Raw genomic sequence first — 57,671 nt, 5'->3', positions numbered from 1 at the left:
TTATTAATCAAGACTTTAACAATCACCAAGCATTTGAGTTAGATAAAGCGGTGCTACTTCAAGTTAAGAAGCTTATTTTAGCTGAGCCCAGCGCACTAACGGTGAGCGTTAATTTGCATATAAGTAATTGGTTTAACGAGCAGTTTTGGAACTGGTTTGTCACCAATATGAAAGATTTTACGACAAAGCGAAAGTTACAGTTTGAAATTAGCGAAGCAGACTTTATTAAGTACCAAGCGCAACTAGCAGGTGCCTTTGAAAAACTGACGGCCCTACAAAGTTTGCTGGTGATTGATAATGTACAGAATGTGGAGCACATTAACCAAATTGCTTCTCAAAAATTAGTTAGCGGTATTAAACTAGGATATCCGCTTGTTCATAATGTGGATGAAAAAACACAACAGCAAAAACAAGTTAAAAACATTGTGGCGCAAAGCAAGTTACTCAATATACCTGTGTACGCGGTGGGTGTAGAAACCCAAAAAGAGCTACTTATGTTGGCTAAACTAGGCGTAGTTGCCGCACAAGGTTTTTACTTTTCTGAGCCCTTGCAAGAATACACACATGCCACGTTTTACTAAGGCCTGTTAATCCTTTTAAGCTAAGTACAGCCAAAAGGGCCACTCTAGCAGCGGTTGTAGAGCTCACTAGGTTACACACTGCATCGTGGTTAAACTGGCCCTAAGTAAGCATGTTTTAATGCCCTGAGGTTAATAGCCTTAAATCAGGCCACGATATTTTAGCCCATTGAGCCCCTGTAAACCGCCTGTATGAATCGCCATTATATGACTACCAGCAGCAAAGTAATCTTGTTCGATAAGTTGCCATAGTGCATACATCATTTTACCGCTGTATATAGGCTCAAGAGGTAAGTTATGTTGCTGCTGCATGCGTTGGCAAAACTGCCATAAGTCATTACTAAATTTGCCATAACCGCCATCATGAAACTCAGTAAGTAGCTGCCAATTGGATTGCTGAGCTGCTTTTTTACTGAGCGCTGTAATTTCATTATTCAAGTACTCGGCTTGTTTTAATACCGCAATTCCTAACAGCTGTGTGGCCTCATGGCTACCTTCAATTAAGCCTGCAAGTGTTCCTCCACTCCCGGTGGGACATACTAAGTAATCATGCTTTGGTAAGCTTTTAGCAAGCTCAGCACACCCAGGCAGGGCGTATGTATTACTTCCACCTTCAGGGATTATATAGGCGTGCATAAAGCGTGCTTGCAACTGGGCTAAATAATCTGGGTCATGGCGCTGCTTATATTCAATACGAGTAACCGCATGTAAATCCATTGCACACTGTTTAGCAAATTGCAGGGTGGGGTTTTGAGAATCTAAGTGTGGCCCTCTAATTATGGCGTGGGTTTTTATATTAAATAGTTTACCCGCACCAGCACAGGCGTGAACATGATTAGAAAAAGCCCCCCCAAAGGTGAGGAGTTGTGTTTTATTAAGGGCTTGCATTTGCTGTAAATTATATTTTAGCTTACGCCATTTGTTACCACTTATTAGTGGGTGAAGTAAGTCATCTCTTTTTATACTTAACCGTATGTTTCTCTTTTTAAGACAGTCGCTATCTATTTGTTGTATTGGACTTTCTTTTTCAATATTGAATAAATTAAGCATTATTTCTCGTGTTTAAACTTGCAAACTAAAAAACTTGTACGACACTTAATTAATCTCTTATTAACAATAGTAGCTATATGAAAAAAAAGCTGTTTTCGTTGTTATCTTGGTTAAATCGCAGTTTAGACTCAAGCACAGCGATTGGTATTGCTACTTATGCAGATACAGTAAACGCGGTGTGTTTAAAAAAAAATCAAGGGCAGTGGTACGTACATAACTCACACAGTGTGAATGTAGAGGACCAAACGGATTATACAGTCGCTATTGCAACTTGCACAAATGAAGTTTGCGCTGAGGTGTGCCCAGTAAATTTAGTGGTTCCTCATTATTTTTATCAAATAGTGCAAATGGATAAACCCATGCTGAGTGACGAAGAGATCATTCAATCCTTACCTTGGACAACAAAAGACTTAGTTGATATTCCACCAGAGAACATTGTTGCCGACTTTATCGATTACCCCATTATTCAGCCTATGCAAAGCAGTAAAATGAATGTGTTTATTACTAATAAACTACAGTTACTGCCTTTTATTGATAGCTTTTCAAAAATAAAGCCTGTGCTCAGAGCAATGACCTCGGAAGAAATGATTTTAGTGACCTTGTTTGGCGAAGATAAAAGCGCGCACATGCTTATAGTGCAACATGCAGGGCATGAGCCGCGTATTTTAATTATTCGTGATGGTCAGCTTTTATTAGCTAGGCGTTTAAACGGGTTTTTAGGCATTTCAGATAAAGAGCGCACACACGGTTTGGTTGAAGCCTTAGGGCTTGAGATCCAACGATCAATGGATTTTTTTGAAAGCCAACTAAAACAGCCTCCTATCAGAAGCATTCAGCTGCATTGCGATGATTTATCGTCTTTGACGTTAAGGGCAGGCCTTGCAGAATTTTTGCAAGTAAAGGTTGTTGATTTTAAACCTAATATAGATTTAGCACAGGATCTCGAACCAAGCTTTTATTACGCATTAGGCGCAGCGTATCAATTAACTGATCCGGATTCAGTGTTATGAAAACACGGATTAATTTTTACCAAAAAGCCATTAGGGTTAGGCGCGACCCCGTGCCCTTTAAGGGAATGCTGTTGCTGTGGCTAGGTACATTGTTAGTGGTTGCATTAACTTGGTTGTTTTATTTATACGAAGAGCACAATAGCCAGCAATTACTTACGCAAAGCCAAGCTTATCTAAAGCAAACGCAGCAGCAATTAAACGTGGTAAAGCAGCGATTAGCTGATAAACAAAATAAATCGCATTTGATAGATGAGCTAAAAGTACTGCAACAAGAAATTTTGCATAAACAGCAGGTGTTTGATTATTTAGAAAACACATCCATGCACACGAAGACGGATTATGCCGATGTAATGCGCGATTTGGCAGCGTACCACGAACCGCAAATTTGGCTTGATCAGATAAAATTTGAAGGCCAAAAAGTAATGCTCAAAGGGCGTACTCAGCAAGCCAAATTTTTACCTATTTGGCTTGCTAATCTCAAGCATTCGAGCTTTTTCAAAGGGAAGGAGTTTTCAGTGCTGGAGCTGTCGAGCAGTGATGGCGTGAGCGAGTTTAATGTGGCTACAGAACTTAGTTCAAGTGAGGTAGCACAATGAATGAGCAAAATGAAAATAAAGGCTGGCCATTATTCGTTAAATACCAAGCACAATTTGCGGCATTACAGCAGCGGGAAAAGTATTCTGTACTGTTTGTTGGCTTGTTTCTTATTGTTTATTTAGGTTTATGGTTTGTGGTGTTTCCACAGCAAGATGCAGTAAATAGTTTACGCGTTGAACAAAATACATTGTGGCAAAAACTCAATCAAAATGAAGCACAGCTCTCTATGCTTACCCAGGCATTAGAGCATGACTACACAAAAGTACTTAGAAATCAGGTAGGGCAAACCCAGCGCGAGCTAGAAGATATAAATAATAAGTTAAGCACGTTTAGCCAAGGCTTTATTTCAGCAAACAAAGTACCTGCTGTATTAAAGGATTTATTAGTAAATACCCCCGATGTGCAAGTGGTTGGCTTTAGAGTAAACCCAGCAAAAGCAATTGATGTAGAAAAACTTGGTGAGCACGATACGCAAACCTTGTTTTTCGAACACCAAATGGTGGTTACTTTGCAGGGGCGTTATTTTAGCTTACAGCAGTATTTAGAAGGCCTTAAAGCTAGCCAGCAAAAGTTGTTAATACAGCAGTTTAACTATCAGGTGCAAACATACCCTAATGCAGAGTTAACATTACAAATCGCAACGGTGAGTGCCAATGAAAAATTTATCGCTTTATAGTTTGAGTGTGTGTTGCGTGTGTTTTTTCTCTGTTAGTTCAGCTGAAATACTGCGCGATCCTACTCAGCCAAGCAATGCACCAATACTAAAAGGTGCTGCACTTAGCAATGCAGCGCTGTCGTTACAGTCAATTATTAAAACCGAAAAGCAATACAAAGCGATTATTTCTAAGCAGGTGTATAAGCCAGGAGATGTAATAGGTGAATTTCGGGTGCTAACAATAAACGCCAATTCAGTGTTGTTAGCAAATGATGATAAGCAAATAAAATTAGAATTATACGACTATGAAATTAAAAAATAATATAACAAAGCCATGGCTTGCGCTTATTTTAATACCGCCTTTTTTAACAGCGTGCCATAGTTTTAAGCCCGGAAAAGAGATTCAGCCACACATAGCGCAAGAGCTTGCTCCTATAAGCAACAATGCTAAAAGTGTTGCCCCGGTAGAGGTGAGTAGCGCACTTACACAAAGCTTACTTTCGTCACTTAATAGCGAGCAAAGTTTAATAAATGAGTTAGCTGTAAAGCGTTTTGATGTAGCCGCAAAAGAGGTAGAAATAAGCTCATTTTTTAATGGATTAACTGCTGATACTCCATACAGCGTGGCAGTACACCCAAAGGTGAGCGGAGTTATTTCTTTAAATTTAAAAAACGTAACGTTTGAGGAAGTTATAGCTGTTATTAAACGCATGTACCCGTTAGATATTGTCCAAGAAGGTCGTATTGTGCAGGTGTTACCAGCGGTCATGCGCACAGAAACTATACCGGTTAATTATTTAATGATGCAGCGCCATGGGCAATCAACGGTAAGTGTTGTTGCTGGTGGAGTGAGCCAGTTTTCACAAAACAACTCAAGTTCAAATTCAAGCTCAAACAGTAGTAATAATTCGAGCCAAAATAATCAGTTTGGCAGCGATAATCAAAATACCGAGCTAAATGGCTCTCGCATCCAAACAATTAACCAAAACGACTTTTGGAAGGAACTTGAGCTTGCTCTTAAATCACTTATTGGTTCAAACGATGGTCGTTATGTGGTTGCCAGCCCACAGGCGAGCTTGGTTACGGTTAATGCATTACCAAGTGAAATAAACCAGTTAAAAGACTTTTTACGTCAAAGCCAAGAAAACCTTCAGCGGCAAGTTATTCTTGAGGCTAAAATTGTCGAAATAACCTTAAAAGATGAATACCAACAAGGGGTTAATTGGGAGCGAATTTCTAGAGGGTTAGAAGGTGGGGTGTCGTTTGCAACTACAGCAGGCAGCATAGGTAATTCTATTTCAGCTACTTTAGGAGGAGTCTCCTCGTTAACGATTGAAAAAGGCGACTTTAGTGGCGTAATTAGTTTGCTTGAAACGCAGGGCGACCTGCAAATGCTTTCTAACCCGCGTGTAACTGCAACAAACAATCAAAAAGCCGTGATTAAAGTGGGGCAAGATGAGTACTTTGTTACTAACGTTTCGAGCACAACAGTAACGGGCACCTCAACGACTACGTCACCAGAAATAGATCTAACTCCGTTTTTTTCGGGAATTGCCTTAGATGTCACACCACAAATCGATAAATATGGCTCAGTTATTTTGCACGTTCACCCATCGGTAACCGAAACAGAAGAGCAGCTCAAGGTGATTACATTAGATGATCAGCGTTTTGAGTTGCCGCTTGCACAAAGTAATATTCGCGAATCTGACACGGTGATCCGCGCTCAAAGTGGTGAAATAGTCGTAATTGGTGGGTTAATGCAAACCACCACAGAAGATGAAGAATCGAAAACACCTATTTTGGGCGATGTGCCAATATTAGGTAATTTGTTTAAAAGTATTAGTAAGCGCCAAGAGAAAAAAGAGCTCGTTATTTTAATCAAGCCAACGGTGGTGATGCCCGACACGTGGAAAAAGCAACAAGCTCACAGCCGCGCGCTGTTAAATACATGGTATGAGAACTAACTATGTATTTGAGCTTTTTTAATTTAAGTGAAATGCCTTTCACCTTAACCCCAAACACCGAGTTTTTTTGTGCACTTGAGCCGCACCACGAAGCGATGCAAGTACTTACCACAGCGCTAGAAATGGGGGAGGGATTTATAAAAGTAACAGGAGAAGTAGGGACAGGCAAAACCTTACTATGCAGAAAACTTTTAAATCAAATTGAAGAAGACTACTTTGTGGCTTATTTACCTAATTCTTATTTAAGCCCTGAAGAATTACGTTGGGCTATTGCTGTAGAACTTGGCATGGTGGTAGATAAAAGCCTAGATCAGCAATCGTTAAGTCAGCAAATAAACCATTACTTACTAGAGCTGCAAGAAGATAACGAACGGGTTGTACTACTAATAGATGAAGCGCAGTGCCTGAGTTGGGATACACTTGAAGCGCTTCGATTATTTACAAACCTAGAAACCGAAACCGATAAGCTTATTCAGGTGGTGCTATTTGGCCAACCTGAATTAGATGAAAAACTTGCCAATAGTAAAGTGAGGCAACTACGCCAGCGGATCAGTTTTTCCTACTCATTGCGTGCAATGACCGCCAGTGAAGTTATTTATTATATTAATCACCGTTTACAGGTGGCAGGCTTTAATCAGCCACCACTATTTACGAATCGTTTAGGATTAAAAATAGCGCGTGCGAGTCGAGGAATTCCCCGTTTGGTCAATATTTTATGCCATAAAGTTTTACTGCAGGCATACGGTGAAGGCCTTAATAAAGTAACACCGCGCCATATACATCTTGCCATTGCAGACACCGAAGATTGCAAAAAGCACCACGCTAACCATTACTGGGCTTACAGCTTATTAGCTATTAGTGTTTTTGTTATTGCAGTTATGTGGGTATGGAGGCAATGGTTATGAGTGTTATTAATAACATGCTAAAAAATATCGACCAGCGCCAAACTGCACAGCGTAATCAGCAAAGTGGCGGGGTCGCTATTCCCCCTGTACGCGACTACCACGATGTATTATTTAAAGTGCTGAGTGTTTTATTAGCGATTGTACTAATTTTTACAGCCTACCTTTATTTACCTTTTGCACAGGCACCACAAGCGAGTAAGGACACGGCTGAAAAAGCATATGCGGTTAATAATAACAGTCAGCCGATTGAAATTGCACAAGCTAAAATTACCCCCGTAATTAAGCCCTTAAAACAATTAAGCGAAGAAAACTCTGGCGCTAAAGCAGCTCATATTAATGCAGATACGCAAAAAGAGCTGGCGCAGGTACAAAGCAATAACGCATTACCTGATCAGCCAAAAGACGAAGTAATACAGCTACACGCTGCAGACAAAGCTGCGCTACTGAGCAAAAAAGCAAGCCCCACAGAAGCAAACGTACAAGTAGCTACTAGACCAGAAATAAATGCCCCAGTTGAAGCAAAAAGCAGTGCACCAGTAAAAAGCATTACACAGGCTGAGCAGCCGCCCGCTGAAAATAAATTAGTAAAAACTGCCAGTGTTAAGCAAAGCAAAGCCCAGCGTATAGCACTGCAATTAAAGCGTGCTAAACAAGCGTTGGAATTTGCTTTATATGATGATGCGATTAACGATTTAACCGCTATTTTACAAACACAACCTGAGCATATAGAAGCGCGTAATTTACTCGCGGCAACGTATTTTCAGCAACAAGATGTACTTATGGCTCAGCAGTTATTAGTTGCTGGCATAAAAATAAACCCTGAGGTTGTGCAGTGGCGCGTAATGCTCAGTAAAATTTTAATTATGCAACAAGAGTACGAAGGCGTACTTAAACTGCTCATAGCCGAACTTGAGCCGCAAGCAAACTTGGAGTTTTGGGTATTAAAAGGCACTGCAGCACAAAATGCGCAGCAACATCAAATAGCGCTTGCGAGTTTTACACAGCTTACACAGCTTCAACCACAGCAGGCTAAATGGTGGCTGGCGTTAGCTACTTCAAAAGATGCATTGGGGGAGTTTGCTGATGCAAAGCACCTTTATAAAGTTGCCCTAGATTTAGGCGGTTTAAATGCCGCAATGACGCAACATGCACTACAGCGCTTAGTCGCATTGAAGGAGGCTGTATGAGACCCAGTTTAAAAATGCGTTTAGGGGACTTACTCGTTCATGAGCAAATGATCACCGAAGCACAGCTAAGTGAAGCACTTAATGTGCAAGCTGCGTCAGGGCGAAAGTTAGGGGCTACATTAATTGCGCTTGAGTTTATAAGTGAGCCGCAATTATTGCGCTTTTTAGCCCAACAATTACAAATACCGTTTTTAGATATTTCGCAGCGCAAAATATCTTCAGATGTATCTAAATTACTTTCAGAAGTTTATGCCAGGCGCTACCGAGCATTAGTAATAGAAGATAACGGTGATTCTGTGTTAGTCGGAATGAGTGACCCCGCTGATTTGAGAGCGTTGGATCAGTTAGCGCCAATGCTAGCCCCTAAGCGAATTGAGCTTGCTGTTGTGCAAGAAAGCCAGCTTATGGCAGCGTTTGATAATGTGTACCGCCGAACAGAAGAGATTACTAACTTTGCTGAAAAGCTACACGAAGAATACGAAGACGTAGAAGAGTTTGACCTTAATTCCTTAGCAGATGAAACCTCTGACGCCACCGTAGTAAAACTACTGCAATCTATATTTGAAGATGCAGTACAAGTACGTGCCTCAGATATCCACATAGAGCCTGATGAAAGGCTATTACGCATTCGCCAACGAGTTGATGGTGTATTGCAAGAGCACACATTAAACCAAGTAAAAATAGCCTCTGCTTTAGTACTTAGGCTAAAACTTATGTCGGGGTTAGATATATCGGAGAAGCGGTTACCGCAAGACGGCCGTTTTAATATAAAAGTGCACGCGCACAGCATTGATGTACGTTTATCGACAATGCCAGTGCAATATGGCGAGTCAGTTGTGATGCGGTTGCTCGACCAATCTGCAGGGCTTTTATTGTTAGATGAAACGGGCATGCCGGTGCATATTTTAAAACGCCTGCGCAGCATTATAAAACGCCCTCATGGCATGGTGTTAGTGACTGGGCCTACCGGTTCAGGAAAAACGACCACCTTGTATGGCGCTTTAAGTGAGCTTAATCAACAAGAAAGTAAAATTATTACCGTAGAAGATCCGGTTGAATACCGCATTGGACGGGTAAACCAGGTGCAAATAAACAACAAAATAGGCTTAAGTTTTGCCAGTGTATTAAGAACCACGTTACGCCAAGACCCCGATATTATTATGGTTGGCGAAATGCGTGACCAAGAAACCGTTGATATAGGGCTAAGGGCTGCATTAACAGGCCATTTAGTGCTTTCTACGTTACATACCAACGATGCCATATCAAGCGCAATGCGCTTAATTGATATGGGAGCACCCGCTTATCTAGTTGCAAGCTCACTACGCGCTATTATTGCTCAGCGCTTAGTTAGGCGTATTTGCAATGAATGTAAAACACCGTATCACCCAGATAAACAAGAACAAAGCTGGCTTACCTATTTAGGAGAAGATGTTAGCAGCACACAGTTTTGGCGAGGCCAAGGCTGCACAGCATGTAGCCATAGCGGCTACAAAGGCAGGGTGGGGATTTTTGAGCTGTTAGAAATGAACGACGCTATGATGGATGCCCTGCGTATTAACGACACGCAGCGCTTTGCCGAAGCGGCTAAAAATAGCGCTAATTTTGCACCGCTTTCTTATATGGCTTTAACGTATGCAAAGCAAGGCATTACCTCGTTAGATGAGGTATTTAAAGTGGCTGAATATGTACCTGAAGTGGTAGGTGATGACGATGCAGCTTTATAGTTACAAAGCCAAAGACGCAAACGGTGCGCTGGTTAAAGGGCGTGTTGAGGCAAATAATGAGGCCGGTGTGGCCGATAGCTTATTAAAGCGCCAGTACATACCTATTTCAATTTCGTTAGTTGAAACAAAAAACAATATAAAGTTATTCGATAACTTATTTAGCGAAAAAATAACCCTTGATGACATGATCATGTTTTCACGGCAAATGTATTCTTTACTTAAAGCCGGTATCCCCATTATTAGGGCAATGATAGGGCTTGCTGATACCACGCAAAATAAAGAGTTTAAAAGTGTATTGCTTGAGGTAACACGCCAGCTCGAACAAGGCCGTGAACTATCTAGTGCGTTAGCTATACACAACAAGGTGTTTAGCCGCTTAACTATCTCTATGGTTAAAGTCGGAGAAGGGTCGGGACGATTAGAAGATGCGTTTTATCAGCTGGCTATTTACTTTGAAAAAGAGCAAGAGACTCGTAAGCGCATAAAAGCCGCTATGCGTTACCCCACTTTTGTTATTTTGGCGCTTTTAGTTGCGATGATCATATTAAATATTTTTGTGATCCCAACCTTTGCCAGCATGTTCGAAAAGTTTGATGCAGAGCTGCCTTTAATGACCCAGATCCTCATTGGCACCAGTAACTTTTTTGTCAATTATTGGTGGCTGCTAGCGCTAATATTAGTGGGTGGAGTCGTTGCATGGCGTCGGTATTTAAATACGTCGGCTGGGCGCTTTAAGTGGGATCACCACAAACTCAAAATTCCATTTGTAGGCGATATTTTAAAACGCACCTTACTTGGCCGTTATAGCCAAAGCTTAGCCATGGTGCTGCGCTCGGGCGTCCCTATGACGACAGGGCTGTCGTTAACGGCCCATGCGGTTGATAACAGCTACATGGAAAAAGCCATTATCACCATGCGTCAAGATATCGAAAAAGGCGACAGTTTGTTGCGGGCTTCGCGAAGTAGCGAGCTATTTTCACAGTTGGTACTGCAAATGGTAGCCGTGGGTGAAGAAACCGGTCGCGTAGATGAGTTATTACAAGAAGCGGCTGATTTTTATGAACGAGAAGTCGATTACGATTTACGCAGTTTAACCGCAAAAATAGAGCCCATTTTGACGGTGTTTGTTGCCATTATGGTGCTTATTTTAGCACTCGGTATTTTTATGCCAATGTGGAACATGATGTCGGCCATTAAAGGGTAGCCATTGTGACTAACGGTCGTGTTCGTGCAACAGGTTTTTCGTTATTTGAGCTCGTTTTAGTAGTTGTTTTACTGGCAGTTATTATGGCTTTTGCTATACCTCAATACATAGGCATTAAAAATAAGGCACACAATGCGAGTGTGGATGTGGTGGCTGGTGGATTTGCCTCTGCGGTGTTGATGGTCAAAGGTCAGTGGGAATTATCGGGGCGTCCAAAGGGCGTTAATAATACAACACATATTAATTACGGAGGTGTCATTGTTGGTGTCGATGGACACAGAGGCACACCAACGGGTGATAAAACGACTAATACTGATACGCGGGCCAGCGCAATGACTGCACTGCAATGCCAAAAAGTATTAAGTGTAATTTTACAAGATGCGCCTACAAGCACATTAAGTACCGAGGTTTCTATAATAACCAAGGTGAGTTATTTAGTGCGTTATAACACTAAAAACAACCAGTGTATTTATTATTTAACTCATAATTTAAACACCAATAACCTACCTACCGATGGCGCCGTTATGGCTAAAAAAGTAGGGTTTTCGTACTTTCCAACAACAGGTAAAGTGCAAATTTTTAAAAACTAAGTAATTATAAAGAGGCTTACTTATGAAAACGCAGTCATTAAAACAACCAATGAATAAGCAAGCAGGTTTTACGCTTGTTGAACTAATAATTGTAATTGTAATTTTAGGTATTTTAGCGGTGACCGCTGCCCCTCGTTTTTTAAACCTGCAGGGTGATGCTAACGCTTCTACACTCGAAGGTTTACAAGGCTCAATTCGCAGTGGTATGAACATCGTTAATGGTAAATCTATTATCGCAAGTACCCATAAAAAAGCTTCAGATTCGGTTTCTGTAGATAGTGGTGCAGACGTATCTATAGTTTATGGCTACCCTGCAGCGACGGAAGCAGCTTTTGAGGCTTTTTTAGATGTTGAATTTGCAGCTGATGACTCTGCTGATTTTAACCTTGTAGAAACGTCTAATGGTACTAATGGTACTACTGATGCTGGTGCCGTACCAAAAGTTACTATTTACCCAAACAGCTATACTGCAACAGGGGATGCGACTACAGATGACGAATGTCGTATTGAGTACACTCAAGCAACGGCGACTACTGGGCCAGTGAACGTGACGCCGCCTAAAGTTGAGCTTTTTATAGAAGGCTGTTAATTGCATAAATGAATAGCAGTAGTAATCAACGATTGCGTGGCTTCACACTGGTTGAATTAATTATTACTTTAGTTATTTTGGGCATACTGTCGGTAACGGCAGTGCCCAAGTTGCTAGGAAGTTCAACAGAGCAAGCATACTCATACAGAGATAGGGTATTAAACGCCCTACGCACAGTACAATTACGCGCGATGCAAAATACTGCAACAAGCAGCTGCCATAAACTGTATATTTCACCTACCTTGGTTGCGGGGCCAGAGCCAGAAACCTGTACTGGCGGCCCAAGTACCAATAATAGCGAGTATTTAGTTGTTGCTATCAATACCGAGCGCAGCGACGTACGATTTAATGCCTTAGATAGCAATGCTAATGTGTTTACGCAAATTAACTTTGACCCACTTGGGCGAGCAGATCAAAATTGCACAATACAATGTAAAATTGACTTGGGTCTAGCCGCGGTGTGCATTAGCGGTGAAGGGCTTATTTATGCCTGCCCCTAAAATACAATCAGGTTTTACCTTGATTGAGCTGATTATTGGCATTGTAATGTTTGCTATTGCGCTAAGTATCATTACAGCGCTTATAGCACCTCAAGCAAAGCAAAGTGCCGAGCCTATTGTCGCACTCAGGGCCTCAGAGCTTGGGCAAGCATTAATGAACGAAATATTAGCTAAATCATTTGATGAACATAGCGAGCGCACGCCACCATTTAGGCGCTGTTCCGAAACAAGCTTAGGGGCCCAGCCTTGTAGTACTCATTCTGAGCTTGGTGCTGATAGCAGTGAAGCACGGGCTGATTTTAACGATGTTGATGATTACATTGCGCTCACAGGGCAGCCTATTAGTGATAGTTTAGGGAATACATTAGCGCAATACAGCGACTTTTCACTGGTTGTGAACGTGCAATACGACAGCGACCTAAACGAGGCAACCAATAACGATGGCGTTGCCTTTAAACGAATTACCATTGAAGTAACCTCACCCTTGGGGCAAGTGTACGGCTTTAGTGCATATAAAGGTAATTACTAATGAATAGAGCAAAGCAAAAGCGTGGCTTTACCTTAGTTGAGCTATTACTTGTTATGGTAATTATTGGCATTTTAGCCGTAGCGTCATTTTCGTTTATTAGCGCTGGATTTAATATTTACAGCCAAGGTGTGAAACGCCAAGAAGCGGTGGCGCAAAGTCGCTTTGTTTTAACCCGATTAAGTAAAGAGCTTCGCCACGCAACCCCTAACTCACTGCGCTTAAATTGTGATAACGCCAGCAATGGAGCGTGTAGCACGCAGCAATGTTTAGAATTTACGCCGTTTTTATCTGCCACTCATTATACCGATTACTTACCCACTAGTGCCCCTTTTGAGATTACCGCCGTGAATTTTGCGCTTAATAATTTAACTGAGCCACAAATAAACGATTGGGCAAGTATTTATCCATTAAATAGCAGCGATATATACGATGAAAGTCAAAACAAGCGTTTACAAGTTAGTAGCTACAGCGCCGTTACAAGTGAGCTAGATACATGGCAATTTAGCAAAGCATTTGCTCAAGAGTCACCGAGTAAGCGCCTTTATTTATTAGATCAGCCCGTTAGCTTTTGTGTAGAAGGTAATTCACTGTATCGCTATAGCAACTACGGCTTTACTACAAACCAATTAAACGCCGCCAGCTTACAGGTTAGCTCGGGCGTTAAACGCGATTTAATGAGTAATTATATTGCCAATAACTTAACGAGCAGAGCCTTTTTTACGTTAAGTGAGATTTCGCTACAGCGCAGCGCGGTTGTTAATGTGTTTGCGCAAATGGGGTTTAACGACACCGAACAAATAAGTATTAGCCATGAGGTGCATGTGCCTAATGTCCCCTAATATAAAAAACATCAGTTTTGCTAAAAAGCAGCAGGGTAATTTGCTCATAATTACGTTGGTGATCATTGTCACTTTGCTGGCACTAGGGCTGGCGCTTTCTAAAGTGTTATCGGGTGCGGCGCAGCAAAATACCATTGAGTATTACGGCGCGCGCGCTTACATGGCAGCCCAAAGCGGATTAGAAACCGGCTTAAGCGAAATTTTTGCACTAAATAGCACTGCGCAAACATGCAGTGCAGTAACCACCAGTAGGAGTTTTAGCACCCTCTATCTAGCCAATTGTGAAGTTGAACTGAGCTGTAGTGAATACATAGCCTTACCCGATAGCAGCACCCGCTCTGGCACCGTTAATATTTACTACTTACAAAGCTCTGCAACGTGCGCCGCCAATGATTGTGCTGCCGGTGCAGCATGTCAAAAGGAATATTGGCAAACCCAACGTACTCTAAGTGTGGAGGCTAAAACATTACCATGAGCAAATATACCCTCTGTATTTTATGTTTAATAAGTTTGCTACTAAGCCGATGCGCTATGGCTGTACCGCCTAAAATTGAAGGGCGATTTATAGAGCTACAAGACACGTACACTTCACCCATATGGACAAAAATAAATTTTCAGCAGCAATACATAACCCCTCCTGCGGTATTTATGTTGTCCACTAATCAAGGCGGTAACCCCGCTATAGTGAGAATACGCAATGTAACAACCACAGGGTTTGAAGCATTGCCACTTGAGCCATCAGGAGAAGATGGTGAGCATATAACCATGGGCGCGCACTATTTAGCGGTAGAATATGGTGTGCATGAATTTCCTGATGGGACCATTATGGAAGTGGGAAACACCGACTTACGCCTTGAACTACAATACGGTGATAAGTCGGGGTATGCCCCCATCACGCCTAAAGGTTACAAATCACTGACTTTTAATAAACCGTTTGCCGTAAGGCCTAACTTTTTTCATTCGTTACAAACACTAAATAGTTTAGATAGTAACCCGCCGTCTCAAGCGCTTGTGCCTTTTTTAACCATTGCAGTGCAAAGTGGTTCCTTATCTACAAGCGGGGTAAATATAGCGTTAGAGGCCTCAGAAACCGCATTAGGTGTTATTCAAACTGAAACGGTGGCCTACATGGCTGTAGAGCCTGGCAGTAATCGCACCTTTACCGATGACAATGGGGTAGAAGTGTCGTGGGAGACCTTTTTTACAGGATTCGAAGTTGATGGTTGGAATGATGGGTGTAACTACTTTAATTTTAACAATAACTTTAGTGAGGCACCGCTGGTGGTGGCAAGTAAAAATTCCCGACTTGAAGAAGACGGTGGGTGGCTGCGCAGCTGTAATTTAAGAGCGGATCGGTTAGGGCTGGTGGTTGATGAAGACCGTGATGGCGACAGAGAGCGTAACCACGTAAAAGAAGAAGCCTCTATATTAGCTATGACCAGTACGTTTGTATTTAATGGCGATATTTTAGATTGCGATACTTTATTTCCTGGCGCTATTTCTACCTACAATGATGGACAAGTGCAGCTTGTTCAAGGTGTGGAAATAACCGATAGCAATGCACAATTTATTACCACCACTAATTTAATATCAACGGCACTCACCAACCCGCCTTTGTGTAATGGCCAAGGCTGTGTGGCCACTGGGTATAACTCCCTTGAGCCAAATCAAGCTGCGCAAGTACCCACGGTCACAAACGATGGAAGCTCTACCGGTGATGTGCCTGTATCGTTAGCGGGCGATTATTTTTATGACGAACTAGCACTTAACTTATTGGAAGATGAGTACAAGGTAACAGCGCCCACCCGTATCTTTTTAAAAGATACATCGTCGCTAATTTCTAGCGCATTTTTGAACATAGGCAAAACGAATATTGCGGTTGAGGAAGGGGCGTATTTAGCTATATATGTCGATGGCGATGTTGCCATTGCGGCCGATGCAAATATTGCTGCATACATTGTCGCAACGGGGGAGGTAAGAATTGCCCAAAATGTCACATACCAGGGCTCTATAACCGCTGCAACACAAGTAATAACCGAGGGCAGCTCTACGTTTGATGCGTTAACAGTGCCAGAGAGTATTCCTGGGTTTTGCGGTATTTTTACGCCGGTTTTGCTTGATCACTACCGCATATCATTAAGTGATAACCAAGGTTTAACCTGTCAAGCAAAAGAAATGACATTATCAGCCTGTGCAAACGATGCATGTGATTTACTGTACGATGAGCCTTCCGCACTTGATCTGTCTCCAGATAACAGTGGCCAGCAAAGCTGGGTAACCGGTGAAAATATTACCTTTACAGGCTCTGCCACAGTAGCGCTTGCAAAGCGTACCACAGGCACCGTTACACTTGGCTATAATACCGCCGACCCATCTGCACCGCTGCGTTGTTATATTAATGGTAATAACGTAGGGCTGGGCGGGTGCAAAGTGGTTTTTTCTGATGCAGGGTTTATTTTTAATAACGACACAGCCAATACAGCGAGTATCCCCACTCAATTATCTGGTAAACCCTCTAACGAGGGTTTTAATGCCGCCGAGCTATCCATTCAAGCGGTTAAAACAAATACCACAACAGGCGTATGCGAAGCCGCATTCCCTGCAGGTGGTCAAGTTGATTTAGATTTAGCTTATACCTGCAGTACCGGCGCTACGTGTTCAGATCCAATACAACTTAGTAATAATGCGAATACGTATAGCGTGCAGCAAGCATATCAAACTTTTTCGCTCACCTTTGATCAAGACTCAAAAGCCCCTATTGCTATTAACTACCCCGATGCGGCTAAATTAAGCTTAAATGCACGGGCAACAATTGTATTAGACCCAGTAACTAATTTATCAGTAAGCTTAACCGGCAGTTCTAACGAATATGTAGTTAAGCCCTTTGGATTAGCGATGCAAGTTGCAAGTGACGGCTATGCCCAAACAGCAAACGATAGTTTATTTAGATTAACGGGTGAGTCATTTGATTTAAAAATGAATGCAGTACAGTGGCGCGCAGGGCAAGACAATAACAACGATGGAATACCTGATAACTATAGCGCTATTCATAGCAATCCCATTGCCAAACACTTCATTAGCGAGTCTCCTTTAGTAACACATAGCTTAGTATTACCCAGCTCTGGTAATGAGGGGCAAATTGAAGCGCTAAGTACCCTTGCCTTTACAGATACGGGAAGCTTGAGTGAATCCATATCGCAGTACGCTTATGATCAAGTGGGTATTATAAACGTGTTTGCGGGTTTACAAGATGGCGATTATTTTGGTGTGGGCGATGTAAAAGGGCAGCTAAACAACGTAGGGCGATTTGCTCCATCGCACTATCAAGTATTAGGTGTTCAAGCTGCTGCGCAATGTACACATTTAGGTAGTAATTTAACCTATTTAGATCAGCCCTTTGAGCTTGGTTTTACGGTGCAAGCGCTTAATCATAACAACCAGCTAATGGCTAATTACAAACAAGGCTTTGAAAAAGCCCAAGTACAAATAAATGCCGAAAACAATCAAGCTGGTAATTATGTACCAGCAACAACGCTAACCAGCAGGTTAGCCAATATAAGCAGCAACAGTTGGAACACCCTAGCTGATGGACAATGGCAAATGAGCGACAGCACTGCCATGTTAACGCGCTTGGCTATAAATAACCCCGACGGCCCATTTACTATGGTTAATCTTATGGCCACCGTCACTAACACAGAAGGCGCTACGTTAATTGATGCTAACGATGAGCCGAGTAAGCAAGCAAGCTGCAGCACTGATTGCAATAGTGTGCGTTTAAACAATGTGCCAATAGACTTTCGCTTTGGACGCTTAGTGCTAGGCAACAATGCCGGCTCAGATTTAGACTCATTACGTGTGCCTATGCAGGCTCAGTACTTTAATGGAACAGGCTTTGTATTAAATACCGAAGATAACTGCAGTGTATTTGAGCATCCGCAGTTATCCCAAATATCGCCTTCAACGCCAATATTAAGCTATGAGTATGGTGCAGGTGCAGCGGGTTCATTAGAAGCAGGCAGCTACCCTACAAACAATGCTATTTATGCAACACCAAATGGCAGTGGTACATTTACATTAGAATACGAAACAGAAAATTGGTTAAGGTGGGATTGGCTTGGTGATAATTCACAGCAAGATCCCCATGCTATTTTGCAATTTGGTCGCTTTCGAGGAAATGATCGGGTTATTTACTGGCGTGAAACAAGAGAATAGTTGTAAACTAAGATAATAATTGAACAAAGCTTGTGTTTTGTGCTTCAAGTACATAGCATAAGGCATTGGGTGTATTGATTTTTGATGGTTGAAAAATGTTCAGCTTTCAAAAGTGAGTACACTCTAATAAACAATAATAACGACCAAATAATTGCCGCTTTTTGGGACTGGAATATATGCGAATTGCTCCTTTATCTCTGTTAATTTCCGCTAGTTTGTTAGCTAGTAGTGCATTTGCACAAGACACAGCAACAGTAACCGGAATTGAATCAGAGATTAGTATTAAACAAACAGAATACGATAACTCGACACAAATACTTGAAAAACACTTAAAAGAAGAAAGTCAGTTACAAAACCAACTTGAACTACTTCGTTCTCGCTCTACAGAGCTTGATAAAGAGAAAAACCAAGCACTTGATGCGATGAACGAAATGTATCGCCGCTTAATTGACGATCCTACGCTTGATATTAGTGCTGCCCAATCGCGCTATCAAAAAGCCGTGGTTGATCATAAGCAAAATAAAGACGACATCTCAATGCAGTTGGCGGCAATTGCATCTCATCGTAAAGATATAGAGCAAATTCGTGTTGCAAAACATACGCTTTTAAACACCTTAGAAAGCTTAAAAGAGCAATTAACTACAGCCCGAGTAGAGCGTTTACGTAATGAGTTTACCCGCGAAGGTACACTTGAAGTAAACCACACAATTAACTGTAAGCGTACCGAAACGCTCGCAGCTTGTGAGCAACGCGGCCAGCAAATGGGTTTACAAAAAGCCACTAAGCGCTTTGTTGATCAAATATTTGCTAATTTAACAGAAGAGCGAATTGTTGAACCAAAACGCAACATGGCAGGCGCACAAGTACAAATTTTAAGTAGCCATGTAGTTAACAGTGCATTTAGTGGACAAGGCAATTACAACGTTAACTTAAGCGTAACCATGCGCGGCGAAGTAAACAGCAGCCGCCTATGTAACTTATTAAACGTAGATAACCGTTATTGTTCTGAATATGGCTCGCCACTCGCGACAGCGTATCAGCCTGGTTACGGTACAACCTACTCTGATAGTCAGTTAACATTCAGCAACGCCGCGGATAATACCGACACTGTGTCTGTATCGCGAATGAACAATCAGCCAGTGCGCGATTATTCAGTGAAAGCTGCACCTACAAAAAAAAACTATCCATCAATTATAAATAAAGAGAAAAATCAGCAAGTTGAGCTGACTTTACGTTCAAATGTTTACGATGATGAAGTGTTTATTGATGGGGTGAGCTTTGGCTCTACGCGTTTAGTTACGCGTTTACCGCGTGGTGTGCATAACGTAGAAATACGTAAATTAGGTTATAAGCCTTACAAAGTAAGAGTTGATTTAACTAAAGCACAGACTATTCATGCTAATTTAGTAAAAAAGTCTGAGTCGATTGCTGCACCGGCTTACACTCGCGAGCAACCAAAACCTGTAAGTCGTACAGCAAGCACTAATCGCTCTGCTGATGTACAAAATAATGTTGTAGTTGTGCCCGCTGGTAAATTTAAGATGGGTGATATTAACGGCAATGGTTTAGCAAATGAACGCCCGGTTATTGAAAAAGTGATAGCCAGCTCATTTGCTATGCAAACCAAAGAGGTTACCGTAGGTGCCTACGAAGCGTTTGTAGCAAGTACTGGGTATAAAACACAAGCAGAGCAAAGCAAAGGGTGTGCTTATTATTTAAATGGCGAACCCGTATGGGAAGCTAATTTAAACTGGCGTAACCCAGGTTTTGAGCAAAACAGCGATTTTCCAGCTGTGTGTTTAACATTTAACGACGCGAAAGCGTACGCCGAATGGCTCTCTGGCGAAACCGGCCAGCAGTACCGTTTACCTAATGAAGTTGAATGGGAATACGCCGCTCGCGCAGGTACAGAAACAGAATACCCTTGGGGTAACGAAATAGGTAAAAATTTAGCTAACTGTGGTTGGTGTGGTAGCGAATGGTCAAACAAACGTGCAGCACCGGTGGGTTCTTTTTCTCCTAACGCATTTGGATTATACGACACCGTAGGCAATGTGTGGGAATGGACAGCTAAAGAGTCAGGCGAATCTGATGTTGCAGTAAGAGGCGGGGCGTGGAACTTTGCACCAAGCCTTGCACGTGCTTCAACACGATTAATTTTAGCGCCAGATTTTAGATCTAACTACATTGGCTTTCGCTTAGTCCGCGAACGATAGCATTTAACCAAGGAAGCCTAGCTTCCTTTTTTCACAAATTAACAAAGGTAGTTGCGCTTTATATTGCTCATCTAATTAGGCATGTTAAAGTGAGTGCAGCTAACATAAGAACGTATTTCAAAGGTCATCCAGCCTCATGTTTAAAAAACTCCGTGGTATTTTTTCAAACGATCTATCGATCGACTTGGGTACAGCCAATACCCTTATCTATGTAAAAGAAGAAGGTATTGTACTTAACGAACCTTCAGTTGTAGCTATTCGTCAAGAACGCGCTGGTGGACCTAAAAGTGTTGCTTCTGTGGGGACAGAAGCAAAGCAAATGCTAGGGCGTACACCGGGTAATATTAAAGCGATTCGCCCAATGAAAGATGGCGTAATAGCCGACTTTTATGTAACCGAAAAAATGTTACAACACTTTATAAAACAAGTGCACAACAATAACTTTATGCGCCCAAGCCCGCGTGTACTTATTTGTGTACCGTGTGGTGCAACCCAAGTAGAAAAGCGTGCAATCCGCGAATCAGCAATGGGTGCCGGCGCGCGCGAAGTGTACCTAATTGAAGAGCCAATGGCCGCAGCAATTGGTGCTGGGCTACCAGTATCAGAAGCAACTGGTTCTATGGTTGTTGATATTGGTGGTGGTACTACCGAAGTTGCTATTATTTCACTAAACGGTGTTGTTTACTCATCGTCTGTGCGTATCGGTGGCGATAAATTTGATGAAGCCATTATTAATTATGTACGCCGTAACTTTGGTAGCCTAATTGGTGAAGCAACGGCTGAAAATATTAAACATCAAATTGGCTCTGCTTTTAAAACTGACGAACCAATTGAAATTGAAGTACGCGGTCGTAACTTAGCCGAAGGTGTTCCTCGCTCATTTACACTTAACTCGCACGAAATTTTAGAAGCACTCCAAGAGCCGCTAATGGGCATTGTAAGTGCGGTAATGGTTGCACTTGAGCAGTCTCCACCTGAGCTTGCATCAGATATTTCAGCTCACGGTATGGTTCTGACTGGCGGTGGTGCACTATTAAAAGATTTAGATCGTTTATTAATGGAAGAAACAGGCATTCCTGTGGTTGTTGCCGATGATCCACTTACGTGTGTAGCACGTGGCGGCGGTAAAGCACTTGAAATGATTGATGTTCATGGTGGTGACGTTTTTAGTTACGATTAATGAAATTACTGTTTGGACAAACCATCTCTTTGCAACTGCGACTTTTTGTCGCAGTGCTTTTGAGCATAGTGCTCATTGCGGGCGATAAGTTTACACAAGGCGGCACGGTTGTACGTACGAGCCTTAATACACTTGTCAGCCCATTAATTTACGTTGCCAACCTACCTTACGAAATATTTAGCTTAAGTGCTAAAAGCCTGCATACCCGCGATCAGTTACTGAGTGAAAACGAAGCGCTGAAAAAAAAGCAAATGCTACAAAGCGAGCAATTGCAGCAATACCAATTTTTAGCCCGCGAAAACCAAAAGCTACGTGCTTTACTTGGCTCATCGGCTAAGCAATCTAATCGTAAAAAAATAGCCCAAGTACTTTCTGTACATTCAAACCCTTATAGTCATCAAGTGGTTATTAACCGCGGTACCACCGACGGCCTAAGCGAAGGCCAAGCGGTAATTGATGAAATGGGGGTTGTTGGCCAATTAACAAAAGTAGGCTCTACCACGTCGCGCGTGCTACTAATGACCGACACAACCCATGCTACGCCGGTACGTATACTACGAAATGACGTACGAACGGTAGTTGAAGGCATAGGTAAAATTAACGTTGTTAAGCTTTCGCATGTACCTCATAGCCTTGATGTGCGCATTGGCGATGTACTCGTGACCTCGGGGCTTGGCGGTACGTTTCCTGAAGGTTATCCGGTCGCCGTTGTCACCGAAATAAACCGCGATGAAGGACGCCCATTTGCTCAAGTATTTGCAGAGCCTATTGCACAGCTAGACCGTATTCGTTTGTTGGTTATTTTATGGCGCAATCAACAGGAGCAAATCAGCGATGATTAATCGTTATTCATTGTTAATTGCCCTAAGCATCTTTTTTGCTTTAATTATGGCATTAATGCCACTGCCTTTTTCGTTTGAACCCTTCAGACCTGATTGGGTGTTACTGGTATTAATGTACTGGTCATTGGCAGTGCCGCATAGATTAAATATTGGTACCGCGTGGGTTGTCGGTCTACTCATGGACTTAGCCTTAGGCTCGCCATTAGGAGTAAACTCACTCACGTATTCTATTTGTATATTTGTGACCGCAAGTAACTTTCAAAAAATACGTAACTTTTCGCTTTGGCAGCAAAGCTTATTAGTGGGCTTATTTTTAACCTTGTATCACCTAATGCAATTTTGGTTAAATCACTTTTTATTAGGTGTTTATTTTAATCCACAATACCTGTGGCCAGTGGCGACCGGTATGGTCAGCTGGTTTTGGGTCTTTTTACTTCTTCGCAAATACCGTAGACATTTTAGGATCAGGTAATGACAACCGCAGTATATTTGGCATCAGCCTCCCCGCGACGTAAAGAGTTGTTGAGTCAGTTAGGCATTGAGTTTGAACAGTTCAGTGTAGATGCAGACGAAACCCCACTTGCAAACGAGCAGCCTCATGCATTGGTTGAGCGCTTAGCCCGCTTAAAAGCGCAAACAGGCGTAGCGCTTGGTTACACAGACCGCCCAGTGCTTGGTAGCGATACAGTGGTTGTTATTGATAACGAATCGTTGGGTAAACCACGCGATAAAAACGATTTCATAACAACACTTAAACGTTTATCTGGTAATACACATCAAGTGCTTACTGCCGTTGCTTTTGCTACACAAACAGATGTACTAAGTTGTGTGGTGAGTACCGATGTGACCTTTAAAACCCTCAGCGATGAAGAAATAAATAGCTATTGGGAGTCAAACGAGCCACAAGATAAAGCCGGTGGTTATGGCATTCAAGGCTTAGGTGGTCGCTTTGTTACACACATTGCGGGTAGCTATTTTGCTGTTGTAGGCTTACCTTTATACGAGACCGAACAATTATTACAAGCATTCTTAAGAAGGTAACATGAGTACAGAATTACTAATAAATGTCACGCCAAGTGAAAGCCGTGTTGCCCTAATCGAAAACGGTGTATTACAAGAAATTCAACTAGAGCGAATAGGCAACCTAGGTATTGTAGGCAATATTTACTTAGGAAAAATAAGCCGCGTACTGCCAGGCATGCAAGCAGCTTTTGTAGATATAGGCCTAGAAAAAGCCGCTTTTTTACATGCATCAGACATAGTTAATAGCGCCTCAATAGTTGAGGGTGTAGACGACGAGCCAATTAAAAAAGTACAAGACATACGTGAGCTAGTACGCCAAGGCCAATACATTATGGTGCAAGTGGTTAAAGACCCACTAGGCACTAAAGGAGCAAGGCTTACTACCGATATCACTATTCCTTCGCGCTATTTAGTGTTTATGCCAGACGCTACGCATGTAGGTGTTAGCCAGCGTATAGAAACCGAAGAAGAGCGTGCGCGACTTAAAAAAATAGTGGCAGAATACGGCGACGATAATGGCAGTTTTATTGTTCGTACAGCGGCAGAGGGCGCCAGTGAAGCGGAGCTTAGGCACGATGCTGAATTTTTACGCAAACTGTGGCAAAAAATTGTATCACGTCGTAAAAAAACCAATAAAGCCAGTATATTACACGAAGACTTAACGCTTGCATTTAGAACCCTGCGCGACTACGTAGGTGAAGATATGGAGCGCATTAGAGTTGACTCTAAGCTAACCTATCAAGAGCTAAAGCTGTTTACTGAAGAGTTTGTGCCTTTGCTTTCGCAAGCACTTGAGTATTACCCAGGTGAGCGCCCAATTTTTGACTTATTTGACGTTGAAACCGAAATTCAAAAAGCACTGCATCGTAAAGTCACGCTTAAGTCGGGCGGCTATTTAATTATTGACCAAACCGAAGCGATGACCACCGTTGATGTGAATACAGGTGCATTTGTAGGGCATCGTAATTTAGAAGAAACCATTTTTAATACCAATGTGGAAGCCACATCAGCCATTGCTAGGCAGCTACGCCTGCGTAACCTAGGCGGTATTATTATTATCGATTTTATCGATATGATCAGCGAAGATCATAAACGCAGAGTATTACATTCTCTAGAGTCAGCACTATCTAAAGACCGTGCAAAAGCCAACATAAACGGCTTAAGCGCATTAGGCTTAGTAGAAATGACCCGTAAGCGCACCCGCGAAAGCCTTGAGCATATTTTGTGTGATGTATGTCCGGCTTGCTCTGGGCGTGGCTCACAAAAAACAGTCGAAACCGTATGCTATGAAATACTGCGCGAAATAGTGCGCGTTAATCGCGCCTACGATGCCGATAAATTCATGGTGTATGCGGCACCTGCAGTAAGTGAAGCCTTACTCAATGATGAGTATCATAACCTTGCCGAACTTGAACTATTTATTGGTAAGCAGGTCAATATTCAAACAGAGAGCCTATACAGCCAAGAGCAGTTTGATGTGGTAATGATGTAATGAAAACGAAAGCGGTCTGTTTTTTTTGTTTTAGAAAGTTATGGCAAACCTGCGCCATAATTTTAGTATTACTGGCCGTGATTGTTTCTATTTTAAAGTACACTCTACCTTATGCAAACGACTACAAAGGCGATATAGAAACCTACCTGCACGATAAATTTGCCATTAGCCTTTCTATAGGCGCAATCTCTGCCAGTTGGCATGGCGCCGGCCCTGCCTTGGTATTAGAAGAGCTCTCCTTTAAAGATAACGAAACGGCGCCTATATCGCTCACTATTGCCAAAACAAGCCTAGAACTTAACCTATGGGAGAGCATTAAAGCCTTTCAGTTAAAGTCTAATTACTTTGTTATTAATGGCTTTCATACCAGTGTAAATATTCAAAATTTATTCAATAATACTAATAACGATGATGTCTCGTTTGAACAAAAAGAGTTAATTGAAGAGCTGTTTTTGGGAGATACAGGGCATTTTGCTATTGAAAATTCGAGTATTAATTTCATTTTAGAAGATGGTAGAGAGCGTAAATTATTACTCGAAAACATAGTATGGCAAAACCAAGAGGAACAGCATTTAGGAAGCGGCAGCCTCGCCTTGCCCGGCATTAGTGTTGGTAGCTTTGATGCACGTATCGCGCTTAGTGGCAAAACTATAGAGCAAATTGCGGGTGATATTTACGTACAAGTAAATAGCGTAGATGTGTCTAATTGGTTGGCGCAATATATTAATACTGAAAAACAACAGCTTTACACAGACATAAACTTAAAGTCTTGGCTTAAGCTCGAAAATGGTTTTATCAGCGATGTAAAAATGCAGTGGTTACCTAGCTTTGTACACTGGCAAAACAACCAACAAGCTAAACAAGTAAGCTTAAGCGAAGGGGGATTTCATTTATTTCCTGAGGCAAACGCTTGGCACTTAAAAAGCACGGGCCTAACATTTAGTAATAACGACACAACCTGGCCAAGTCTAGAATTTGAGGCAAACTTAGGTAAGCAAAATAAAGTGTGGCTGCAGCAGGTTGATCTTTCTTTACTGAGTAACTTGGCGTCGTTAACTAATTTTGAAGCATTACAGCCACTTTTAAACCGCAAACCAAGTGGTTTTATCGATCAAGCCTACCTAGAACTTAATCCAGATGAGCAATGGCAGTTATGGTTTTCAGCTAATAATATTGGCTGGCAAGAAGTGTCTGGTATTCCTGCTGCGCAGGCGCTGAGAGTCTCGGGGCTTATAAATCAGCAGCGCGGGCGAGTGCAGCTATTTGGCGAAAATGGGACTTTAATAACCGGCGACAGCTTCAGTAAAAATATTGATTACAACCAAATTAATATCGATCTGGATTTAGCAAAAACAGATAATTACTGGAATGTAAGCAGTAATAATATTTGGTTTGATAATAACGAAGTTACCTTAGCGGCTGAGCTAAATGTAAGCCTTAGCGACGATCCTCGCTTAGATCTATACGCAGAAGCCTATGCAGAGGATGCCACAGTAGCAGGGCACTACTTTCCGTTAAAGGCAATGAGCCCTCAACTTGTAAGCTACTTAAACGGCGCAATAAAAGGGGGCGAAGTAGCTAAGGCGCAAGTATTATTTGCAGGCCCGCTTTCAGGTTTTCCTTTCACCGATGGCAGCGGCCAATTTGATGTACTCGCGCAAATAGATAATGCAACATACGCGTTTGACCCCAATTGGCCGGCAGTAACTAACGCCAATGTGCAGTTGCACTTTGCCAACGAGCGAATGGATATTTATAGCCAGCAAGGCCAGTTAGTTAATTTAGAAGTAGGCGATAGCGTGCAAGTGAGTATTGCCGATTTAATGCACGCTGATGAACTCATTGTACAAATAGATAAACGCGCGCAAATGGAAAAACTGCATGACTTTTTTGCAGCCACCCCGATTGCAAACCCACTGGCCAATATTTTTGAAGTGGTGCAGGGTAAAGGTCAAGCCGATGCAAGCGTAACTCTTTTAATTGGCTCTAAATTTAAAGGTGGAGCCAGTGTAAGCGGCAAAGTAAAACTAAACGATTTACCTGTTTATATTGCAGCCCCAGGCATTGCGCTTGAAAAACTAAGCGGCGAGCTCAGCTTTGAAAACGATACAATTAGCATGCAAAACGCCAGCGCTACATGGTTGGGTATGCCGCTTAGCATTAACTATAATAGTGCAAGCGAAGCACAGCAGTACACCGCTAATATTGATATAACGGCGTTACTAAATGCAGATACACTAACAACTCAGGCGCAAGGTGTACTGAAAGGGTACCTGAGTGGGCAAAGTGAAGTTGATATAGGCCTTGCACTTAATTTTACCGAGCAAGGCTTTAATTACCGCGCTCAGGTAAGCTCAGAGCTACGAGGGTTAACGAGCACGCTACCAGCGCCCTATGGCAAAACAAGTGAACAGGTTTGGCCGTTAACGGGCATAGTGCAAGGCGATGATATTTCAAATCTTATTACGGCTAATGCTAATCAGCAGCTATATTTTAATGCGATTTTAGAAAACGGTCAGTCGCAATTTAGTAATATGCATATTGTACTTGGTGAGCAAGATTTAGGGCTAAATCAAAAAGATTTAAGCGTTAATATCAACCTTGAACAAACGCAACTAGAAGCATGGTTTGAATTAATAGACCAAATAATTAAAGCCGCTCAAGCTAAGCCAGACCAGCAGGCTGAGGGTATTATGCCGCCATTAAATGAAGTGGTTGCGCATATTGATAAGGTTAATGCTAGCGACATTATTTTTAACGATTTTGAAATGCGCTTAGCGCCCCAGCAAAACGACTTATATTTAAAGCTTAATGCCAAAGAGCTGCGTGCTGACGTGTTTATTCCCAGCTCTCAGCCAAGCCAGCCGATACGTATAAATAGCGATTACTTAAGACTTAACTTTGCACCTAAAGTAGAAGAAGATCTTGAGATCACCGATGTACTGCCAGAGCAAAACCTAGCGTGGCTTAACACAGTACCTGCCATTGAATTTGAATGTGCAGATTGTAAAGTGGCAAGTTATCAGCTTGATAAAGTGAGCGCTTCGCTGGTCGGTGAAGGCGACAAGCTTACTATTTCTGAGCTTGTGGTTGATAAGGGCGACCATATTTTACGTACCAAAGGGCAATGGCAAGGTGGCTTTACGCAATTCAATGGTGAACTTAAAAGTGACGATATAGGCGCGCTATTTGATGAATTTGATATCACCACCGCTATAAAAGACTCAAAAGCCGATATTAACTACAACCTTGCTTGGCAAGGCGCCCCGTATGACTTTGATATACCTAGTTTGGGCGGTGAAGTTAAATGGGATTTAGGCGAAGGCCACATTGCTGAAATAAGTGATGGTGGGGCACGTGTATTTTCGCTACTTAGCCTTGACTCGCTAGTGCGTAAATTAAAACTCGATTTTAGAGATGTATTTTCAAAAGGCTTTTTTTATAACAGCTTAAAAGGCTCTATGCAGCTAGATAAAGGTATAGCCTACACAAAAGATACCAAAATGGATGGCGTACCAGCCGATTTAACGATTAACGGCTATGCTAATTTAAACACCCTTGAAATAGATTACGATTTAGCAGTGGCACCGCAAGTAACATCTAGTATTCCGGTTATTGTGGCTTGGATGGTTAATCCCGTCACAGGGCTTGCCGCTTTAGCGCTTGATAAGGTTATTCACTCAGCAAGGGTGATCTCCGAAATTAACTTTAAAGTAACCGGCAAAATGAATGACCCTGTGGTACAAGAGCTTGAGCGTAAAAGTAAAGAAGTTACCTTACCGCAAGCTGCGCAAAATCAGCCGCAAGCGGCCAGTACACTCACACTTAAAGATGCCGCGGTAACAGCAACACAATGAGTACGCTAAACGCCAATATAATTGCTTTGCAAATGTGCTCAGGCACCAATCCCGACGAAAACATGGCAACCCTTGTCGAGGCGTTAAATAAACTCCCCGCAGCCAGGCCATTGCTTGTATGTTTACCCGAGGCGTTTTTAGTATTTAGTAAAAGTGGCCATGATACGCTAGCGGTTGCTAAACGTATTACTCACTACAAGCTGCAATTAAGTGCATTGTGTAAAAAGCATAATATTTGGTTAAATGCGGGCACCATCCCTGAGCCACACAAAAATAATAAATACTTTGCGGCCTCGCACTTATTTAATAGCCAAGGTGAATGCGTAGCCACGTATAATAAAATGCATTTATTTGATGTTGATGTGGCCGATAAAACCGCCAGCTATCGAGAGTCAGACTTTACTCAGGCAGGCGATGATGTGGTGGTTGTTGCTACACCGTTTGGTAAAATTGGCTTAACAGTATGTTATGATTTGCGCTTTAGCGGATTATTTAGCGCACTTACGCGCCAAGGGGCTGAAATAATTTTAGTGCCCAGTGCTTTTACACTCCCTACTGGGCAAGCACATTGGCAACCCTTATTAAAAGCACGCGCAATAGAAACGCAATGTTACGTTATTGCAGCTGCGCAGTGTGGAGCGCATCAAAATGGCCGCCAAACATACGGCCACAGTATTATTATTTCACCGTGGGGCGAGCAAATAGCAACGCTTGAAAGTGGGGTAGGGTTTATAAGCGGTTACGCCGACCTAAACCAGTTAAATAAAATTAGAAGAGATATGCCCGTGCAATCTCATCAACGATTTAGAGAGCATTTATTATGAATTCGGTTGAACAGCATTTATTACACGACAGCCAGCTAAATCGAGAAGAACTCGAAAAAACGCTTGGGTATATTCATCTGCATAAAGTGGATTACGCCGATTTATACTTTCAATCAAGCCATCATGAGTCATGGGTGCTTGAAGACGGCTTAGTAAAAGAAGGCTCGTACAATGTTGAGCGCGGAGTAGGTGTACGTGCCGTTAGTGGTGAAAAAACAGGGTTTTCTTACTCTGATGCCATTAACCTTGAAGCGTTAAACAAAGCCGCAACGGCGGCTCGTAGCATTGCCGATGCAGGCGAAGATAAAACCATTAAAGTATTTAGCGATGTGAAAGCAAAAGAGCAATTTGCCCCGCATCAGCCAATATCAAGCATGAGTGACAGCGATAAAGTGAATTTATTGCGTGAGCTTGAAAACTACATACGCGAACTCGCCCCTGATGCTGAACAGGTAATTAGTTCAATGTCGGCTGTATACGAAGAAGTATTAATTGCTGCCAGCGATGGCACGTTTGCTACCGATATACGCCCGCTTATTCGTTTAAACTGCTCCGTTTTACTTGAAAAAAATGGCCGCCGTGAACGCGGTGGTGCAGGGGGCGGCGCACGCTTAGATTATGGTTACTTTAAAGAACTAGTTGAAGGCAAGCCACGTTGGATGGGCTTTGCCGAAGAAGCAGTACGCCAAGCTAAAGTAAACTTAGAGGCAATTGATGCACCAGCAGGTACGATGGAAGTTGTACTTGGCAATGGCTGGCCTGGCGTGCTTTTACACGAAGCGGTAGGCCATGGCCTTGAAGGCGACTTTAACCGTAAAGGAGCTTCGGCATTTAGCGGTAAAGTGGGGCAAAAAGTAGCGTCTGAGCTGTGTACAGTAGTTGATGATGGCACCATGGCTGATCGCCGCGGTTCACTTAACGTTGACGATGAAGGCACGCCTGCAGCTTATAACGTACTTATCGAAAACGGTATTTTAAAAGGTTACATGCAAGATAAGCTCAATGCGCGTTTAATGGGTGTAAACCCAACAGGTAATGCACGTCGTGAGTCGTATGCGCATTTACCTATGCCGCGTATGACCAACACCTACATGCTAGGGGGCGAGCATAGCCAAGCCGATATTATAAGCTCAGTTAAAAAAGGGGTATTTGCACCAAACTTTGGTGGCGGCCAAGTAGATATTACTTCAGGTAAGTTTGTATTTAGCGCATCAGAGGCGTATTTAATTGAAAACGGTAAAATTACCCAGCCAATTAAAGGTGCAACACTGATTGGCAATGGCCCAGAGGTGATGCAGCATATTTCTATGGTAGGCAACGATTTAGCCCTTGATAAAGGCGTAGGTGTCTGCGGTAAAGATGGCCAAAGCGTTCCTGTAGGGGTAGGTCAACCAAGCCTTAAAATAGACCAACTTACAGTAGGTGGCACCGCATAAAACAATAAAGCGCGAAGCAATTCGCGCTTTATAGGTTACCAATGCGAGGTTTACGCCTCGCTTTGCTCTTCTTTGTTCTTCTTCGCCTGTTCGTACCACAAAGCCATAAAACACTCAGTTAATTTATGCTCTATTTCAAGCGCTTTGTTGGTTGGGCAAAATAGCGTAAAGCTTGCTTTAAACTCACCAAGCTCTGTAGTGCCAAAATGAATAACCGGTGCCGGACCTGAAATTTTGGCATCGAGTTTACGCTCTATCATCGAATTATAACGTGTTGCTACATCGTGAAACTCTTCGCAGTACAGCTTTGCCTGATTGACTAACTCGTCATGAATAACATAAGGGTTAAAGCTCTCTCTGCGTACAATAGTAAAATGATGAGTAACAAAGCGCTTTACGTAATTAAGGTTTTTAATTGAGCTGGTGATCAGCTTATTATTTGGTATATAAATTGTTTTGCGCGAAAACTGATAAGTGTGCATGTCTATTTCATGCATGGTGGTTTTTACCCAGTCTGTTTCGGCTACTTCGCCAAAATAGTCACCCACTTGTATCCAATCACCTACTCTAAATGGGCGGGTGGTAACTAGGTAAAAAAAGCCAATAACGCATTGTATAAACTCGCGTGTTGCAAGCACTATAGCCACTGCAAACGCAGCAATAGACAGCGCAAAATTTTGTATTTCGGTCGACCATACAAATAGCAGCGACAACACCATAACAAAATTAATAAAGTGCTTAATGTTATGAGTGATGTAACGAATGTCTTTTTCTTTTTTTTCTGCGCGGTTTCTTGCTAGTTTATCAACCAGTACTTTAAGCACAAATGCAATGGCAAGCACGAGCACAGAAACTAAAAAAGGGTGCATGAGTATGTCTTTAATCATAACTTCCAAATACGAGTAGCAATAGGCACGCTAAGTATATTGAGTAATCAAACCAATTAGCAAATTTAAGCTACACAAAATCACTTATACCAATTGTGTTAAGACATGAGCCATTTATAGCAATAGGTGAATAGCGTTATAACCCTATTAGCGCTTTATTTTGCACGCTAGAATGGCTAATACTTAATTAAACCGGTATTACTTAGCAGCTAGGCTGTTTGCTCTGTAATAGAGACCTGCGTGTGTTTAGCGTGTTTTTGGCAAAACAATACAAGCTCAATGGCAGCGATAAAAATAAGCGTGTAACCCAGGGTTTCTATGCCTTCCTCAATAATATTTTTAACGACCCGAACGTATTGTTCTCCCATAACTGAGTGCCAAAACTCGCCCTTGCCCATCATTCTCGAAAAAGCGAGTAAGGTCACTAAGCCAGATAGACAAATACCATAGCTCGGTGTTTGCGCATAGGCTTTTAACGAGCTGTAAATAAAGCCTCGTTGGGCTTTTAAGTAAAGTAGTACGCTCGCTAATAGTGTATATACAATTGCTTGCCATGCGCCATCAAACACATACATATCTAGGTAGGTGTCAAATTCTCTAACAAACATAGCAGCCGTCAAAGCAGCCAGTAACAGCGCGGCTATTTTAAGATCAGAGTGAATACGTGAGGCGTAGAAAAACAGCATACAACTTAAAAACGTTAAAATATCTTGCATGTGTTCGGTTAGTGTTTCTTCACTGTAAAGTGCATTTTGCTGTAAATCAAAACCTTCAAGCTGAATTAAAAAAGCCACACCTGCTAAGCATAATAAGTAAATAAAAGATCGCAGTAAAAACATATAAAAGCTCAAATAGAAAACAATGCGCGGCAGTTTAATTATAAAAATAGCTAAAAGCCAAAACATTATAGAAACTTTTTATAAATTTATCTGTCTAAGTTTTTTGCTGTTAAATTAATGGGTTATGTTTTTATTTTATGTATTTATGATGTGTTTTTTGTAATAAGTTGAGTTAATTAGTTGTGCTGCATAGGGTTAAATGCGTTAAGCATAAAAAAACCCTTACTAAAACATAGTAAGGGCTTTTAACGTTATAAGCAGAATATGCCTAGCGCATCGTCACAAACTCTTCTGAGCCTGTAGGGTGCAGTGCAACAACGGCATCAAAATCAGCTTTAGTTGCGCCCATTTTCATAGCAACCGCAAAGCCTTGAATCATTTCATCAACGGCAAAACCAATACCGTGTAAGCCAACTACTTTTTCTTCAGGGCCTACGCATACAAGCTTCATTGCACACGGTTGGCGGTGTTGTGTAACGGCTGTGTACATAGCGGCAAAGCCAGACTTGTACACTTTTACGTTTTCTTCGCCGTGGCGAGCAATAGCTTCTTGCTCGGTTTCACCAATAGTACCAATAGGTGGGTGGCTAAATACCACGGTAGGTACAAGGCTGTAATCCATTTTTAAATCATCAGGTAGGTCTTTATTAAATAAACGCTCTGATAGGGTACGGCCGGCTTTAACAGCGACAGGCGTAAGTTCTATACCGTGCTCAATAATATCGCCCACAGCATAAATACCAGGTACGTTTGTATTTTGATATTCATCTACTTTTACATAACCAGAGCTATTTAGTTCAACCCCTGCTGCTGCAATGTTAATTACATCGGTGCTTGGCTCGCGGCCAATAGCCCAAATTACTTGGTCAACATTTTGGCTGTAACCATTTTCAAAATGAATGGTTAAGCTACCATCGCTTTCTTTAACAATTTCTTTAGGCGAGCATTCGGTATGCAGTGTTGGGCCTTCTTTTTTCATGATCTCTACCAAGGTTTCAACCAGTAGCGTATCAAAATTACGAAGCGGCGCGTGTCTGCGTACAAATAAATGAGTTTCTGTGCCTAAACCATGTAGTACACCGGCAAGTTCTACAGCAATGTAACCTGCGCCAATTACCGCTACTCGCTTTGGCTGCTCTGTTAATTCAAAAAAGCCATTTGAGTCTATACCGTACTCAGCACCTGGAATATTAGGAGTATGCGGACGTCCACCTACTGCAATTAAAATATGATCGGCCGTGTAATGCTCACCGTTTACTTCTACGGTTTTGCTATCAACAAATTTAGCAAAACCATTAATTACGGTTACGCCATTGTTAGCTAAACCGTTGTCGTATCCTTTATGAATGCGACCAATGTACGCTTCGCGGCTCTCAACGAGTTTGCTCCAGTTAAAGTCTTTTACTTCTACGTTAAAGCCGTAATCAGGTGCGTATAAGTTAATTGCTTCAGCAACTTGTGCGCCATGCCACATTACTTTTTTAGGCACACAGCCTACATTAACACAGGTGCCGCCCATGTGTTTTGCTTCGATAAGCGCTACTTTAGCGCCACGCATTGCCGCACGGTTAGCAGAGGCAATACCGCCACTACCACCACCAATCGCAATGTAATCAAAATGCTGAGCCATGTTTTATCCTCAAAAAATATATTTAACTATAATGTGCCGATGATAGCATATGCTAAGTGCAAGTCACCCAGCGCGGCACGCTAAAAAGCTGATAAATACAACAAACGAAATTGTTTATTATGCCGATCAGTTTCATCCTAAGCTATATTAGACCCATTAATGGAGGCTTGTATTTCACCGTTTTGCCCCAACTTCAAATTCATAGTCAATTAAATTGAGAAAATTCATGAGCGAAGCACAAACAAATCCACTCATTGGCCTAGAAGGCTTACCCCCGTTTTCAAAAATAAAGCCAGAGTACGTAGTACCGGCACTAAAGCACGGTATAGAGCAATGTCGTAAAGCCATAGATGACGTGTTAGCGAAAGGCTCGTATACATGGAACGATTTAGTATTACCCCTTGAAGAAGCCGACGATAAACTCTCGCGTATGTTTTCACCAGTATCGCACCTTAACTCAGTCATGAATAACGACGAGCTGCGTGAAGCCTACGAGCAATGTTTACCACTTATATCTGAGTACTCAACATTTGTCGGGCAGCATCAAGGCTTGTACGAAGCGTATAATGCGCTTTATAACAGCGATGAATTTAAAACACTCAGCACTGCGCAACAAAAAACCATCACCAACGCCCTACGTGATTTTAAACTTTCAGGCATTGCATTATCAGCAGAAGATCAAAAGCGCTACGGCGAAATTAGCACGCGTTTATCTGAACTTGCCTCTAAATTTGGCAACAACGTAATGGATGCAACGCTTGCATGGCATAAACACATAACCGATGAAAGCCAATTGGCAGGCTTGCCAGAGTCGGCATTAGCGCTTGCTAGCGAAACAGCTAAAAGCAAAGGTTTAGACGGCTGGGTATTTACGCTTGATTTTCCGTCTTATTTACCGGTAATGACCTATGCAGATGACCGCGAGCTGCGCAAAGAAACCTACACGGCATTTTGTACGCGGGCTTCAGATCAAGGCCCTAATGCGGGTGAGTTTGATAACTCAGCCATTATGAAAGAAGAGCTTGCACTACGCCATGAGCTATCGCAGCTGTTAGGGTTTAATAACTACGCTGAAAAATCATTAGCAACTAAAATGGCTGAGTCGCCAGCGCAAGTTTTCTCCTTTTTAGAAGACTTAGCCGCTAAGTCTAAGCCTCAAGCAGAGCAAGAAGTGGCAGAACTAAAAGCCTATGCTGAGCAACACCATGGTATTACTGAGCTTCAAGCATGGGATTTTGGTTACTACAGCGAAAAGCTCAAGCAAGAAAAATACGCAATTTCAGATGAAGTACTGCGCCCTTACTTCCCTGCAGATAAAGTACTTAGCGGTTTATTTGAAACCGTTAACCGCCTTTTTGGTATTAAGGTAAAAGAAGTAAGCGACTTTGATAGCTACCACAGCGATGTTCGCTTTTTTGAAATTTTTGATAGCAGTAACACATTGCGCGGTCGTTTTTATCTTGATCTATATGCACGTGAGCGCAAACGTGGCGGTGCGTGGATGGATGACTGTATGGGGCGTAAAGTGCGCGCCAGCGGCGAATTGCAAACACCCGTGGCATACTTAGTGTGTAACTTTAATAAAGCGGTAGGCGACAAACCGGCGCTATTTACACATGACGAAGTAACCACGCTTTTCCACGAATTTGGCCATGGTATACACCACATGCTTACCCAAGTTGATGCTGCTCCTGTTGCTGGTATTAACGGCGTTGCATGGGATGCCGTAGAGCTACCAAGCCAATTTTTAGAAAACTGGTGTTACGATGAAGAAGCGCTGAGCTTTATTTCAGGCCACTTTGAAAGTGGTGAGCCATTACCTAAAGAGCTACTTGATAAGCTACTGGCTGCTAAAAACTATAATTCTGGCATGCAAATGCTGCGTCAGATTGAGTTTTCGTTGTTCGATTTTAAAATCCACCACGACTACCAGGCAAACCAAGAGTGCCAAATTCAAGCGATTTTAAACGATGTACGTAGCCGCACGTCGGTGGTTAACCCGCCTGAGTTTAATCGTTTTCAACATGGCTTTAGTCATATTTTTGCAGGTGGCTACAGCGCCGGTTACTACTCGTACAAATGGGCTGAGGTACTCTCTGCCGATGCATTTTCTAAATTTGAAGAAGACGGTATTTTTAACGCCGAAACAGGTAAAGCCTTCTTAGAAAATATTTTAGAAAAAGGCGGCAGTGAAGAACCTATGGAGTTATTTAAAAAGTTCCGTGGTCGCGAGCCAAATGTTGATGCGCTACTGCGTCACAGTGGTATAGCTGCATAAACAACTAGTTAACCTTATAAAGCGCCTATATGGCGCTTTTTTTATGTTTTTTAATATATTGGCCAATTGTTTTTAGTAATTTTAACCTCCCGTACTATGCTTTGTGTATACGCAGCAAAATGGACTAGGGCATGGCAAAGTTGGTACTAACGATTGATGACGATTTGTATGTTCATCGAATTATTGAAGAGGCTTTAGCAGGCTTTTGTAAGCTTATTCACGCTAAAGATGGCGAACAAGGACTTAAGCTAGCCAAAAAGCACACGCCCGACATAATTTTACTTGATATAGAAATGCCCGGTAAATCCGGCTACCAAGTATGCCAAGCACTAAAAGAAGATGAGTCAACACACGATATACCCGTTATGTTTTTGTCCTCTAAGGTGGAGCTTAACGATAGAGTAAAAGGCTACAGCGTAGGCGCATCTGACTACATCATAAAACCCTTCAACACCGAAGAGCTAATGGCACGCATTAAAGTGCTTTACGAGTACCGGCAGCAATGTGAAAAGCTAAAATTTGATGTAGCTAAAGCGCAAGATACCGCCGCAATGGCCTTGGCAGAGTCTGGGGATATGGGGCGTATTGTTAGGTTTGTGGGGCAAAGCTATCACTCTCATAACTTTCAGTCATTAAGCGAGCACTTGCTTGCCTTTTTTAGCCCGTTTAATTTAGACGTGGTTATTGTGTTTTGGTATCAAGGGGGGAGCTATTTTTATAGTTTAGAAAGTGGTGTATGTCCGCTTGAGCAGGAGCTTTTAGAGCAGCACCGTAATGCCAATCGGTTTGTTGATATTGGTAGCAGCACCATTATTAACTACCCCAAAATATCTTTATTAATTAAAAATATGCCGGCTGATAATCGTGCTTTATACGGCCGTTATAAAGACTTATTCCCGCACATACTCGAAGTGACAAACGAAAAGGTCGTTGCTATGGAAAGAAACGAAAATAGCTTTGAACAAGCCACCCAAATTAGCACTGCTTTGCAAGATATAGTAAAGCAGCTTACCAGCCAAAATGTTGTACAAAACGACTACACAAGGCAGTTTATAGAGCAGCTTCATGAACTCAACTGTGCAATTAAGCAAACGCAAGCACACGCCAATCCTGCTGATTTAACTTTATACATGTCGCAATTAGACGAAACTATGCAGCTGCTAGTAACCGCAAATAGTGATTTAGCGTTTATAAAGTACCAGCTTAAACAAGTGACCGAGAGCCGCAACGAATTATTGTGCAACTTACGCTCTAAAGTAGAGGAGGCCAGCTCACATAGTCTTGCGCATCAAAGCGATATAGAGCTATTTTAGTGCTTTAACGCTTGTTATACTGCAGCTGAAATTTTTCGTCGGAGTGTGTAGTGGTTATTCAGTGTGCTTTTAAAGAGTGTCGCCCATATTTAAATGAGCTAGAAACGCGTTTTAACTTAGCCCAATGGGCGCAAAGTTGTAGCGGTTTTACTCTGCATTACGACGATAAAGGCCTTAGCCTTTTAAAAAGCGACGAGCCTAAACTTGGCGCAATAAACGTAGACTTTGTAACAGGTGCAGTTGCTCACAGGCGTAAGTTTGGCGGCGGCAAAGGCCAATCAATCGCAAAAGCGGTAGGGTTAAATAAAGGCGCAACCCCTGTTGTACTTGATGCCACCGCCGGGCTTGGCCGAGATGGCTTTGTGCTAGCGTCACTTGGCTGTAAGGTTATACTGCATGAGCGCCACCCTGTGGTAGCAGCTTTATTATTTGATGGCTTAAAACGCGCTTACGAAGATGCAGAGATTGGTTCGTGGATGCAGCAAAATATGAGCTTAGTGTTTGGCTCAAGCCACACGTTGTTAGAGCAGTGCGAGAGCATGCCCGATGTAGTGTATTTAGATCCTATGTTTCCACACCGAGAAAAATCAGCGTTAGTTAAAAAAGAAATGCGCGTATTTCAGGCATTAGTAGGCGCAGATACCGACGCCGATGACTTACTTGAATTCGCCTACCCACTTGCCAGTAAGCGTGTGGTAGTTAAACGCCCCGATTACGCCCCATTTTTAAACAATCAAACCCCCAGCATGCAAATTAAAACAAAAAAGAACCGTTTTGATGTGTATGTAAAAGCGGCCATGGTTTAACGGCATTTAGCGTGTTGATCGGCTTTAAGGATCTAGTGTCGCTGCAACCATAGTTTGACATAATACAACCATACCTTGACATAATTAAAGCCATACTTTGACATAAAGCCCCTTATTAAAAATGATGATAATAATTAATGGTATTAAAATCAATGTGTTGAATTTATATTAAACCATAGTGTGACATAGTGATTTTTTATTTGTATAGTATGTGTACTAAAATTATAAAAATAAATATTTACTTATGTATATACGTAACTTAAGAAAGCCATCTCCAAATAAAAATGTATTCAAATTTGCGAGCACTAAAGTTAGTAGTGTAATTATGTGTGAGAGCTCATTAGAGTTTGATGCATGTTTTCATCATGAATATAACGACTTGATAGAGAGTTTTGGGAGTCAGCCTGAAGGCTTTAAATATGAGTTTATGGGTAAAAGCTTACCTTACACACCAGATGCACTGATTTCATATACAGATAAAACCCAAAAATACCACGAATATAAGCCCTATTCTAAAATTGCTTCTCCACTATTTAGAGCTGAATTTGCTGCCAAAAGAGCTGCATCATTAAAATTGGGAATTGATCTTGTTTTAGTCACTGATAGACAGATTAGGGTAAATCCAATATTAAACAACTTAAAGCTATTACACCGTTACTCAGGTGTTTTCGGTATAAGTAGCATTCAAAAAGAGTTACTTAATTTTATTCATAAATCTGGGGCAATTAAGCTAAATGATATAAGCCGCCAGATTGGCTTACCTATTGGCGAGGCTCGCTCTTATTTATTCGCACTAATGGGTAAGGGATTGATCAAAGCTAACTTAGGTATTGATGATCTAACTAATAATCCAACCTTGTGGGTTACACCATGACAGATTTTTTTAATGAATTTGATGAATCACTAGCGCCATTAAAACCACAAACGCCCACACAGTACGTCAAATTAGATGATGCCAACTTAACCCAGCGTGATCTGGATACCTTTACTGACGCTTTAAAAAACCAAGCGCTACAAAGGTATAAGCTAATTAGCACTATAGATAAAAAACTTTCACGCGGCTGGACCCAACGAAATTTAGATCCTATTTTGGATGAGCTTTTTAAAGGAGGTGACGTAGTTCGGCCAAATTGGCGGACTGTTGCTCGTTGGCGTAAAAAGTATATTGACAGCAACGGTGATATTGCCTCCCTTGCTGATAAAAACCACAAAATGGGAAACAGAACTAACCGTATAAAAGGGGATGATAAATTTTTTGATAAAGCATTAGAACGATTTTTAGATGCTAAAAGACCTACTGTTGCAACAGCATACCAGTATTACAAAGACCTAATTGTTATTGAAAATGAGAATATTGTTGAAGGCAAAATTCCAATCATATCTTACACTGCTTTTAATAAAAGAATTAAAGCAATACCCCCATACGCGGTGGCTGTAGCAAGGCATGGTAAATTTAAAGCAGATCAATGGTTCGCGTACTGTTCAGCACACGTGCCACCGACAAGAATATTAGAGCGGGTAGAGATTGATCATACACCACTTGATTTAATCCTACTTGATGATGAGTTATTTATTCCCATTGGAAGACCTTACCTAACATTACTTATTGATGTATTTAGTGGTTGTGTCCTTGGTTTTCATCTTAGTTATAAATCTCCTTCATATGTATCTGCGGCTAAGGCTATTACTCATGCTATTAAACCAAAGAAACTTGATGCTATGAGTATACAATTACAAAATAATTGGCCTTGCTTTGGTAAATTTGAAAACTTAGTTGTAGATAATGGTGCTGAATTTTGGTCTAAAAATCTAGAGTATGCTTGTCAGTCAGCAGGAATAAATATCCAATATAACCCTGTACGCAAACCTTGGCTAAAGCCTGTCGTAGAGCGTTTTTTTAAAGTCATAAATCAGTATTTAATACCAGAATTTCCAGGAAAAACATTCTCAAATATTTTAGAAAAAGAAGAATATAAACCTGAAAAAGATGCAATTATACGTTTTTCAACGTTTGTAGAAGAGTTCCAACGCTGGATTGTAGATGTATACCATCAAGATAGTGACTCTCGTGAAACGCATATCCCAATCAATAAGTGGCAACAAGGATATGATGTCTATCCTCCTTTAGCTATGAGTGAAGAAGAAGAAGCGCGTTTTACTATGTTAATGCGTATCTCTGACTCAAGAACGTTAGGTAGAAATGGTATAAAGTTTGAAGAGCTAATGTATGACTCGACTGCTTTAGCTGATTATCGTAAACATTATCCGCAAACTAAGGAAACTGTAAAAAAACTGATTAAAGTCGACCCTGATGACATTTCAAAAATTTATGTTTACTTAGAAGAGCTTGAAAGCTACCTAGAAGTACCTTGTACAGATCCTACCGGTTATACGGATGAGCTAAGCATCTATGAACATAAAACAATAAAAAAAATTAATAGAGAAACCATTAGGGAATCTAAAAATAGTCTGGGCTTAGCTAAAGCACGCATGGCTATTCATGAGCGAGTAAAGCAAGAGCAAGAAGCTTTTACTGCATCAAAAACTAAAGCAAAAATTACAACCGTCAAAAAGCAAGCTCAAATAGCTGATGTAAGCAACACAGGAACGGGCACTATTAAGGTCTCTGAAGAAAGTGCAGCCCCTGTGCAAAAACATATAAGTAACGATAATTCTGACGACTGGGATGATGACTTAGAGGCATTTGAATGAATGCCTTAACAGAGATACAGATAGAGAAGTTACGGAACTTTAGCGATTGCATCGTTATGCACCCGCAAATTAAAACAATTTTTAATGACTTTGATGAATTAAGATTAAACCGTAAATTTCAGTCAGACCAACAGTGTATGCTATTAATTGGTGATACAGGTGTTGGAAAAAGTCATACCATTAATCACTACAAAAAAAGAGTTCTAGCTACACAGAATTATAGTCGAAACACTATGCCAGTCTTAGTAAGTCGTATATCTAGGGGGAAAGGCTTAGATGCTACTTTAGTCCAAATGCTGGCAGATCTGGAGCTATTTGGAAGTAGTCAAATTAAAAAGCGAGGCTACAAAACAGACCTTACTAAAAAGCTTGTAGAGAGCTTAATTAAAGCTCAAGTAGAGCTACTCATCATTAATGAGTTTCAGGAGTTAATAGAGTTTAAAAGCGTACAAGAACGACAACAAATTGCAAATGGGTTAAAGTTTATTAGTGAAGAAGCCAAAGTGCCAATAGTACTGGTTGGTATGCCTTGGGCTGCAAAAATAGCTGAAGAACCTCAATGGGCTTCTCGCTTAGTTAGAAAAAGAAAACTTGAATACTTTAGCCTAAAAAATGACAGCAAGTACTTTCGCCAATATTTGATGGGGTTAGCTAAGAAAATGCCATTTGATGTACCTCCTAAGCTTGAAAGTAAAAATACCACAATAGCGTTGTTTGCTGCATGTCGAGGTGAGAATCGAGCTCTTAAACATCTACTGTTGGAGGCTTTAAAATTAGCACTAAGTTGTAATGAGTATCTTGAAAATAAACATTTTATTACTGCTTATGACAAGTTTGATTTTTTTAATGATAAGGAAAAACTAAAATCAAAAAATCCTTTTAAACAAGACATTAAAGATATTGAAATTTATGAGGTAATCAAAAACTCATCTTATAACCCAAATGCATTAGACCCAGAAGATATGCTCACAGATCGAGTGTTTGCAATAGTAAAGTAAATCGAACCAGCCTAGCCTGATTAAAGGTGTTAAAGCGGAGATTCAAACGGATAAGTCATCAGATTAGCTTCGTGTGATTAAATCAAGCCTGACAGTTGCATATGTGCCACATCATTCAAAAAGAAAGTGGAAAAAGCAAGACGCGATTCCATAGCCTTCCTATCCTTTTTCAATTAAATTCTCGCCAATTTAATAACCGCAATAGTGGGCCTTCGATTGTGGTGTGCGCACATCAAGCGCGCATTGCTTTGTTCCAATCTATACTGTGCCCAGCCGCTTCAAGTTCACGCGCGAGAGCCTGTTTCCAGCCGCCACTACTGTCCATTGTTTCCCATACAACACCCGCGAAATCACTAGGTATTTCTAACGTACCACGTTTGAGAGCACATACTTTTTCTCGGCCCAAGCGGCCAATGAAGTAACCCAGTTCCAATAATACATTTTGACGAGCTCGAGGCTCAAGTGCCCTTCCTTTTACACGGCCCTCATCATCCGGTGTGAGAAGGACTACCGCAAACCCAACATCGCTGTTTGCAACGACTTTTTCGATAATTGTTCTCCCTTGATTAGCCTGTTCATGGAGAATAACGGCCTCCAAACCAATGCGTTCCAGAAAACGAGCCACAGTTTCCCGAGCACCATTGTCGTGCCCATGAACGATAAACACCTTTCGTGAGACTGGTTGCTTCAACACAGTTTCAATACTCCCCTTCGATTGAACATAGTTCTTGTAATCACGCGCAAAGGGAATAATGAGTTGCCCAGTGAGCGCATGGATACCAGCGATGATTTTATTTCCAGAGTAGAAGAAATGATGACTAAAGTTGATAGCGTAACGTGGGTCATTAGCCAGTTTATCTATAAGAAGCAATGTTAAACCCATCGTTTTTTTGAGGTCATCTGGCCAAGCAAGTTGGGCACTCCCGACCATGCTGCCCCCAGTTTTTTCGCTTTCAGCAATGAAAGCGTCGAAGTCAACTCCTTCCGTCAGTTCCTCATTGTAAGGTTCAAGGTCGGTATGCCGTAACAATTGCCCTAGCTTTTTCAATGGGCGTTCATAAGTCTGCAACTGCGAGTTCTGTAAGTCTAGGATTGCGTTGTTAATTTCTCCGAAAATATCTTGGGTCATCACTAATTCTCGTCAGGTTGCAATCTGGCCTCAGCGGCCTTTTGAAGAATCGTTTCTCTATAGCTTTCTTTCATTTGTTCGGTGAGCGAATCGACGATAGGGCTACTGGCATAAGGTTCAATGCGGTTATCAATAATTTGGCTAACTGATTGGATGGCAGCCTCAATACTGGCAGGATCATGAGGATCAAAGTTAACGACGCCCAACTCTCCATCTAGTTCATTCAATGCTTGCTCTGCATTTTTTAGATCTTTCTGCAGTTTATCAAGCCCAGTAATTTTAAACATGGTTCCCTCCTGTTTATGGTGTGTCAGTGCATCTTTGAGCTTTAACGCCGCGCTCTGCAGCATATTTCTGCCGACTTAACGCTCATTTAACTATTTATATAGTTTTAACAAATAACCTAAGATATTACTATCACTAAGTTTTTTAAAACTTTAAAGTAAAGTTAAATAGAACAATATACGCCCGTCGCTTATTTTCATGAATATATGAGCAAAGAGCAATTTTATCAATCAGTTAACCATTACATTTAGCCTATCTCAATGACCGGTAATCGCTCTTTGCCGAAGTTCGACTTAATGCCATAAGCTGCCCTTCCGGTTTAACTCATTTCTGCCCCATTATGTGTTTCAATTTAATACCAACTCTACGCGGAAAAGTATAATTGAACTTAGTTTTAGTAATACCATAAACCTTGAAAACTTACTTAGATAACGCATTTAACTAGGTGGGTAAAACCCGTTTGTCACTATAGTATTGTTAATATACTCGACTATGGCACACTAATTGTTCAATCCCTGCAATGGAAAGTAATATGCTACAAGAACAGCCGTTGAAGAAAGCACATCAGCTAAAAAAGGAACATCATTATGTATGGGCTAACTATTTACGAAACTGGGCTATAGGTGATACCAAAAATAAAGTCTGGTTTAAGAAGGCTAAAGGTGGTTTTGCTTATGATAGTGTAAAGATGGTTGCGAAGGAGAAGCACTTTTACCAAATCAAGCCACTGACTAAAGATCATGTAAAGATAATCAGAATGATATCTTCCGAAAGTCAGTTGCATAAACAAAATATGGAGCTGCTCCAAAAATTTCTATTAATTCAGAAAATGGAGGAGTTTTACCAAACGAGTGGTAAGAAGAGTGTGGAAACAGAGAAGGAAATAGAAGCGCATAAACATAATACCCTAGAGAATTTGCATACTGCTTATGAAAGAAGCGCTGGGAAGACCATTTCTCTACTAATTAATCGAGACTTTTCTTGCTTAGATGATATGAAGCAATTGACTGCTTTTTGTAATTATCTTGGGCACCAGTTCACTAGAACAAAGCCATTTCGCGACATAGCACTACTGGTTATGTCAAAAGATGATTCTGAAAAAGCAAAATTAGTGCATCATATATCGACGGAGTGTTGGTGGTTTATAAGTCATATGCTAGGTCAAAACCTTGGTTACTCAATGTTCGTATCTCGAAAAGAGGACAATTATTGCCTTCTATTAAATGAGACTACTCAACCGTTTATCACGTCGGATAATCCAGTGATAAACGTTCATAAGGGTTTGACTAATGATATGACGCCTCCAGAGGATGACCAATTGGACTTGTACTATCCGTTGTCTCCAACAATTGCAATCATGGTTAGCAGTTCCCATCGTTTTCCTAGTGGGGAATCAATATTAACCCTTGATGATGTCAATGAGTTAAATACAAAGGTTGCTAAAGGTGCTTATGTAAACATATTTGGATGTAGTGAGGAGTCTTTGAAACCATATAGCAAGTTTGTTGGTGTCCGTCATGATCGAGCAAAACAGTTTGTAGAAAGGTAAAATGCGAGGGCCGATTCTTCCTTCTGACTTTTAAGGTTTCCCGTACTTTATTTAATCCGTTTTCAGCTAATTTAGCTAAGAAGCTGAAACACTTTTGTCCTGCTTCGAGTAAGTCGGATCTGGGCTGGCACATTTTTGCCCCAAAACGAGTTAACGTAAATGCTCTAAGGGGAGCTTTGAGCGAATAGCAGTCATTGAAAAGTTAAATTTATTTCCGCTTTTTTGAGTAGGAGCCTAATTTTGTCCGATAACATTATTAACTACCGTTTTGGTGCAAAATAACAAGCTTAATTCCTAGTTATTTTAATTACTTGCTTACATGTAATATACGCCGTTTTGGTGTGTTATAAACCACCAAAATGGTGTTCAATAAGCTGTTATAACTATAGGAGACAAATGTGCAAACAAAAATAAAGCAATGGTTAGATGAGCAAGAAATTAGTGAAGAGGCGAAGTCGGTATTTGAAGAATCGTTAATCTGTTATAACTCTAAAGCATGGAGAAGTGCTTTACTAATGTCTTATGTTGGCTTCTTAACCATTGTAAGAGATCGTATTTTAAGTGCTTCAATGCCTTCAGGTTTTCTTGAACCAGCTTGGGATCAAAAAGGGCGAGACCTCCGTAATCCCGATAAATGGGATGCGAATGCGTTTTCATGTACGCAGCAAAAGTCACCTGCTCCCATATTTGTCGTCTCTGAAGACTTACGTCATCAGGTTGAATTTTGGAAAAATAGACGAAATGATTGTGCCCACTCTAAACCGAACTTAATTACTGCTGGACATGTAGAATCATTTTATTCATTTTTAATATCTAATGCTTCAAAGTTTGTAGTCAATGGTAGCCGCAATAGTTTATTAGATCGTATTAAAGATCACTATAACCCAGATAAAACCCCTATAAATACTCCTGTTGATGAATTGATAGCTAGCTTGAATACATCAGTAGAAAGTAGTGAACTTGACGACTTTATTGATGAAATTTTTGTATATCTTGATAGTACTAAAACTAGCTATGAGGTTATGACTGGTGCGATCTGTGGCAATAAAGTTCAATTCATTGAAGCGATATACAGACTTGGTAGCACAGACGTCAAATCAGTAACGCTAAATAAGTTGTTGGTTTCTCCAGAGCTAGCTCTGTCGGTCTTGAGGAAAAATAATCAATTTTCAAATGAATTGACTGGACAACCTGCACTTATAAGGACTATTTGGAGAAGTCATTTGTTTAAAAGTAATATGAATGACTTTGGGCTATTATGTTCTTTGATAAATAATGGGCTAATTCCACAGGAACAAATGAATGAGGTGTTTGAGATAGTGTTTGAGGTTGATATCCAACCAAATAACCTAGAGCAACGAACTTTAGAACTAAACGATTTTAATGTTTTTGTAAGATCAAAAATAGATAACGGAATATTCAGGAACTTCTCTGCAGCCAACTCAGCTAGAAAACACATAATAAGTTACCTTGATAGTATTACTTTGGATGATGCTATATGCGAAAAAATATACGATGATTTCAACAATCCATGGGTAGCCGATGATCTAGCTAGTGCTCTCAACAGCTATTTTGCAGAAAACTCCAATAAAGTATCTGAATATCAAGCTCATAGACGAAATTGCCCCTCAGGATTAAATGGGTTGTAACTATTGTTATAAAAGCAAAGGGGTCAAATCTTGACTCCAGACATTATTCTCCTGACCGTCTGTAAATGGCACTTTGAGGAAGCTCGGCTCGGAGCGAAAAGCGGACATATATATTTTAACTAATTCTGTATACCTGCACCCCTTTGAATAAAAAGCCTAGTGAGTTATCGGCATGATCTGGTGTCAACTCACCTGTTGAGTCACATGCTAGTGCCATTGAAAAACCATGAAGATAGTCAACTAATAGATCAAGAAAAGCCTTTTCTTGATCGCTTCTAAGCTTTAATGGGTTAACAATTAAATTAAATCTACTTATAAATACATCAGCAGGACTGTTTGAAGACATTGATAGAAGAGTCTTTAGTAATCCATCATATTTTCGGAGAATTGCTAAATAGCTTTTTGAAAGTTCTTTTAGTTCCTGTTTCCAATCTAATTTTCCGCTAGGTACATATATTTCAGACATTAGTGACTTGGCAACACCCTCCAGTAAAATATTTTTGTTATTAAAATAATAATATAAAGCCATAGGATCGACATTCAATTCTTTTGAAATGGCCCTCATGCTAGGAACTTTCCCAGTGCCAGCCATCATGCACTTGGCTTTACTTACTATTAACTCGGCACTAAGGATGTTTTTTTCTTTGGAGGGGCGACCTCTTCTAGTTTCTGATTGCTTCATATAAAAATCTATATACTTTACTTTGAATTTCTACGGTGTAGAATAATATTACAATATTCTACACCGTAGAATAAAGATAATTGAGGTATTTATGTCAAATATAGTATTTATAGCTACAAGCCTTGATGGTTACATCGCAGGAAAAAATAACGCAATTGATTGGTTAGAGGCTATTCCTAATCCAGATAATATCGATATGGGTTATCAGGCTCATATGGAAAGTATCGATGCTTTGGTTATGGGGCGCAACACGATGGAGTTGGTTGCAAATATGGATATCGAATGGCCTTATAGCAAACCTGTTTTTGTATTAAGCAACTCATTGGAGAACGTGCCAGATAAATTAGATGGAAAAGTATTTTTAGTTAAAGGTGATATTAAGAGTATCAATAACGAATTAAAGGAAGAGGGATACAACAACTTATACATAGACGGTGGCTTGACTGTTCAGAGCTTTCTAAAAGAAGACTTGGTTGATGAGCTTATAATTACAACAATACCAGTATTACTTGGTAGTGGAATCCGACTTTTTGGTGAATTAGATCGTGCATTAGAATTTAGATGTACAAAATCTGAAAGGTATTCAAACGGTATTTGCCAAAATCGTTTTGAGCGTTACTCTGGTTAATATTTGATTGAAAACATGTGTTAATGTAAAGGTCCACAATTGGCACAGAGCTGTCCTTCAGCTCTAACTCACTACTGTCCAATTTTTGCCCCTTTTCGAGTTAGCAAATTGCATATTTTGCAAATTGGTTTTGCCCCATTATGAGTTTGCGCAACAGAATAGTATGTTTTTCATTCAGGAATACGCCCTACAATTACTAATGAGGAGCTTGTAAAACAGCTTTCTGATTGATGTCTTCACATCAAGCTCTTAACCTTACGACTCTCGTGAAATTGCAAGTATAAGCGGGTAAAGTAGATATACCGATCCAGTTTCGTGGTTCGGCTTCTTCTTGAAATACGACCAATGACAGAAGTGTTACACGCATAGTCTAACAGTTGATGTACACACTTAATCCACAAGCAACTTTATCGAGCTATTATGGTTAGATCGCCCAAGTGCATGTTTATCATAGAGGTAAGCCAAGCGTTGCTTGTTTTCGTTTACTTAGTGCAGAGGAGACTATTCGATAGGATTCAGACAGGTAATACTTCAGCTCTTCATCAAGTTTCCCGTCGGTATCGGTTTGCTGGATCCATTTCATCCCTCGACTAGCAAAGTATGGAGCAGGACGGTAGCCATCATGGTTACACAAAAACTCATAATTCAGGTTCGATGCTTTGAATGTGTATGCTGTCGTGCCTCCTTTTAAAGTAAAGCCAATCGCATACACCTTTCCCCCCACCTTCCACACATGTGAGTTTCCCCATTGCATGACATAGGTTGAGGATTTTAAAGCTTCACAAAATTGATTGAATTCATCGTGTTTCATACCCCTGTATTCCTTATCTGATGCTTTTTAAGCTACTTAGCTCACTTTAGCTACATTGGCTTTATAAGTGAAAAAGCGAAAGCTTTTAAGAAGCGGACTTTCCTAAAATCAGAGACATAACTGGAATCCCCGTTATTTTTGAACTTCCGATTATGTAGATTGTGGCAGCGAGCAGATCCATTAATGAAATAGGAATAAATGCCATTGGCGCGATACCAAGCAGAGCGGCATAGCTGACAACGAAGAAGCCAAAAAGTCGAACAAGGCCATTCCAAACAATTATAGGAGCACGCCTAGGTAAGTCTGAGACAGCCCAAAGTAATGCTGCCCCGATACTTATAAAGAACGAAGCGAGCACAAGAGTAACAATGAATGAACTTGGCTTAGGAGAAAGAAGCTCAGGGATCATGATCCCAATCGCGACAGGAAAATTAAAAATGGCGGTAATTTGTACAAATTTCTTAAACATATTCCTACTCAATCATTTGAATGTATCGGTTGACTAGGGCTTATTTTGTAGTGATCAGTAAGTAATGTCAATATTTTTTAGCGATAACTACAGAATAGGTTTCACCCCTTATCCTCGTTGCAAATCAATCACACAGACTGCATGAAGAATTCGCTTATGATCTGTCATTTACCAGAACAACAAAAAAGAGTTTGCCAACTTACAACAAGACTCAAACGGCGATACTCACCATAACAATAAGCGACACAAACTCCTTTACCCTTTCTCTCCCCAATCAAATGAAAGGGTTGTTCGAACTAATTCTGCATCGTTCACTAAAAAATATTTAGTTATAGCTTTGACATTACTTAGTGATCGATACGGAATGTTCACCCTGGCGTGGTTGCAACAGATATGGCGGATATTACTGGTTTAAGTGAAATGGCATCGTCACCACAATAGTATTACTGACCGATGCTCGTCTGTATCGAATTGAGTGCGTAGTCCATGACCGATTCTGCAACTTGCTGTGACTCACCCGCTCGAATCTGAGTAGAAAGCCCATAAAGAACCGATAGCAGGTATTTTGTCTGCAGTTCTGCGGTCTCAGACTCAGTTATTACACCCTCAGACTCGATCAAGGTAGTGATCAAGTTTTGGGTTTTCAATCCAAATTGATTGATGTACACCGTCGCTTCTTCAGGAAAGGCAACGCTGTCAGACTCATTGACGCTTTTTACTAATAAACACCCCAGCGGGGTATCAGCATCTGAAAACACTTGAATCAACTCATAGAAACACGCTCGTAACCTTTCTATGAAAGGCGCGTCTGAAGGCTCTGTGATATGGCGATAACACGGGTCACTATATTGCGTGATGTAATGCACGATCACTTCTTTGAATAGCTTCTCTTTGTTGCCAAAAGCAGCATACAAGCTAGGCGTATTGATCCCAAGCTCTGAGGTTAGATGCGCCACAGATGTGGCTGCATAACCGTTGTTCCAAAATATGCGCATTGCCTTATCGAGTGCGATCTCTCTGTCAAACGCTCTTTTTCTTCCGGCCATTACCGATGGTGCTCCTACCTAAAGTATATTGATCGATAACTATTTTGTAGTATTCACTAAAAAATGTCAATTTCGTTGTTGACTTGCTTTATCGATCGGTACAGAATGCATTCATACAATATGTATCGATCACTACAAAATATTAATGACCGTGCAGACGATTTTATGAATACTAACCAATCTGTAGGAAAAAATAATGACGATTAAAGCATTAAGAACACCAGAAGAACGTTTTTCAGTACTCCCTGCGTTTCCTTATCAACCTAATTATGTTGATGATCTCGGCGGATATGAATCGCTGCGAATGGCGTATATTGATGAAGGTGATAAAGACTCGGAATACACGTTTCTTTGTTTGCACGGTGAACCAACATGGAGTTATCTATATCGTAAAATGATCCCAGTTTTTACTGATGCAGGTCATCGTGTTGTTGCCCCTGATTTATTCGGCTTTGGCCGCTCAGATAAGCCTATTGAAGACTCTGTGTACAACTTTGAGTTCCACAGAAACAGTCTAATTCAATTAATTGAACACTTAGATCTTAAAAATATTGTGTTGGTTTGTCAGGATTGGGGCGGGTGCCTTGGTTTGACGATACCAATGGATATGCAAGATCGTTTCAAAAAACTTATTGTGATGAACACTACTATCTCAAATGGTGAACCGCTGGCCGAAGCCGCAGTACAGTGGATGGCTTTTAATGAAACAATTTCAGAATTACCAGTAGCAGGGATCATAGCATGTGATGCTGGAGCAGCTGTCAATGTGATGGATGCAATTGCGTATGACGCACCATTCCCTGACAAAAACTACAAAGTTGGCGTGAAACGATTCCCACAGATGATCCCAACGAATGCAGATGATGATGCGGTGAAGTATGGACTTCGTGCGATTGAGTTCTGGTCAAATGAATGGAGCGGTGAAAGCTTTATGGCGATAGGAATGAAAGATGCAATCTTAGGTGAGGCCGCCATGAAGCAACTTAAAGCGGTTATCAAAGGTTGTCCTGAGCCAATGAAAATTGAAGAAGCTGGTCACTTTGTTCAAGAGTATGGTGTTGAAATAGCAGAGCAAGCTCTTGCTTCATTTACTATGAGTTAGTTGTACTCATTCAAACCTGACAGTTGTCTATAACTCGACTCGGCATCTGTCAGGTGATATCTGAAAACCAACCTCTATATATTTATACTATCCCCAATGAATAAAGTCTTGATCATAAGCATTTCCTCTGTTGCAGGTAATAAAGTTTCGCCAGCGAGCAGTGTGTATGCAGATACTAAATTTGCCGTTCGTGCAATTAGTCAGGGGCTACGTATGGAGGTGGGTCGTAATATTCGCACAACTGTCATCTCACCTGGACTCATTGATTCTGAACTTAAACATGGCACCTCAGAAGCAACGAGCTCTCAATTTGTGAATGAGGTGTATAACGATGCCATTTCAGCGACGTCTATCGCTAATGCTGTCACTTATGTGATTGAACAGCCTAACGATGTTGATGTTAACGAGATTGTATTGCGCCCTACAGTACAAGAATTTTAACTGGCACTAACAGTATGTGCGGTCGATATGACGTGTGTCGACCATGATCTGTTGTAATGGATGAGTAATTTTGGACACCTGATTAGAGGTTTGCAATACCTTAGGTAATCCATGGGCTGCTAATTTAGAAAAAGTACTGACACAGTTCTGTCCAAAAACGAGTTTACCCGACTGTCGGCTTCTCGCTCATAGCGGCTTGCCAGATGAAACCTAAGCTTAATAATTAAAACTCTCTGAACTGATGTGAATCACTCCAAATTACCCTACTAAAAATGTCTCTATTACCCGCTCTCTAAACCCACCAAAGGCTTGTAAAAAACTTGCTTCTTGAGGTTCAGTTTTCAGCTGATTTGATTCACTTAAGCCCCATGAAAATAATAAATCATCAATTTCCGCAATCGGCTGACTATCGGGCCTAGTGGAGCTTGTCTTTTTATGAGTCTCTGCTCTAAAACATTCATTCGCTATGGCGTTATTTCTTATTAGTACACAAGTGTCAGGTAGCTCTTGGTCAATTCTATTTGCAAAAGTGCTTAGTGTTTCTTCGGCTAGGGTGAATAGCCAAGCTTCTTGGTTGGGGGAACTGTTTACTCTTAATATACGGCCAAGTACCTGCCTAAAATAAAGCTCGGTTTTAACTCTGCTTAAATGGCAGCACACTTGCAGTCTTGGTATGTCAGTACCTTCCGACACCATTCCAACGCTTACAATCCATTGTGTGTTGCTAAAGCGAAAAAGACGGATTCTCTCGCCTGCATCGCTTTCTTTGTAAGTAACTATGGTTGCTGATTGATGGAAAATCTCTATAAGAACTATCACTATCTGCTCTGCATGCTCAACAGAAGAGGCAACAATTAACCCTGCGGCATTGCTATTCTGCTGTCTAATAGTGGCGAGCTTACTTACTCCTTGAGCAACAATATAATTAATTACAGCTTCGTGCTTAATTAGATCTTGGTAAGAAATCGATGGGTCTTTTAGCAAAGACTTTAATGAGTTATAAGTTTTAGTTTCCTGTTTTGCTGTTGTTACCGAAATCTCTTCATTATCAATTAAAACAATTTTGGGGTTACGGCAAACGCCATCATTAACCGCCTGTTGCAGCGAGTAAGTGTAATTACATATTATTTTATTATCAGGGTCGCTATAAGTCGCCAGCGCAATTGGGAGAAGGTCAGAGCGCCAAGGTGTACCTGTCAACGCTAACGTGAAAGCAGCGTGCTGTTGAATGTTTTTAACAATATCTTGCCCCCATACATTAGCATCCTCAATACTTGAACCAGCACAGTGGTGTATTTCATCAAACACCACTAACACACGGTTGTTCTTTAATAACTTCCAATAGTCATCATTAAAAAAGCGCATATTTTGATAAGTATACGAGCAACCAACTGAGCCAATAATACCGTCAAAATTACAGTTTAACCGTTTAGCAAATGTCTTTCTAATACCATTGGCCACCTCACTAGAGGGTGAAAAGCAAATCACAAATTCTATTTGTTTAGTTTCAAATAAATACGCTGCAACTTCTGCCGCCAATACAGTTTTACCGGCCCCAGGTGTAGCTAAACAAAAAAAGTGCTTATGGCTTTGAGAGTAGTGCTTTTTAACTGCCGATAAGCAGGCTGTTTGCCAACCCCTTAGCATGGTTTTTTTTCTTTTATTTTATTACCCAATAACGTCTGCAAAGCGTTTATTTTGCCAAGTAATTTAATCGACTTTTCTTTAGCTTGAGTGTGATGCAGTTGCAACTGTTCTTGCAGCTTAGGATAGCGTGCAGAAAGGCGCTGATACTCTTTAGCTTCTTCAAGTACAGTATTTAAATCAATTTCGTATGTTAATAAATCTTTTTTAAGTTCTTCTTGGTACTCAATAACTTTAACTGTTTCGGTCGAAATATCAGAAGCGCCAATATTTGCAGTATCTATTTGTTTTACTTTGCCTCGCCTTGAAGTAGGAACGATTTCTAAACTTGAAAAAAGCTCTGTTGTTGAATATATAACCTCCTTAGCTCCCTTGTTTAATTTGTTGGTTCGTCTTAAGAGTCCATTTGCAACATTGCGAGTTAATTGACGATATACAAACTTTCGGGTTTCTACTGGATCAGTAAACTCAGATTGTTCACGCAATAAAGCCTCTTTCGCTTGCGTCACAGTGAAATCATTCATCTGCTTGATTACCAAAAGAAAATGTAAAAATACATTCATATTCGCTTTTTTACTCATTGCTAAACCTTACTACTCACCATAAACTTAGGATTACTAAGTATACATGCTCATGTAAAAACTAGACAATCATTTAAATGTGAGAGCTACCAAGATGAAGCAACGGTGCAGGTTAAATCCTTTTTTACAGAGCGTCTTAAAGAGGCTCGAAAGCGAATGAAAATAAGCCAAAAAGAGTTAGGTATTAAAATGGGGATGGATCCAAGTTCAGCCAGTGGCAGAATGAACCATTACGAAACGGGTCGCCATATGCCCGACTTAACTACTTTAAAAAAGCTAGCAACCGAGCTAAATGTTCCCGTAAATTACTTTTTTTGTGAATCAGAGGAAAGCGCAACTTTGGCATGTTTAATCGAAAAGCTTGATGATGAAGGTAAGCGTAAGCTAATTCAACTACTAGAATCACAATAGTATTTTCTAATCTGGTTTAATCAAGGTTATAAAATTTAAAAGTAGCCATATGGGGGCTTCATTCCTATAAGTTTTTTAAATTCTAAAGCGGTTACGCAGACCAAGCCCAACTAAGAATAGAAATAAAAATGACGAGCTGGCGTAAGCATAGCTATAAAGATAAAAGTTCTCAGGTAATTGCTTTTCAAATAGCACTTGCGCACTGTGCCCTCTAGCTTCCTTTGATATCGATAAAAAAGGAGTTATTGTAGCGATAGATAAAGTTGCAGCCGGCTTGTAAGCACTTTTTATCTCAATATCTGACTTTGAAATTACATACGAATTAAAAAGAAGAAAAGATATAACTAGGAGCAGCAGGGGGCGCATTATACTTTGCCCATAGTTACTGGTAACAGAATAAATTATATCCATAACTGACTGTACAATATTGAGCCTACCCCATCTTTTAGCTCTAAGTTCATCCGCATGAAAAGCCAAAGCCATATCATGACTCTTATTTTGTTCTGCAAGCTCTTTAAGTCTACATAGGCGTCCAATATCGAGTGTGTCAGTAACTTTTTTTATTGGAGTAAAAAATACCTTTTTACGGTTTAGGGTGTATATCATAGAGGTTAAGTCAGTATGATGGTTGAGCTTCGTACTTCTCAAATCTGGAACACACTTAAAGTGTCCACTAATATTAAAATCTTTTTCAAATACACTTCCTTTGAAAGACAGAGTTATTACTTTCTTTGCATCAAGTTCATCAAAGTCGAAGGTGTCTGTACAGTTTATATACTCAAAATAAACCTCTTTGCATAAGAATTTAGTATTTTTAAAGTGCGTACCGCCAGCAAAAGTTGAATGATCAAAACCTACAACTTCGTGAAATGTAGTACTTGGGAAGTAAGCCAGCATTTCAAAATGCGAAAAAGTGAATAGTGTATTTCCTTTGAAATTACAATCACTAAAAACTATTGAGTTTTGAAACTCAGCGTTGTAAAAAGACGCAATACAATTGAACGTAATACCATTGAAGGAGGCATTTTGGGAAAATATAGCTTTTGAAAAATCAGCTGTTCCATTAAAAGTACCATTGTCGAATATTGCAGGAATATTAAATTCAGTATTTGAAAAATCAGCTAAATGAGGGAACGTGTAGTTAACGAATGTTAGAGCTGAAATATCACCTTCTGCATTTGCTTTTAATAAAACTTTATTATTGGGAGCGATTTGTAGCAAGTCGGGTATTGCGAATCTCACGCCACTAAAGTCAACACCTATGTCCGGATTGTTCTTTGCCCACACATTCCAAGCATCTTTCCCCTGAAGCCATAGAGCTACACTAGCTTCTTTGCTTAATAAGTTTGGTTTTTTAAATTCCATTTTTAACAATACCCGTTAAAGTAAACCCAGCCTTATGTTTTATCATAAGTAAAAAGCTATTTCATTTTTTAGTGTTTAGCAGAGGCGGAGTTAATCCAAAACACCTTAATAATCCTCTTCGTAATTATCGTTGCCTAGTTAGTGCTTTAAACCTCTTTTTAATACCAATTTATTACTAATTAACACTCAAAAATCCACGATCTTTGCGGTATGATAAGCCAATAATTTATATTGATATTCTTGCAAAGAGAACCCACATGGACGCTGCATCAAAAAAGCCTGCAACTAAAAAAGCCGCAAAAAAAACACAAGTCGGGTTTGAAGAGTCCCTTTGGGATGCCGCTAATAAACTGCGCGGCAGTGTTGAATCAGCCGAATATAAGCACATTGTTTTAAGCTTAATCTTTCTTAAATTTATTAGTGATAAGTTTGAAGGGCGTAAAAAAGCCATTGCCAGCGAATACGGTGATGAGTACATCGACATGGTCGACTTTTACGCGATGGATAACGTGTTTTACCTACCAGAAGATGCACGTTGGTCGTATATTCAAACCAACGCTAAGCAAGGCGATATTGCCGTTAAAATAGATACCGCACTACACGCGGTTGAAAAAAACAATAAATCACTCGCCGGCGCATTGCCCGACAACTATTTTTCTCGCTTAGGGCTTGATGCTAGTAAGCTTTCAGCGCTTATCGACACCATTAATAATATCGACACCATTGCCAATCAAAACGAAAAAACAGAAGAAGACTTAGTTGGCCGTGTGTACGAATACTTTTTAGGTAAATTTGCCGCCTCTGAAGGTAAAGGCGGGGGCGAGTTCTATACGCCTAAGTCAATTGTTACCCTAATAGCCGATATGATAGAGCCATTCGAAGGTAAAATTTACGACCCTTGTTGTGGCTCGGGCGGTATGTTTGTGCAATCGCTTAAATTTATAAATAGCCACAACGGTAATCAAAAAAATGTGTCTATTTATGGGCAAGAGTACACCAACACCACCTATAAACTGGCTAAAATGAACCTTGCCGTACGCGGTATTTCGGGCAATTTAGGCGATGTCGCAGGCGATACCTTTTTTAAAGACCAACACCCCGACCTAAAAGCCGATTACATAATGGCAAACCCACCATTTAACCAAAAACAGTGGCGCGCTGATAACGAACTAGTCGATGATGCCCGTTGGGCCGGTTACCCAACACCACCTACCGGTAATGCCAACTATGCGTGGATCATGCATATGATCTCAAAGCTCAGCGAGCATGGCACCGCTGGCTTTGTACTGGCTAATGGCTCAATGAGTTCTAACACCAGTGGCGAGGGTGATATTCGCCAAAAAATAATCGATAACGATTTAGTCGATTGTATGATAGCCCTACCAGGGCAGCTGTTTTACACCACGCAAATTC

52 protein-coding genes (2 of these 52 running past the window's edge) are annotated in these 57,671 nt (G+C 40.9%); 39 read left to right on the top strand and 13 right to left on the bottom strand.

The genetic code is table 11. The features are described from left to right. Window positions 1-581: the 3' end of an EAL domain-containing protein gene (locus AN390_RS11265; RefSeq protein WP_055254613.1), read on the top strand. The gene continues 1,093 nt to the left of window position 1, outside the view; 581 of the gene's 1,674 nt are visible here — the last part of the coding sequence; the start codon falls outside the window, past its left edge; it ends in the stop codon at window positions 579-581. A 138-nt stretch (window positions 582-719) separates the two neighbouring features. Here AN390_RS11265 and AN390_RS11260 read toward each other — a convergent pair whose 3' ends face one another. Then, a complete protein-coding gene (locus tag AN390_RS11260; RefSeq protein WP_055254611.1) occupies window positions 720-1,628 on the bottom strand; it encodes a 1-aminocyclopropane-1-carboxylate deaminase/D-cysteine desulfhydrase in 909 nt (302 codons plus the stop codon). A 77-nt stretch (window positions 1,629-1,705) separates the two neighbouring features. Between AN390_RS11260 and AN390_RS11255 the strand changes: the two genes are divergently transcribed. The 25 genes from AN390_RS11255 (at window position 1,706) to tldD (ending at window position 31,003) form a co-directional block, all read left to right on the top strand. Beyond that, complete coding sequence (locus AN390_RS11255; RefSeq protein WP_054982911.1) at window positions 1,706-2,638, top strand: hypothetical protein; 933 nt, start codon at window positions 1,706-1,708, stop codon at window positions 2,636-2,638. Next, window positions 2,635-3,234: a PilN domain-containing protein gene (locus tag AN390_RS11250; RefSeq protein WP_054982910.1), complete on the top strand. Its 600-nt coding sequence runs from the start codon at window positions 2,635-2,637 to the stop codon at window positions 3,232-3,234. The genes AN390_RS11255 and AN390_RS11250 overlap by 4 nt, the downstream gene beginning before the upstream one ends. Beyond that, window positions 3,231-3,911 (top strand): hypothetical protein, encoded by a 681-nt coding sequence (locus tag AN390_RS11245; RefSeq protein ID WP_024032505.1) that lies wholly within the window; start codon window positions 3,231-3,233, stop codon window positions 3,909-3,911. The genes AN390_RS11250 and AN390_RS11245 overlap by 4 nt, the downstream gene beginning before the upstream one ends. Further along, a complete protein-coding gene (locus AN390_RS11240; RefSeq protein ID WP_054982909.1) occupies window positions 3,889-4,212 on the top strand; it encodes a hypothetical protein in 324 nt (107 codons plus the stop codon). The genes AN390_RS11245 and AN390_RS11240 overlap by 23 nt, the downstream gene beginning before the upstream one ends. Continuing rightward, the gene (gene mshL / locus AN390_RS11235) at window positions 4,196-5,854 is read left to right on the top strand and encodes a pilus (MSHA type) biogenesis protein MshL (RefSeq protein ID WP_029773095.1); all 1,659 of its coding nucleotides are present in this window, start codon (window positions 4,196-4,198) and stop codon (window positions 5,852-5,854) included. Before AN390_RS11240 ends, mshL begins: the two co-directional genes overlap by 17 nt. Before the next feature lie 2 nt (window positions 5,855-5,856). Beyond that, window positions 5,857-6,759 carry an ExeA family protein gene (locus tag AN390_RS11230; RefSeq protein WP_055254609.1) on the top strand — a complete coding sequence of 301 codons (903 nt, stop codon included), beginning with the start codon at window positions 5,857-5,859 and terminating at the stop codon, window positions 6,757-6,759. Then, complete coding sequence (locus AN390_RS11225; RefSeq protein ID WP_095206767.1) at window positions 6,756-7,946, top strand: lipopolysaccharide assembly protein LapB; 1,191 nt, start codon at window positions 6,756-6,758, stop codon at window positions 7,944-7,946. The genes AN390_RS11230 and AN390_RS11225 overlap by 4 nt, the downstream gene beginning before the upstream one ends. Next, entirely contained in the window at window positions 7,943-9,670 is a 1,728-nt protein-coding gene (locus AN390_RS11220; protein WP_055254604.1) for a GspE/PulE family protein, read from the top strand. Before AN390_RS11225 ends, AN390_RS11220 begins: the two co-directional genes overlap by 4 nt. Then, entirely contained in the window at window positions 9,657-10,874 is a 1,218-nt protein-coding gene (locus AN390_RS11215; RefSeq protein ID WP_055254603.1) for a type II secretion system F family protein, read from the top strand. The genes AN390_RS11220 and AN390_RS11215 overlap by 14 nt, the downstream gene beginning before the upstream one ends. A gap of 5 nt (window positions 10,875-10,879) precedes the next feature. After that, complete coding sequence (locus AN390_RS11210; protein WP_055254601.1) at window positions 10,880-11,464, top strand: hypothetical protein; 585 nt, start codon at window positions 10,880-10,882, stop codon at window positions 11,462-11,464. Between the two features lie 22 nt (window positions 11,465-11,486). Next, window positions 11,487-12,053 (top strand): prepilin-type N-terminal cleavage/methylation domain-containing protein, encoded by a 567-nt coding sequence (locus tag AN390_RS11205; RefSeq protein ID WP_055254599.1) that lies wholly within the window; start codon window positions 11,487-11,489, stop codon window positions 12,051-12,053. 8 nt (window positions 12,054-12,061) lie between these two features. Further along, the gene (locus AN390_RS11200) at window positions 12,062-12,553 is read left to right on the top strand and encodes a type IV pilin protein (RefSeq protein ID WP_055254598.1); all 492 of its coding nucleotides are present in this window, start codon (window positions 12,062-12,064) and stop codon (window positions 12,551-12,553) included. After that, the gene (locus AN390_RS11195; protein WP_055254596.1) at window positions 12,540-13,082 is read left to right on the top strand and encodes a prepilin-type N-terminal cleavage/methylation domain-containing protein; all 543 of its coding nucleotides are present in this window, start codon (window positions 12,540-12,542) and stop codon (window positions 13,080-13,082) included. The genes AN390_RS11200 and AN390_RS11195 overlap by 14 nt, the downstream gene beginning before the upstream one ends. Continuing rightward, window positions 13,082-13,921 carry a type II secretion system protein J gene (locus AN390_RS11190; RefSeq protein ID WP_055254594.1) on the top strand — a complete coding sequence of 280 codons (840 nt, stop codon included), beginning with the start codon at window positions 13,082-13,084 and terminating at the stop codon, window positions 13,919-13,921. Before AN390_RS11195 ends, AN390_RS11190 begins: the two co-directional genes overlap by 1 nt. After that, window positions 13,911-14,396, top strand: a complete 486-nt coding sequence (locus tag AN390_RS11185) for an agglutinin biogenesis protein MshP (protein WP_095206763.1) — start codon at window positions 13,911-13,913, stop codon at window positions 14,394-14,396. Before AN390_RS11190 ends, AN390_RS11185 begins: the two co-directional genes overlap by 11 nt. A 56-nt stretch (window positions 14,397-14,452) precedes the next feature. After that, window positions 14,453-18,133: an H-type lectin domain-containing protein gene (locus AN390_RS11180; protein WP_236695095.1), complete on the top strand. Its 3,681-nt coding sequence runs from the start codon at window positions 14,453-14,455 to the stop codon at window positions 18,131-18,133. 176 nt (window positions 18,134-18,309) lie between these two features. Beyond that, the gene (locus AN390_RS11175) at window positions 18,310-20,349 is read left to right on the top strand and encodes a formylglycine-generating enzyme family protein (protein WP_055254588.1); all 2,040 of its coding nucleotides are present in this window, start codon (window positions 18,310-18,312) and stop codon (window positions 20,347-20,349) included. A 136-nt stretch (window positions 20,350-20,485) separates the two neighbouring features. After that, complete coding sequence (locus AN390_RS11170) at window positions 20,486-21,529, top strand: rod shape-determining protein (RefSeq protein ID WP_002958401.1); 1,044 nt, start codon at window positions 20,486-20,488, stop codon at window positions 21,527-21,529. Next, window positions 21,529-22,371 carry a rod shape-determining protein MreC gene (gene mreC, locus AN390_RS11165; protein WP_055254587.1) on the top strand — a complete coding sequence of 281 codons (843 nt, stop codon included), beginning with the start codon at window positions 21,529-21,531 and terminating at the stop codon, window positions 22,369-22,371. The genes AN390_RS11170 and mreC overlap by 1 nt, the downstream gene beginning before the upstream one ends. Next, on the top strand, window positions 22,364-22,843 hold the full coding sequence (mreD, locus tag AN390_RS11160; protein ID WP_004585757.1) for a rod shape-determining protein MreD: 480 nt from the start codon (window positions 22,364-22,366) through the stop codon (window positions 22,841-22,843). The genes mreC and mreD overlap by 8 nt, the downstream gene beginning before the upstream one ends. Further along, a complete protein-coding gene (locus AN390_RS11155; protein ID WP_024032489.1) occupies window positions 22,843-23,412 on the top strand; it encodes a nucleoside triphosphate pyrophosphatase in 570 nt (189 codons plus the stop codon). The genes mreD and AN390_RS11155 overlap by 1 nt, the downstream gene beginning before the upstream one ends. Window position 23,413: 1 nt before the next feature. Further along, entirely contained in the window at window positions 23,414-24,886 is a 1,473-nt protein-coding gene (gene rng, locus AN390_RS11150) for a ribonuclease G (protein ID WP_004585759.1), read from the top strand. Next, the gene (locus AN390_RS11145; protein WP_055254585.1) at window positions 24,886-28,743 is read left to right on the top strand and encodes a YhdP family protein; all 3,858 of its coding nucleotides are present in this window, start codon (window positions 24,886-24,888) and stop codon (window positions 28,741-28,743) included. Before rng ends, AN390_RS11145 begins: the two co-directional genes overlap by 1 nt. Further along, entirely contained in the window at window positions 28,740-29,567 is an 828-nt protein-coding gene (locus AN390_RS11140; protein ID WP_055254583.1) for a carbon-nitrogen hydrolase family protein, read from the top strand. The genes AN390_RS11145 and AN390_RS11140 overlap by 4 nt, the downstream gene beginning before the upstream one ends. Beyond that, window positions 29,564-31,003 carry a metalloprotease TldD gene (gene tldD / locus AN390_RS11135; protein ID WP_055254581.1) on the top strand — a complete coding sequence of 480 codons (1,440 nt, stop codon included), beginning with the start codon at window positions 29,564-29,566 and terminating at the stop codon, window positions 31,001-31,003. Before AN390_RS11140 ends, tldD begins: the two co-directional genes overlap by 4 nt. A gap of 50 nt (window positions 31,004-31,053) precedes the next feature. On the opposite strand, the gene AN390_RS11130 is transcribed toward tldD, so the two are convergent. The 3 genes from AN390_RS11130 to gorA all read right to left on the bottom strand — a co-directional run bounded on the left by AN390_RS11130 (window position 31,054) and on the right by gorA (window position 34,359). After that, window positions 31,054-31,890: a mechanosensitive ion channel family protein gene (locus tag AN390_RS11130; RefSeq protein WP_055254579.1), complete on the bottom strand. Its 837-nt coding sequence runs from the start codon at window positions 31,888-31,890 to the stop codon at window positions 31,054-31,056. Between the two features lie 209 nt (window positions 31,891-32,099). Continuing rightward, the gene (locus tag AN390_RS11125) at window positions 32,100-32,684 is read right to left on the bottom strand and encodes a hypothetical protein (RefSeq protein WP_236695094.1); all 585 of its coding nucleotides are present in this window, start codon (window positions 32,682-32,684) and stop codon (window positions 32,100-32,102) included. Window positions 32,685-32,997: 313 nt separating this feature from the next. Further along, entirely contained in the window at window positions 32,998-34,359 is a 1,362-nt protein-coding gene (gene gorA, locus AN390_RS11120) for a glutathione-disulfide reductase (protein WP_055254577.1), read from the bottom strand. A gap of 226 nt (window positions 34,360-34,585) precedes the next feature. On the opposite strand from gorA, the gene prlC reads away from it, so the two are divergent. The 6 genes from prlC (at window position 34,586) to AN390_RS11090 (ending at window position 42,466) form a co-directional block, all read left to right on the top strand. Beyond that, window positions 34,586-36,637 carry an oligopeptidase A gene (gene prlC / locus AN390_RS11115; protein ID WP_055254575.1) on the top strand — a complete coding sequence of 684 codons (2,052 nt, stop codon included), beginning with the start codon at window positions 34,586-34,588 and terminating at the stop codon, window positions 36,635-36,637. 131 nt (window positions 36,638-36,768) lie between these two features. Next, a complete protein-coding gene (locus tag AN390_RS11110; protein WP_055254574.1) occupies window positions 36,769-37,950 on the top strand; it encodes a PleD family two-component system response regulator in 1,182 nt (393 codons plus the stop codon). Window positions 37,951-38,000: 50 nt separating this feature from the next. Then, complete coding sequence (locus tag AN390_RS11105; RefSeq protein WP_004585768.1) at window positions 38,001-38,756, top strand: class I SAM-dependent methyltransferase; 756 nt, start codon at window positions 38,001-38,003, stop codon at window positions 38,754-38,756. 244 nt (window positions 38,757-39,000) lie between these two features. Then, window positions 39,001-39,630, top strand: coding sequence for a TnsA endonuclease N-terminal domain-containing protein (locus AN390_RS11100; RefSeq protein ID WP_055254572.1), 630 nt, complete (start codon window positions 39,001-39,003; stop codon window positions 39,628-39,630). Further along, a complete protein-coding gene (locus AN390_RS11095; RefSeq protein ID WP_055254570.1) occupies window positions 39,627-41,468 on the top strand; it encodes a Mu transposase C-terminal domain-containing protein in 1,842 nt (613 codons plus the stop codon). Before AN390_RS11100 ends, AN390_RS11095 begins: the two co-directional genes overlap by 4 nt. Continuing rightward, on the top strand, window positions 41,465-42,466 hold the full coding sequence (locus AN390_RS11090) for a TniB family NTP-binding protein (protein ID WP_055254569.1): 1,002 nt from the start codon (window positions 41,465-41,467) through the stop codon (window positions 42,464-42,466). The genes AN390_RS11095 and AN390_RS11090 overlap by 4 nt, the downstream gene beginning before the upstream one ends. A gap of 232 nt (window positions 42,467-42,698) precedes the next feature. Here the strand turns inward: AN390_RS11090 and AN390_RS11085 are convergent, their stop codons facing one another. Then, window positions 42,699-43,595 (bottom strand): TIR domain-containing protein, encoded by an 897-nt coding sequence (locus AN390_RS11085; RefSeq protein WP_055254567.1) that lies wholly within the window; start codon window positions 43,593-43,595, stop codon window positions 42,699-42,701. A 2-nt stretch (window positions 43,596-43,597) separates the two neighbouring features. Then, window positions 43,598-43,882 carry a hypothetical protein gene (locus AN390_RS11080; RefSeq protein ID WP_029772097.1) on the bottom strand — a complete coding sequence of 95 codons (285 nt, stop codon included), beginning with the start codon at window positions 43,880-43,882 and terminating at the stop codon, window positions 43,598-43,600. Between the two features lie 530 nt (window positions 43,883-44,412). On the opposite strand from AN390_RS11080, the gene AN390_RS11075 reads away from it, so the two are divergent. Then, window positions 44,413-45,429 carry a DUF4238 domain-containing protein gene (locus AN390_RS11075; RefSeq protein WP_201780874.1) on the top strand — a complete coding sequence of 339 codons (1,017 nt, stop codon included), beginning with the start codon at window positions 44,413-44,415 and terminating at the stop codon, window positions 45,427-45,429. Window positions 45,430-45,827: 398 nt separating this feature from the next. Then, window positions 45,828-47,078, top strand: coding sequence for a hypothetical protein (locus tag AN390_RS11070; RefSeq protein WP_055254565.1), 1,251 nt, complete (start codon window positions 45,828-45,830; stop codon window positions 47,076-47,078). Window positions 47,079-47,193: 115 nt separating this feature from the next. Here AN390_RS11070 and AN390_RS11065 read toward each other — a convergent pair whose 3' ends face one another. Then, window positions 47,194-47,760: a TetR/AcrR family transcriptional regulator gene (locus AN390_RS11065; RefSeq protein WP_055254564.1), complete on the bottom strand. Its 567-nt coding sequence runs from the start codon at window positions 47,758-47,760 to the stop codon at window positions 47,194-47,196. Between the two features lie 91 nt (window positions 47,761-47,851). Between AN390_RS11065 and AN390_RS11060 the strand changes: the two genes are divergently transcribed. Continuing rightward, window positions 47,852-48,388, top strand: a complete 537-nt coding sequence (locus AN390_RS11060; RefSeq protein ID WP_055254562.1) for a dihydrofolate reductase family protein — start codon at window positions 47,852-47,854, stop codon at window positions 48,386-48,388. A 448-nt stretch (window positions 48,389-48,836) separates the two neighbouring features. Here the strand turns inward: AN390_RS11060 and AN390_RS11055 are convergent, their stop codons facing one another. The 3 genes from AN390_RS11055 to AN390_RS11045 form a co-directional block, all read right to left on the bottom strand. Next, window positions 48,837-49,199 carry an MmcQ/YjbR family DNA-binding protein gene (locus AN390_RS11055; RefSeq protein ID WP_055254560.1) on the bottom strand — a complete coding sequence of 121 codons (363 nt, stop codon included), beginning with the start codon at window positions 49,197-49,199 and terminating at the stop codon, window positions 48,837-48,839. Between the two features lie 85 nt (window positions 49,200-49,284). Then, a complete protein-coding gene (locus tag AN390_RS11050) occupies window positions 49,285-49,668 on the bottom strand; it encodes a hypothetical protein (protein ID WP_055254558.1) in 384 nt (127 codons plus the stop codon). Between the two features lie 443 nt (window positions 49,669-50,111). Beyond that, the gene (locus AN390_RS11045) at window positions 50,112-50,714 is read right to left on the bottom strand and encodes a TetR/AcrR family transcriptional regulator (protein WP_055254556.1); all 603 of its coding nucleotides are present in this window, start codon (window positions 50,712-50,714) and stop codon (window positions 50,112-50,114) included. 196 nt (window positions 50,715-50,910) lie between these two features. On the opposite strand from AN390_RS11045, the gene AN390_RS11040 reads away from it, so the two are divergent. Both AN390_RS11040 and AN390_RS11035 read left to right on the top strand, forming a co-directional pair. Continuing rightward, window positions 50,911-51,816, top strand: a complete 906-nt coding sequence (locus tag AN390_RS11040; protein ID WP_055254554.1) for a haloalkane dehalogenase — start codon at window positions 50,911-50,913, stop codon at window positions 51,814-51,816. 108 nt (window positions 51,817-51,924) lie between these two features. Further along, window positions 51,925-52,257, top strand: a complete 333-nt coding sequence (locus AN390_RS11035; RefSeq protein WP_236695093.1) for an SDR family NAD(P)-dependent oxidoreductase — start codon at window positions 51,925-51,927, stop codon at window positions 52,255-52,257. Window positions 52,258-52,515: 258 nt separating this feature from the next. Here the strand turns inward: AN390_RS11035 and AN390_RS11030 are convergent, their stop codons facing one another. Together AN390_RS11030 and AN390_RS11025 are read right to left on the bottom strand one after the other, a co-directional pair. After that, entirely contained in the window at window positions 52,516-53,904 is a 1,389-nt protein-coding gene (locus AN390_RS11030) for a DEAD/DEAH box helicase (protein ID WP_055254552.1), read from the bottom strand. Beyond that, window positions 53,898-54,482, bottom strand: a complete 585-nt coding sequence (locus AN390_RS11025) for a hypothetical protein (protein ID WP_055254550.1) — start codon at window positions 54,480-54,482, stop codon at window positions 53,898-53,900. Before AN390_RS11025 ends, AN390_RS11030 begins: the two co-directional genes overlap by 7 nt. A 156-nt stretch (window positions 54,483-54,638) precedes the next feature. Here AN390_RS11025 and AN390_RS11020 point away from each other — a divergent pair, with 156 nt between their 5' ends. Then, complete coding sequence (locus tag AN390_RS11020; RefSeq protein WP_055254548.1) at window positions 54,639-54,893, top strand: helix-turn-helix domain-containing protein; 255 nt, start codon at window positions 54,639-54,641, stop codon at window positions 54,891-54,893. Window positions 54,894-54,968: 75 nt separating this feature from the next. Here the strand turns inward: AN390_RS11020 and AN390_RS11015 are convergent, their stop codons facing one another. Then, window positions 54,969-56,258, bottom strand: coding sequence for a pentapeptide repeat-containing protein (locus tag AN390_RS11015; protein ID WP_055254546.1), 1,290 nt, complete (start codon window positions 56,256-56,258; stop codon window positions 54,969-54,971). 257 nt (window positions 56,259-56,515) lie between these two features. Here AN390_RS11015 and AN390_RS11010 point away from each other — a divergent pair, with 257 nt between their 5' ends. Continuing rightward, a protein-coding gene (locus AN390_RS11010) for a class I SAM-dependent DNA methyltransferase (RefSeq protein ID WP_055254544.1) crosses the window boundary here: on the top strand, window positions 56,516-57,671 show its 5' portion. The gene runs 461 nt beyond the window's last position; 1,156 of the gene's 1,617 nt are visible here — the first part of the coding sequence; its start codon is at window positions 56,516-56,518; its stop codon lies off the right edge, out of view.

It is taken from the genome of Pseudoalteromonas sp. P1-11 (genome assembly GCF_001399995.1).
GTDB classification, from domain to species: Bacteria; Pseudomonadota; Gammaproteobacteria; order Enterobacterales; family Alteromonadaceae; genus Pseudoalteromonas; species Pseudoalteromonas atlantica.
Note: the sequence above shows the minus strand (reverse complement) of the source record. Positions and strands in the feature narration are given on the sequence as shown.

Bases quoted from the DNA above. Each gene is read 5' to 3' on its own strand.
- prlC (WP_055254575.1), top strand. From the start codon at position 34,586: ATGAGCGAAGCACAAACAAATCCACTCATTGGCCTAGAAGGCTTACCC.
- gorA (WP_055254577.1), bottom strand. From the start codon at position 34,359: ATGGCTCAGCATTTTGATTACATTGCGATTGGTGGTGGTAGTGGCGGT.
- AN390_RS11180 (WP_236695095.1), top strand. From the start codon at position 14,453: ATGGCTGTACCGCCTAAAATTGAAGGGCGATTTATAGAGCTACAAGAC.
- mshL (WP_029773095.1), top strand. From the start codon at position 4,196: ATGAAATTAAAAAATAATATAACAAAGCCATGGCTTGCGCTTATTTTA.
- AN390_RS11220 (WP_055254604.1), top strand. From the start codon at position 7,943: ATGAGACCCAGTTTAAAAATGCGTTTAGGGGACTTACTCGTTCATGAG.
- AN390_RS11110 (WP_055254574.1), top strand. From the start codon at position 36,769: ATGGCAAAGTTGGTACTAACGATTGATGACGATTTGTATGTTCATCGA.
- AN390_RS11030 (WP_055254552.1), bottom strand. From the start codon at position 53,904: ATGCTAAGGGGTTGGCAAACAGCCTGCTTATCGGCAGTTAAAAAGCAC.
- AN390_RS11130 (WP_055254579.1), bottom strand. From the start codon at position 31,890: ATGATTAAAGACATACTCATGCACCCTTTTTTAGTTTCTGTGCTCGTG.
- AN390_RS11215 (WP_055254603.1), top strand. From the start codon at position 9,657: ATGCAGCTTTATAGTTACAAAGCCAAAGACGCAAACGGTGCGCTGGTT.
- AN390_RS11020 (WP_055254548.1), top strand. From the start codon at position 54,639: ATGAAAATAAGCCAAAAAGAGTTAGGTATTAAAATGGGGATGGATCCA.
- AN390_RS11040 (WP_055254554.1), top strand. From the start codon at position 50,911: ATGACGATTAAAGCATTAAGAACACCAGAAGAACGTTTTTCAGTACTC.
- AN390_RS11050 (WP_055254558.1), bottom strand. From the start codon at position 49,668: ATGTTTAAGAAATTTGTACAAATTACCGCCATTTTTAATTTTCCTGTC.
- AN390_RS11060 (WP_055254562.1), top strand. From the start codon at position 47,852: ATGTCAAATATAGTATTTATAGCTACAAGCCTTGATGGTTACATCGCA.
- AN390_RS11205 (WP_055254599.1), top strand. From the start codon at position 11,487: ATGAAAACGCAGTCATTAAAACAACCAATGAATAAGCAAGCAGGTTTT.
- AN390_RS11045 (WP_055254556.1), bottom strand. From the start codon at position 50,714: ATGGCCGGAAGAAAAAGAGCGTTTGACAGAGAGATCGCACTCGATAAG.
- AN390_RS11055 (WP_055254560.1), bottom strand. From the start codon at position 49,199: ATGAAACACGATGAATTCAATCAATTTTGTGAAGCTTTAAAATCCTCA.
- AN390_RS11170 (WP_002958401.1), top strand. From the start codon at position 20,486: ATGTTTAAAAAACTCCGTGGTATTTTTTCAAACGATCTATCGATCGAC.
- AN390_RS11240 (WP_054982909.1), top strand. From the start codon at position 3,889: ATGAAAAATTTATCGCTTTATAGTTTGAGTGTGTGTTGCGTGTGTTTT.
- AN390_RS11230 (WP_055254609.1), top strand. From the start codon at position 5,857: ATGTATTTGAGCTTTTTTAATTTAAGTGAAATGCCTTTCACCTTAACC.
- AN390_RS11085 (WP_055254567.1), bottom strand. From the start codon at position 43,595: ATGACCCAAGATATTTTCGGAGAAATTAACAACGCAATCCTAGACTTA.
- AN390_RS11195 (WP_055254596.1), top strand. From the start codon at position 12,540: ATGCCTGCCCCTAAAATACAATCAGGTTTTACCTTGATTGAGCTGATT.
- AN390_RS11155 (WP_024032489.1), top strand. From the start codon at position 22,843: ATGACAACCGCAGTATATTTGGCATCAGCCTCCCCGCGACGTAAAGAG.
- AN390_RS11185 (WP_095206763.1), top strand. From the start codon at position 13,911: ATGTCCCCTAATATAAAAAACATCAGTTTTGCTAAAAAGCAGCAGGGT.
- AN390_RS11015 (WP_055254546.1), bottom strand. From the start codon at position 56,258: ATGGAATTTAAAAAACCAAACTTATTAAGCAAAGAAGCTAGTGTAGCT.
- AN390_RS11140 (WP_055254583.1), top strand. From the start codon at position 28,740: ATGAGTACGCTAAACGCCAATATAATTGCTTTGCAAATGTGCTCAGGC.
- AN390_RS11090 (WP_055254569.1), top strand. From the start codon at position 41,465: ATGAATGCCTTAACAGAGATACAGATAGAGAAGTTACGGAACTTTAGC.
- AN390_RS11075 (WP_201780874.1), top strand. From the start codon at position 44,413: ATGCTACAAGAACAGCCGTTGAAGAAAGCACATCAGCTAAAAAAGGAA.
- AN390_RS11225 (WP_095206767.1), top strand. From the start codon at position 6,756: ATGAGTGTTATTAATAACATGCTAAAAAATATCGACCAGCGCCAAACT.
- AN390_RS11095 (WP_055254570.1), top strand. From the start codon at position 39,627: ATGACAGATTTTTTTAATGAATTTGATGAATCACTAGCGCCATTAAAA.
- AN390_RS11065 (WP_055254564.1), bottom strand. From the start codon at position 47,760: ATGAAGCAATCAGAAACTAGAAGAGGTCGCCCCTCCAAAGAAAAAAAC.
- AN390_RS11025 (WP_055254550.1), bottom strand. From the start codon at position 54,482: ATGAGTAAAAAAGCGAATATGAATGTATTTTTACATTTTCTTTTGGTA.
- AN390_RS11245 (WP_024032505.1), top strand. From the start codon at position 3,231: ATGAATGAGCAAAATGAAAATAAAGGCTGGCCATTATTCGTTAAATAC.
- AN390_RS11255 (WP_054982911.1), top strand. From the start codon at position 1,706: ATGAAAAAAAAGCTGTTTTCGTTGTTATCTTGGTTAAATCGCAGTTTA.
- AN390_RS11080 (WP_029772097.1), bottom strand. From the start codon at position 43,882: ATGTTTAAAATTACTGGGCTTGATAAACTGCAGAAAGATCTAAAAAAT.
- AN390_RS11200 (WP_055254598.1), top strand. From the start codon at position 12,062: ATGAATAGCAGTAGTAATCAACGATTGCGTGGCTTCACACTGGTTGAA.
- AN390_RS11175 (WP_055254588.1), top strand. From the start codon at position 18,310: ATGCGAATTGCTCCTTTATCTCTGTTAATTTCCGCTAGTTTGTTAGCT.
- mreD (WP_004585757.1), top strand. From the start codon at position 22,364: ATGATTAATCGTTATTCATTGTTAATTGCCCTAAGCATCTTTTTTGCT.
- AN390_RS11250 (WP_054982910.1), top strand. From the start codon at position 2,635: ATGAAAACACGGATTAATTTTTACCAAAAAGCCATTAGGGTTAGGCGC.
- tldD (WP_055254581.1), top strand. From the start codon at position 29,564: ATGAATTCGGTTGAACAGCATTTATTACACGACAGCCAGCTAAATCGA.
- AN390_RS11100 (WP_055254572.1), top strand. From the start codon at position 39,001: ATGTATATACGTAACTTAAGAAAGCCATCTCCAAATAAAAATGTATTC.
- rng (WP_004585759.1), top strand. From the start codon at position 23,414: ATGAGTACAGAATTACTAATAAATGTCACGCCAAGTGAAAGCCGTGTT.
- AN390_RS11260 (WP_055254611.1), bottom strand. From the start codon at position 1,628: ATGCTTAATTTATTCAATATTGAAAAAGAAAGTCCAATACAACAAATA.
- AN390_RS11190 (WP_055254594.1), top strand. From the start codon at position 13,082: ATGAATAGAGCAAAGCAAAAGCGTGGCTTTACCTTAGTTGAGCTATTA.
- mreC (WP_055254587.1), top strand. From the start codon at position 21,529: ATGAAATTACTGTTTGGACAAACCATCTCTTTGCAACTGCGACTTTTT.
- AN390_RS11145 (WP_055254585.1), top strand. From the start codon at position 24,886: ATGAAAACGAAAGCGGTCTGTTTTTTTTGTTTTAGAAAGTTATGGCAA.